At 63.7% G+C, this 55238-nt stretch carries 58 protein-coding genes and 1 tRNA gene (1 of these 59 running past the window's edge); 37 read left to right on the top strand and 22 right to left on the bottom strand.

What is annotated here, in order from left to right; translation table 11 throughout:
- From rplA to ABIB06_RS30580, 6 genes are all read right to left on the bottom strand, one after another.
- Nucleotides 1-666: the 5' portion of a 50S ribosomal protein L1 gene (gene rplA / locus ABIB06_RS30605; protein ID WP_092034881.1), read on the bottom strand. The gene continues 27 nt to the left of window position 1, outside the view; the window shows 666 of its 693 coding nt (coding positions 1-666); it begins with the start codon at nucleotides 664-666; its stop codon lies beyond the left edge, outside the window.
- 6 nt (nucleotides 667-672) lie between these two features.
- Entirely contained in the window at nucleotides 673-1101 is a 429-nt protein-coding gene (gene rplK / locus ABIB06_RS30600) for a 50S ribosomal protein L11 (protein WP_045008228.1), read from the bottom strand.
- Between the two features lie 130 nt (nucleotides 1102-1231).
- Nucleotides 1232-1786, bottom strand: coding sequence for a transcription termination/antitermination protein NusG (nusG, locus tag ABIB06_RS30595; RefSeq protein ID WP_007602985.1), 555 nt, complete (start codon nucleotides 1784-1786; stop codon nucleotides 1232-1234).
- Nucleotides 1786-1977 carry a preprotein translocase subunit SecE gene (secE, locus tag ABIB06_RS30590; protein WP_045008229.1) on the bottom strand — a complete coding sequence of 64 codons (192 nt, stop codon included), beginning with the start codon at nucleotides 1975-1977 and terminating at the stop codon, nucleotides 1786-1788. The genes nusG and secE overlap by 1 nt, the downstream gene beginning before the upstream one ends.
- Before the next feature lie 388 nt (nucleotides 1978-2365).
- The gene (locus tag ABIB06_RS30585) at nucleotides 2366-3634 is read right to left on the bottom strand and encodes a methyltransferase domain-containing protein (protein ID WP_354069785.1); all 1269 of its coding nucleotides are present in this window, start codon (nucleotides 3632-3634) and stop codon (nucleotides 2366-2368) included.
- 187 nt (nucleotides 3635-3821) lie between these two features.
- Nucleotides 3822-4409, bottom strand: a complete 588-nt coding sequence (locus tag ABIB06_RS30580) for an SIS domain-containing protein (RefSeq protein ID WP_354050841.1) — start codon at nucleotides 4407-4409, stop codon at nucleotides 3822-3824.
- Between the two features lie 162 nt (nucleotides 4410-4571).
- Here ABIB06_RS30580 and ABIB06_RS30575 point away from each other — a divergent pair, with 162 nt between their 5' ends.
- The 16 genes from ABIB06_RS30575 (at nucleotide 4572) to ABIB06_RS30500 (ending at nucleotide 19931) form a co-directional block, all read left to right on the top strand.
- Nucleotides 4572-5600: an SDR family oxidoreductase gene (locus ABIB06_RS30575; protein ID WP_354050843.1), complete on the top strand. Its 1029-nt coding sequence runs from the start codon at nucleotides 4572-4574 to the stop codon at nucleotides 5598-5600.
- Between the two features lie 82 nt (nucleotides 5601-5682).
- Nucleotides 5683-7254 carry a PfkB family carbohydrate kinase gene (locus ABIB06_RS30570; RefSeq protein ID WP_354050844.1) on the top strand — a complete coding sequence of 524 codons (1572 nt, stop codon included), beginning with the start codon at nucleotides 5683-5685 and terminating at the stop codon, nucleotides 7252-7254.
- 28 nt (nucleotides 7255-7282) lie between these two features.
- Nucleotides 7283-8284, top strand: coding sequence for an NAD-dependent epimerase/dehydratase family protein (locus ABIB06_RS30565; RefSeq protein ID WP_354050846.1), 1002 nt, complete (start codon nucleotides 7283-7285; stop codon nucleotides 8282-8284).
- Nucleotides 8285-8289: 5 nt separating this feature from the next.
- Nucleotides 8290-8901, top strand: coding sequence for an HAD family hydrolase (locus ABIB06_RS30560; RefSeq protein ID WP_354050848.1), 612 nt, complete (start codon nucleotides 8290-8292; stop codon nucleotides 8899-8901).
- On the top strand, nucleotides 8865-9926 hold the full coding sequence (locus tag ABIB06_RS30555; protein WP_354069783.1) for an aminoglycoside phosphotransferase family protein: 1062 nt from the start codon (nucleotides 8865-8867) through the stop codon (nucleotides 9924-9926). Before ABIB06_RS30560 ends, ABIB06_RS30555 begins: the two co-directional genes overlap by 37 nt.
- A complete protein-coding gene (locus tag ABIB06_RS30550) occupies nucleotides 9923-10771 on the top strand; it encodes a transketolase (protein WP_354050851.1) in 849 nt (282 codons plus the stop codon). The genes ABIB06_RS30555 and ABIB06_RS30550 overlap by 4 nt, the downstream gene beginning before the upstream one ends.
- Nucleotides 10772-10781: 10 nt before the next feature.
- Nucleotides 10782-11741, top strand: a complete 960-nt coding sequence (locus ABIB06_RS30545) for a transketolase family protein (RefSeq protein WP_354050853.1) — start codon at nucleotides 10782-10784, stop codon at nucleotides 11739-11741.
- A gap of 8 nt (nucleotides 11742-11749) precedes the next feature.
- On the top strand, nucleotides 11750-12856 hold the full coding sequence (locus ABIB06_RS30540; RefSeq protein WP_354050855.1) for a DegT/DnrJ/EryC1/StrS family aminotransferase: 1107 nt from the start codon (nucleotides 11750-11752) through the stop codon (nucleotides 12854-12856).
- Nucleotides 12846-13964, top strand: a complete 1119-nt coding sequence (locus tag ABIB06_RS30535; protein ID WP_354050857.1) for a DegT/DnrJ/EryC1/StrS family aminotransferase — start codon at nucleotides 12846-12848, stop codon at nucleotides 13962-13964. Before ABIB06_RS30540 ends, ABIB06_RS30535 begins: the two co-directional genes overlap by 11 nt.
- Complete coding sequence (locus ABIB06_RS30530; RefSeq protein ID WP_354069781.1) at nucleotides 13961-14767, top strand: sporadic carbohydrate cluster 2OG-Fe(II) oxygenase; 807 nt, start codon at nucleotides 13961-13963, stop codon at nucleotides 14765-14767. Before ABIB06_RS30535 ends, ABIB06_RS30530 begins: the two co-directional genes overlap by 4 nt.
- Complete coding sequence (locus tag ABIB06_RS30525) at nucleotides 14760-15152, top strand: LIC12192 family sporadic carbohydrate cluster protein (RefSeq protein WP_211399458.1); 393 nt, start codon at nucleotides 14760-14762, stop codon at nucleotides 15150-15152. The genes ABIB06_RS30530 and ABIB06_RS30525 overlap by 8 nt, the downstream gene beginning before the upstream one ends.
- Nucleotides 15153-15177: 25 nt before the next feature.
- On the top strand, nucleotides 15178-15843 hold the full coding sequence (locus ABIB06_RS30520) for a class I SAM-dependent methyltransferase (protein ID WP_354069779.1): 666 nt from the start codon (nucleotides 15178-15180) through the stop codon (nucleotides 15841-15843).
- A complete protein-coding gene (locus tag ABIB06_RS30515; protein WP_354050863.1) occupies nucleotides 15821-16420 on the top strand; it encodes a WbuC family cupin fold metalloprotein in 600 nt (199 codons plus the stop codon). The genes ABIB06_RS30520 and ABIB06_RS30515 overlap by 23 nt, the downstream gene beginning before the upstream one ends.
- 69 nt (nucleotides 16421-16489) lie before the next feature.
- Nucleotides 16490-17707 (top strand): class I SAM-dependent methyltransferase, encoded by a 1218-nt coding sequence (locus ABIB06_RS30510; RefSeq protein WP_354050865.1) that lies wholly within the window; start codon nucleotides 16490-16492, stop codon nucleotides 17705-17707.
- Nucleotides 17700-18905 (top strand): class I SAM-dependent methyltransferase, encoded by a 1206-nt coding sequence (locus ABIB06_RS30505; protein WP_354050867.1) that lies wholly within the window; start codon nucleotides 17700-17702, stop codon nucleotides 18903-18905. Before ABIB06_RS30510 ends, ABIB06_RS30505 begins: the two co-directional genes overlap by 8 nt.
- A 3-nt stretch (nucleotides 18906-18908) precedes the next feature.
- Nucleotides 18909-19931 (top strand): Gfo/Idh/MocA family protein, encoded by a 1023-nt coding sequence (locus tag ABIB06_RS30500; RefSeq protein ID WP_354050869.1) that lies wholly within the window; start codon nucleotides 18909-18911, stop codon nucleotides 19929-19931.
- Nucleotides 19932-19973: 42 nt separating this feature from the next.
- Here the strand turns inward: ABIB06_RS30500 and ABIB06_RS30495 are convergent.
- A tRNA-Trp gene (locus ABIB06_RS30495) sits at nucleotides 19974-20049 on the bottom strand.
- A 162-nt stretch (nucleotides 20050-20211) separates the two neighbouring features.
- On the opposite strand from ABIB06_RS30495, the gene ABIB06_RS30490 reads away from it, so the two are divergent.
- On the top strand, nucleotides 20212-21459 hold the full coding sequence (locus ABIB06_RS30490; protein WP_354050871.1) for a serine hydrolase domain-containing protein: 1248 nt from the start codon (nucleotides 20212-20214) through the stop codon (nucleotides 21457-21459).
- Between the two features lie 166 nt (nucleotides 21460-21625).
- On the opposite strand, the gene ABIB06_RS30485 is transcribed toward ABIB06_RS30490, so the two are convergent.
- Nucleotides 21626-22393 carry an SDR family NAD(P)-dependent oxidoreductase gene (locus ABIB06_RS30485; protein WP_354050873.1) on the bottom strand — a complete coding sequence of 256 codons (768 nt, stop codon included), beginning with the start codon at nucleotides 22391-22393 and terminating at the stop codon, nucleotides 21626-21628.
- A gap of 65 nt (nucleotides 22394-22458) precedes the next feature.
- Nucleotides 22459-23157: a histidine phosphatase family protein gene (locus ABIB06_RS30480; protein ID WP_354050875.1), complete on the bottom strand. Its 699-nt coding sequence runs from the start codon at nucleotides 23155-23157 to the stop codon at nucleotides 22459-22461.
- Between the two features lie 134 nt (nucleotides 23158-23291).
- Here ABIB06_RS30480 and ABIB06_RS30475 point away from each other — a divergent pair, with 134 nt between their 5' ends.
- From ABIB06_RS30475 to ABIB06_RS30465, 3 genes are all read left to right on the top strand, one after another.
- Entirely contained in the window at nucleotides 23292-24077 is a 786-nt protein-coding gene (locus ABIB06_RS30475; protein ID WP_354050877.1) for an SDR family NAD(P)-dependent oxidoreductase, read from the top strand.
- Between the two features lie 871 nt (nucleotides 24078-24948).
- Entirely contained in the window at nucleotides 24949-26121 is a 1173-nt protein-coding gene (gene argE, locus ABIB06_RS30470) for an acetylornithine deacetylase (protein ID WP_354050879.1), read from the top strand.
- A 246-nt stretch (nucleotides 26122-26367) separates the two neighbouring features.
- Nucleotides 26368-26670, top strand: a complete 303-nt coding sequence (locus ABIB06_RS30465; protein WP_354050881.1) for a GIY-YIG nuclease family protein — start codon at nucleotides 26368-26370, stop codon at nucleotides 26668-26670.
- Nucleotides 26671-26741: 71 nt separating this feature from the next.
- Here ABIB06_RS30465 and ABIB06_RS30460 read toward each other — a convergent pair whose 3' ends face one another.
- The 3 genes from ABIB06_RS30460 to ABIB06_RS30450 form a co-directional block, all read right to left on the bottom strand.
- The gene (locus ABIB06_RS30460; protein WP_354050883.1) at nucleotides 26742-27368 is read right to left on the bottom strand and encodes a LysE family translocator; all 627 of its coding nucleotides are present in this window, start codon (nucleotides 27366-27368) and stop codon (nucleotides 26742-26744) included.
- Nucleotides 27369-27563: 195 nt separating this feature from the next.
- Nucleotides 27564-28622, bottom strand: a complete 1059-nt coding sequence (locus ABIB06_RS30455) for a phosphotransferase family protein (protein ID WP_354069777.1) — start codon at nucleotides 28620-28622, stop codon at nucleotides 27564-27566.
- A gap of 131 nt (nucleotides 28623-28753) precedes the next feature.
- Nucleotides 28754-29989 carry an acyl-CoA dehydrogenase family protein gene (locus ABIB06_RS30450; RefSeq protein WP_354050887.1) on the bottom strand — a complete coding sequence of 412 codons (1236 nt, stop codon included), beginning with the start codon at nucleotides 29987-29989 and terminating at the stop codon, nucleotides 28754-28756.
- Between the two features lie 215 nt (nucleotides 29990-30204).
- Here ABIB06_RS30450 and ABIB06_RS30445 point away from each other — a divergent pair, with 215 nt between their 5' ends.
- A complete protein-coding gene (locus ABIB06_RS30445; RefSeq protein ID WP_354050888.1) occupies nucleotides 30205-30867 on the top strand; it encodes a TetR/AcrR family transcriptional regulator in 663 nt (220 codons plus the stop codon).
- A 2-nt stretch (nucleotides 30868-30869) separates the two neighbouring features.
- Here the strand turns inward: ABIB06_RS30445 and ABIB06_RS30440 are convergent, their stop codons facing one another.
- The 8 genes from ABIB06_RS30440 to ABIB06_RS30405 form a co-directional block, all read right to left on the bottom strand.
- The gene (locus ABIB06_RS30440) at nucleotides 30870-31262 is read right to left on the bottom strand and encodes a RidA family protein (RefSeq protein ID WP_354050889.1); all 393 of its coding nucleotides are present in this window, start codon (nucleotides 31260-31262) and stop codon (nucleotides 30870-30872) included.
- Nucleotides 31263-31358: 96 nt separating this feature from the next.
- The gene (locus tag ABIB06_RS30435; RefSeq protein ID WP_247350289.1) at nucleotides 31359-31574 is read right to left on the bottom strand and encodes a hypothetical protein; all 216 of its coding nucleotides are present in this window, start codon (nucleotides 31572-31574) and stop codon (nucleotides 31359-31361) included.
- A 229-nt stretch (nucleotides 31575-31803) separates the two neighbouring features.
- A complete protein-coding gene (locus tag ABIB06_RS30430) occupies nucleotides 31804-33033 on the bottom strand; it encodes a CaiB/BaiF CoA transferase family protein (protein WP_247350291.1) in 1230 nt (409 codons plus the stop codon).
- 170 nt (nucleotides 33034-33203) lie between these two features.
- The gene (locus ABIB06_RS30425; RefSeq protein ID WP_354050891.1) at nucleotides 33204-34409 is read right to left on the bottom strand and encodes an MFS transporter; all 1206 of its coding nucleotides are present in this window, start codon (nucleotides 34407-34409) and stop codon (nucleotides 33204-33206) included.
- A gap of 120 nt (nucleotides 34410-34529) precedes the next feature.
- Complete coding sequence (locus ABIB06_RS30420; protein ID WP_247350294.1) at nucleotides 34530-34700, bottom strand: hypothetical protein; 171 nt, start codon at nucleotides 34698-34700, stop codon at nucleotides 34530-34532.
- A 36-nt stretch (nucleotides 34701-34736) separates the two neighbouring features.
- Complete coding sequence (locus ABIB06_RS30415; RefSeq protein ID WP_063682698.1) at nucleotides 34737-34940, bottom strand: hypothetical protein; 204 nt, start codon at nucleotides 34938-34940, stop codon at nucleotides 34737-34739.
- Nucleotides 34941-34965: 25 nt separating this feature from the next.
- On the bottom strand, nucleotides 34966-36300 hold the full coding sequence (locus ABIB06_RS30410; RefSeq protein ID WP_354050893.1) for a PQQ-dependent sugar dehydrogenase: 1335 nt from the start codon (nucleotides 36298-36300) through the stop codon (nucleotides 34966-34968).
- Nucleotides 36297-36749, bottom strand: a complete 453-nt coding sequence (locus tag ABIB06_RS30405; protein WP_354050895.1) for a DUF2231 domain-containing protein — start codon at nucleotides 36747-36749, stop codon at nucleotides 36297-36299. Before ABIB06_RS30405 ends, ABIB06_RS30410 begins: the two co-directional genes overlap by 4 nt.
- Before the next feature lie 275 nt (nucleotides 36750-37024).
- Here ABIB06_RS30405 and ABIB06_RS30400 point away from each other — a divergent pair, with 275 nt between their 5' ends.
- Nucleotides 37025-37804 (top strand): Crp/Fnr family transcriptional regulator, encoded by a 780-nt coding sequence (locus ABIB06_RS30400; RefSeq protein WP_354050897.1) that lies wholly within the window; start codon nucleotides 37025-37027, stop codon nucleotides 37802-37804.
- 21 nt (nucleotides 37805-37825) lie between these two features.
- Here ABIB06_RS30400 and ABIB06_RS30395 read toward each other — a convergent pair whose 3' ends face one another.
- Nucleotides 37826-38734 (bottom strand): hypothetical protein, encoded by a 909-nt coding sequence (locus ABIB06_RS30395; protein WP_354050899.1) that lies wholly within the window; start codon nucleotides 38732-38734, stop codon nucleotides 37826-37828.
- Nucleotides 38735-38772: 38 nt separating this feature from the next.
- Nucleotides 38773-39063, bottom strand: coding sequence for a hypothetical protein (locus ABIB06_RS30390; protein WP_354050901.1), 291 nt, complete (start codon nucleotides 39061-39063; stop codon nucleotides 38773-38775).
- A 324-nt stretch (nucleotides 39064-39387) separates the two neighbouring features.
- On the opposite strand from ABIB06_RS30390, the gene ABIB06_RS30385 reads away from it, so the two are divergent.
- From ABIB06_RS30385 to ABIB06_RS30315, 15 genes are all read left to right on the top strand, one after another.
- A complete protein-coding gene (locus ABIB06_RS30385) occupies nucleotides 39388-40488 on the top strand; it encodes an inositol-3-phosphate synthase (RefSeq protein ID WP_354050902.1) in 1101 nt (366 codons plus the stop codon).
- Nucleotides 40488-41084 (top strand): histidine phosphatase family protein, encoded by a 597-nt coding sequence (locus ABIB06_RS30380; RefSeq protein ID WP_354050903.1) that lies wholly within the window; start codon nucleotides 40488-40490, stop codon nucleotides 41082-41084. The genes ABIB06_RS30385 and ABIB06_RS30380 overlap by 1 nt, the downstream gene beginning before the upstream one ends.
- Nucleotides 41081-42184, top strand: a complete 1104-nt coding sequence (locus tag ABIB06_RS30375; RefSeq protein ID WP_354050905.1) for a CgeB family protein — start codon at nucleotides 41081-41083, stop codon at nucleotides 42182-42184. Before ABIB06_RS30380 ends, ABIB06_RS30375 begins: the two co-directional genes overlap by 4 nt.
- Nucleotides 42185-42186: 2 nt before the next feature.
- The gene (locus tag ABIB06_RS30370) at nucleotides 42187-42996 is read left to right on the top strand and encodes a nucleotidyltransferase family protein (RefSeq protein WP_354050906.1); all 810 of its coding nucleotides are present in this window, start codon (nucleotides 42187-42189) and stop codon (nucleotides 42994-42996) included.
- The gene (locus ABIB06_RS30365) at nucleotides 42993-43760 is read left to right on the top strand and encodes a TIGR04290 family methyltransferase (RefSeq protein ID WP_247350316.1); all 768 of its coding nucleotides are present in this window, start codon (nucleotides 42993-42995) and stop codon (nucleotides 43758-43760) included. Before ABIB06_RS30370 ends, ABIB06_RS30365 begins: the two co-directional genes overlap by 4 nt.
- Nucleotides 43757-44710, top strand: coding sequence for a glycoside hydrolase 5 family protein (locus ABIB06_RS30360; RefSeq protein WP_354050908.1), 954 nt, complete (start codon nucleotides 43757-43759; stop codon nucleotides 44708-44710). The genes ABIB06_RS30365 and ABIB06_RS30360 overlap by 4 nt, the downstream gene beginning before the upstream one ends.
- The gene (locus ABIB06_RS30355; RefSeq protein ID WP_354050909.1) at nucleotides 44698-45903 is read left to right on the top strand and encodes a phosphopentomutase; all 1206 of its coding nucleotides are present in this window, start codon (nucleotides 44698-44700) and stop codon (nucleotides 45901-45903) included. Before ABIB06_RS30360 ends, ABIB06_RS30355 begins: the two co-directional genes overlap by 13 nt.
- Before the next feature lie 209 nt (nucleotides 45904-46112).
- A complete protein-coding gene (locus ABIB06_RS30350; protein WP_354050910.1) occupies nucleotides 46113-47225 on the top strand; it encodes an NAD-dependent epimerase/dehydratase family protein in 1113 nt (370 codons plus the stop codon).
- Nucleotides 47225-48289 (top strand): GDP-mannose 4,6-dehydratase, encoded by a 1065-nt coding sequence (locus ABIB06_RS30345; protein WP_354050912.1) that lies wholly within the window; start codon nucleotides 47225-47227, stop codon nucleotides 48287-48289. Before ABIB06_RS30350 ends, ABIB06_RS30345 begins: the two co-directional genes overlap by 1 nt.
- Nucleotides 48286-49572 (top strand): TIGR04295 family B12-binding domain-containing radical SAM protein, encoded by a 1287-nt coding sequence (locus tag ABIB06_RS30340; RefSeq protein ID WP_354050913.1) that lies wholly within the window; start codon nucleotides 48286-48288, stop codon nucleotides 49570-49572. Before ABIB06_RS30345 ends, ABIB06_RS30340 begins: the two co-directional genes overlap by 4 nt.
- Nucleotides 49569-50681: a glycosyltransferase family 4 protein gene (locus ABIB06_RS30335; RefSeq protein ID WP_502916565.1), complete on the top strand. Its 1113-nt coding sequence runs from the start codon at nucleotides 49569-49571 to the stop codon at nucleotides 50679-50681. Before ABIB06_RS30340 ends, ABIB06_RS30335 begins: the two co-directional genes overlap by 4 nt.
- Nucleotides 50678-51808 (top strand): CgeB family protein, encoded by a 1131-nt coding sequence (locus tag ABIB06_RS30330; protein WP_354050917.1) that lies wholly within the window; start codon nucleotides 50678-50680, stop codon nucleotides 51806-51808. The genes ABIB06_RS30335 and ABIB06_RS30330 overlap by 4 nt, the downstream gene beginning before the upstream one ends.
- A complete protein-coding gene (locus tag ABIB06_RS30325; RefSeq protein WP_247446018.1) occupies nucleotides 51805-52893 on the top strand; it encodes a CgeB family protein in 1089 nt (362 codons plus the stop codon). The genes ABIB06_RS30330 and ABIB06_RS30325 overlap by 4 nt, the downstream gene beginning before the upstream one ends.
- Nucleotides 52890-54014, top strand: a complete 1125-nt coding sequence (locus ABIB06_RS30320; RefSeq protein WP_354050919.1) for a CgeB family protein — start codon at nucleotides 52890-52892, stop codon at nucleotides 54012-54014. Before ABIB06_RS30325 ends, ABIB06_RS30320 begins: the two co-directional genes overlap by 4 nt.
- Nucleotides 54015-54025: 11 nt before the next feature.
- Nucleotides 54026-55093 (top strand): UDP-glucuronic acid decarboxylase family protein, encoded by a 1068-nt coding sequence (locus ABIB06_RS30315; protein ID WP_354050921.1) that lies wholly within the window; start codon nucleotides 54026-54028, stop codon nucleotides 55091-55093.
- The last annotated feature ends 145 nt before the right edge of the window (nucleotides 55094-55238 follow it).

Here is a 55238-nt window from a genome sequence, read left to right as displayed (position 1 = left end):
CTTCACGCCGGGGCCCATCGACGAGGACACCGCAACGCGCTGGATGTAGGTGCCCTTGGAACCAGCCGGCTTGGCCTTGGAGACAGCGTCAGCCAGGGCCTTGATGTTCTCGACCAGCTTCTCCTCGGAGAACGAGGCCTTGCCGACGCCGGCCTGCAGGATGCCGGCCTTCTCGACACGGAACTCGACCGAGCCGCCCTTGGCACCCTTCACCGCGCCAGTGACGTCCATGGTCACAGTGCCGATCTTCGGGTTCGGCATCAGGCCGCGCGGGCCCAGCACCTTACCGAGACGGCCGACCAGCGGCATCATGTCGGGGGTCGCGATACAACGATCGAAATCGATCGTGCCGTTCTGCACCTTTTCGACCAGGTCTTCGGCGCCGACGACGTCGGCACCCGCAGCCTTGGCTTCATCAGCCTTGGCGCCGCGGGCGAACACGCCGACGCGGAGCGTACGGCCGGTGCCGTTCGGCAGGGTCACGACGCCGCGGACCATCTGGTCGGCGTGACGCGGATCGACGCCGAGATTGATCGCGACCTCGATGGTCTCGTCGAACTTCGCTTTCGCGCGTTCCTTGACCATCTTGATGGCGTCCGCGAGCGGGTAAAGCTTTTCGCGATCAACACCTTCGCGGGCTTTGTTCAAACGCTTTCCGATTGCCATGACCGCTTACCCTGCCACTTCCAGACCCATCGAGCGGGCAGAGCCCTCGACCATCTTCATGGCCGATTCGATCGTATCGCAATTGAGATCCTTCATCTTCTTCTCGGCGATCTCGCGCACTTGCGCCTTGGTCACCGCGCCGGCCTTGTCGCGGCCCGGCGCCTTCGAGCCGGACTGGATCTTGGCAGCCTGCTTGAGGAAGAAGGACATCGGCGGCGTCTTCATCTCGAAGGTGAAGGAACGGTCCGCATAGATGGTGATGACCACCGGGATGGGGGTGTTCTTCTCTTCCTTCTGGGTCTGGGCGTTGAACGCCTTGCAGAACTCCATAATGTTGAGACCGCGCTGACCGAGCGCGGGACCGATCGGGGGCGAAGGATTCGCCGCACCGGCCGGGACCTGAAGCTTCAGGTATCCGGTCACTTTCTTTGCCATGTATCACTCCTGTTGGGCCGGCCTGGACCGGCGGTTTCAGGTTCGTGGTCTGGGTCGGATGCGGCTGGCAACCGCCCTCTCCCTCCCACGGCCTCTTGTTGCGTGAGACCGAAGTCTCACGCCTACCCGATCAGACCTTCTCGACCTGACCGAATTCCAGTTCGACCGGCGTGGCGCGGCCGAAGATCGACACCGCGACCTTCACGCGCGAGCGCGCCTCGTCGATTTCCTCGACAACACCCGAGAACGAGGCGAACGGGCCGTCGGCCACGCGCACGTTCTCGCCGATCTCGAACGACACCGACGCCTTCGGCCGTTCCACGCCCTCCTGCACCTGGTGCAGGATGCGCATGGCCTCGGCTTCCGAGATCGGCATCGGCTTGTTTTCCGCGCCGAGGAAGCCGGTCACCTTCGGCGTGTTCTTGATTAGATGAAACGCCTCGTCGGTCAGCTTCATCTTCACCAGCACGTAGCCCGGAAAGAACTTGCGCTCGGCGTCGATCTTGCGGCCGCGGCGCACTTCCGTGACCTTCTCGGTCGGAACCAGCACCAGCTCGAACAGTTCCTCGAGCCCACGCTGCTTGGCCTGCTCGCGGATCGATTCGGCGACCTTCTTCTCGAAGTTCGAATAGGCGTGGACGATGTACCAGCGCTTGTCAGACAATTGAGCCGTTGCTGTTGCCATCAGTGGATGCCCAGAAGGAAGGTGATGAGGTAACGGATGACCTGGTCGGCGGCGAAGAAGAAGATCGAGGCCACGGCGACCATGACGAACACCATGATGGTGGTGATGGTCGTCTCACGGCGGGTCGGCCAGGTGACCTTGGCGGTCTCCGAGCGCACTTCCTGCAAGAACTTGAACGGGCTGACTGCCATCGTTTGATGTCCAACGTCCGTCGACAGACGCGAATGAATTTCAGGGATCCGAACAGCCGCCGTTGGCCCAGCCCTCTGTCTCGAAGGATGAGCCGGAATCCGGGCTCGATTGTTCGGGGATTTCAAAGCCGCGCCGGAAATCCGCGTCTAACGGGCCGGCTGCGAGTGCGCGGTATCTACTGCGGATGAGAGCAAAGGTCAAGATCGAGAGGGTGCCAGCGGGTAAACCGGCCTCCGCGGACGACCGAGCAGAGACCATGCCGATCAAGGGCTTATCGGCCGCCTGCAAAGCGCGGTCCCATGCCCTCCGCCGGCTCTTTGCAGAACGACACCCTGGGTCCCCCTCTCCTGGGACCCCTTCTAGCGACTTGGTAGCGACCTGGGGCGGTCAATCGGCCGGATCGATCGTCGAGATGCCCGGCAACGGCACAACGAACTTTCCGCCATCGGCGAAATAGCGGGCATGCTTGGCCCGGATCGGATCCACGTAGCGCCAGGCGAAAACGACGACGAATGCCGGCTTGCGCTCGTAAAGGGCGGCGGGCGACAGGATCGGGATGTCGTAGCCCGGGCCGGCCATCACGTTCCCCTTCTTGGGGTCGTCGTCCACCAGGAAGTCGATCTTCGTCTCCAGGCCGAACTGCGGCAGCAGGGTCGTGGTACCGACAGACACGCCGTAGCCGGCCACGAGTTGACCGCGCGCATGGGCGGCATCGGCCATCGCGACCAACTCGTCGCGGATGGCGGCGATCCTCCGCGCATAGGGCACATAGTAGGTGGGCTGGTCGACGCCGAGCCGGTCTTCCTCGCCGATGAAGCGCGCGACCTCCGCGGAAGGCTTCTTCGGGCCGCCGGCACGCTGCACCGTCACGCGGATGGAGCCGCCCTTGGTCTCGATGTGCTGGACGTCGATCACTTCCATGCCGAGCCGCGCGAAGAAGCGCGTCAGCGGCTTGATGTTAAAATACGACAGATGCTCGTGATAGACGGTGTCGAGAAGGTTCTTCTCGGTGACGTCGACGCCGTACTGCGTTTCGAAAACGAACAGCCCGTCCGGCGCCAGCACGTCGCGGACCCCGATCACCAGCGGATCGAGATTGTCGACATTGGCGATCATGTTGTTGGCGATCACGACGCTCGCCGCACCGTGGCTTTGCAGGATGCGGTGACCAATGACATCGGTGAAGAAATCGCCGATGGTCTCGATCCCCGCTTCCGTCGCCCGCCGTGCGATGTCGACGGCGGGATCGACACCCAGCACCCGCATGCCGCGCTCCCTAAAGAAGCCGAGCAGCGATCCGTCATTGCTGCCGAGTTCGACGACCAGCGAGCCCGGCGCGATGGCGAAACGGCTGACGACGTCGTTGGCATAGCCCGCGAAATGCTCCCGCAGGCCGAGCGAGAGCGAGGTGGTGTAGACGTAGTTGCGGTACTGGATCTCCGGATTGCCGACGTGCAGAATCTGGAGATGGCCGCAGTCTGCGCACAGGTGCAGCGCCATCGGCACGGCGGCGCGAAAGACGGGATCGTCGACGCTGGCGTTCGGCACCTGGAAGTTCGGCGTGCCGATGGGCATGCCTGCCATCGGGACGACCAGCTCCTGCTTGTCCGAATGACAGAGGCGGCAGGTATGCCGGACGTAGAACAGGTTTTTCATCGTGGGACCGGAAAACGGAGACATGCGGGCGGATGAGGCAATCTCACCCTGTGAAGATCAGATCGACGGCATTGGTCAAGAGAGTCGAGGGTGGCGCGCCCAATGTACACCGGCACGGCGATCAACAGCAGCAGCTTCACCGAAAATAGGCCGCCTGCTTCAATCGCGACTGCATCGAATTCCCGCCTCAGGATGCCGGATATTCCGCGCGACCGATGACGAGGTCGATCGCGGCCATCATCCAGAACTGGTGCGTGGTCTCGACGATGTTGTAGCTGCGGCTATCGACGTAAAAATCGACGTCGCCGAGATTGCGCAGCGGATTGTCCGCATTCATGCCCGACAGCGTGATCACGTCGAGCTTCATCGTCCGCGCCTGCGCGACCGCATTGAGGATGTTCTTCGAGCGCCCCGACGAGCTGATCGCGACGAGGCAATCGCCGGCGCGAGCGCTCAGCCGCACCGCATGCGCGAGCCAATCCTCGAAACCGTAATCATTGGCAAGGCACGACATCATGCTGGCATCGCTGAAGCAGAGTGCGGGCACTGATGCGTTCTTCGCCAGATCGATAGCGAGATGCGAAGCGATGCCGGCCGAGCCGCCATTGCCGATGAAGATGATGCGACCGCCCTGCTCTCGCGCGCGCAACCAGGTCGCGCGGGTGGCGGAGATCCTGGCGAAAACCCCGTCGTCAACCTCCGTCGCGCGATGGAGGCGCGCCACATAATCGTCGAGGAAAGCCTTGTGATCGGGATCGACGGACTCGGCAGGCATGGGCTCGCGGCTCGACGGCGACATGACGCCCTGATACCGGCTATCACCAGCGATTGCAAAGGTATAATACCTGCCGAGTGTACTAGCAGCCGATTCGGTTTCCGACTCCACTTAACATTGGCGAGCCTGTTTCGCTGGGCATTCGCATCACGGATGTTCCCCATGAAATGCATCGTTACTGGTGGCGCGGGCTTCATCGGCAGTCACCTCGTCGATCGTCTCCTCGACGACGGGCACAAGGTCATCGCGCTCGATAATTTCGTGATCGGACGCCCCGAAAATCTCGCCTCGCGCGCCGATTCGAGTCGACTGAAGATTGTGCGGGCCGACGTCACCGAACTCGAATCGATCAAGCCGCATTTCGACGGCATCGACTGGGTCTTCCATCTCGCCGCGCTGGCCGACATCGTTCCCTCGATCGAATCCCCGATCCCGTATCACCGCGCCAATGTCGACGGCACGGTCAACGTTCTCGAGGCTGCACGGCAGGCGGGCGTCAGCCGCTTCGTTTATGCCGCGTCGTCGTCCTGCTACGGAATTCCCGACGTCTATCCGACGTCGGAGAGCGCAGAGATCCGGCCGATGTATCCCTATGCGCTCACCAAGAATCTCGGCGAGCAGTGCGTCATGCACTGGTGCCAGGTCTACAAGCTGCCCGCGGTCGCGCTGCGCCTGTTCAACGTCTACGGGCCGCGCCATCGCACCACGGGCACCTACGGCGCCGTGTTCGGTGTGTTCATGGCGCAGAAGCTCGCCGGCAAGCCCTTCACGGTGGTCGGCGACGGCGAGCAGACCCGCGACTTCACCTTCGTCAGCGATGTCGCCGACGCTTTCGTGACCGCCGCGCGGTCCGATGTCTCGAACGAAATTTTCAATGTCGGTTCCGACCACACCTACAGCGTCAACCGGCTGATCGAGCTTCTCGGCGGCGACAAGGTCCACATTCCCAAGCGTCCCGGCGAGCCCGATTGCACCTATGCCGACATCACCAAGATCAAGCGGATCCTGAAATGGACGCCGAAGGTCAAATTCGAGGACGGCGTCGCGACGATGCTGAAGTCGATGGATCAGTACAAGGACGCGCCCCTGTGGACAGTGGACAAGATCGCGGACGCGACCAAGGACTGGTTCAAGTATCTCGGTGACGACAGCGACGCCGCGTCCGGCACGCTGCAGAAGGCAAGCCAGTGAACAGGTTCGCCGGATATCGTTGCCGCGAATCGATCAATTCCGGGCCGGCCGACTGAGGTCGGCCGGCGCTTTGGGTTATCACATGGGCAATCTTCCGACCGACAATCCCGCGTCAACCGCCCAACTGGCGGCGCACGAAAAGATCAAGACAATCGAGGAACTCGGCGAGATCGCGCGATCTGCGCAAGCGCAGGGCCGGAAGGTCGCACTCTGCCACGGCGTCTTCGACCTCGTGCATCTCGGCCACATCAGGCACATCCAGGCCGCGCACAACGAAGGCGACGTCGTCATGGTGACGATCACCGCCGACCGTCACGTCAACAAGGGGCCGGGGCGGCCGATCTTCCCCGAAACCATGCGGGCCGAGATGCTGGCCTCGCTCGCGAACGTCGATTGGGTCGGCATCAATCACACCTCCAGCGCCGAGCCGATTCTCGATACGGTGCGGCCGGACATCTATGTGAAGGGGTCCGACTACGAGAACCCCGAAGACGACGTGACCGGCAAGATCCGGACCGAGCGCGACGCCGTCGAGCGTCACGGCGGACGCATCGTGTTCACGCGCGACGTGACCTTCAGCTCCTCGTCGCTGGTGAACCGGTATTTCGACATCTACGATCCTCCACTCCGCGACTACCTGCAAAAGGTCCGTGAAGGTGGCGGCGCCGACCGTCTGCTGAAGCTGATCGACAAGGTGCAGGACATGCACGTCGTGCTGGTCGGCGACACCATCATCGACGAATACCAGTACGTCACGGCGCTCGGAAAGGCCTCGAAGGAAAACATCGTCGCCACGCTATTCAAGAACGGCGAGCAATTTGCCGGCGGCGTCATTGCCGCGGCGAACCATGTCGCGAGCTTCTGCAAATCGGTGGAGATCGTCACGACGCTGGGCGGCAACGACTACCCTGAAGAGTTCATCCGCGCGCATGTCCGCCCGAATGTCACGCTGACGCCGATTCGCATTCAGGGCCGTCCGACGACCCGCAAATCGCGGTACGTCGAGCTGGGATATCTGCACAAGCTGTTCGAAGTCTACACCATGGACGACACGCCGCTCGACGAGGCCGATCGGAAGGAGATCGACCGTATCACGACGGAGCGCGTGCGCGGCGCCGACGTAGTGATCGTCACCGATTTCGGTCACGGCATGATCGCCTCGAGCACGATCGACGCCCTGATTGCGAACTCCAAGTTCCTGGCGGTCAATGCCCAGAGCAACAGTGGCAATCACGGCTACAACCTGATCACGAGATATCCGCGTGCTGATTACATCTGCATCGACGCGCCGGAGGCGCGTCTGGCGGCAACCGACAAGTTCAGCGACATCGCATCCGTGATCGAGGCCGGCCTGCACGGCAAGATCGACTGCGACAACATGATTATCACGCACGGCTCCTTCGGTTGCTACCCGTTCTCTTCGAAAACCGGCGTCGCGCGCGTTCCTGCCTTCACCAAGACCGTCGTCGACACCGTCGGCGCGGGGGACGCCTTCCTGACGATCACCGCGCCGCTGGTCGCCGCCGGCGGCAATATCGAGGACGTCGCCTTCATCGGCAACGCGGCCGGCGCGATCAAGGTCGGGATCGTCGGCCACCGCAGCTCGGTCGAAAAGGTGCCGCTGGTCAAGTTCGTCACTGCGTTGTTGAAGTAGCGCGAACGGCAAATACTGGAGAACGACAGTGATTGGTCAAAAATGGAATGTGATGGTCACCGGTGGCGCCGGCTATGTCGGCAGCGTGCTGGTTCCCCACTTGCTCGCCGCGGGCCACATGGTCACCGTGCTCGACCTGTTCATGTATGGCGACGATGTCTTCGATGCCGTCCGCAACAATCCAAATCTGCGCTTGATCAAGGGCGACATCCGCGATGAAGCCGCGATCAACGAGGCCCTGCGCGGCAACAACGCCGTGATCCACCTCGCCTGCATCTCCAACGATCCGTCGTTCGAGCTGGATCCGGGGCTCGGAAAATCCATCAATTACGACTGCTTCCGGCCGATGGTGCGCGCCGCCAAGAAGGCGGGCATCAAGCGCTTCATCTACGCCTCCTCGTCCAGCGTCTACGGCATCAAGGACGAGGTCGAGGTGACCGAGGACCTGTCCTGCGAGCCGCTCACGGACTATTCGAAGTTCAAGGCGATGTGCGAGACCGACCTCGCCGACGAGGCCGCGTCAGGGTTCGTCGCCTGCACGGTTCGTCCCGCCACCGTCTGCGGGTACGCACCGCGGCAGCGGCTCGACGTCGTCGTCAACATCCTGACCAATCTCGCGGTCAACACCGGCCGCATCCGCGTGTTCGGGGGAACGCAGCGCCGGCCCAATCTGCACATCGAGGACATGTCCGCGGCCTATCTGTTCCTGCTCCAGCAGGACGACGCGAAGATCGACGGCAAGACCTACAATATCGGCTACGAGAACCACTCGCTGATGAAGATCGCCGACATCGTCAAGTCGGTGGTCGGTAGCAATGTCGACGTCGCCGTTGAGCCGACCGACGATCTCCGCTCCTACCACGTCTCTTCGGAGAAGATCCGCCGCGAGCTCGGCTTTGCGCCGACCCACACGATCGAGCAGGCCGTGTCCGGCCTCGTCAACGCCTTCAAGGGCGGCCGCCTGCCGAACTCACTCAACGACCCCCGGTACTTCAACATCAAGATGATGCAGAACATCAGCCTGAAGTGAGCGGCGTGCGGATCGGCATCGATTTCGACAACACGATCATCTGCTATGACAAGGTCTTTGCCGTCGTCGCACGTCAGCGTGGGCTGGTGCCTGAGGGGTGGGAGGGGCTGAAGACCGACGTGCGGGATCATCTCCGCTCCCGCGCGGGCGGCGAACTCGCCTGGCAAGGACTGCAAGGCTTCGTCTACGGCAAGGGAATTGGCGGCGCCGAAATCTATCCGGGGGTGCGGGAATTTTTGTCAGCGTGCAAGCAGGCCGGTTCGAAGGTCTCCATCGTCAGCCACAAGACTCGATTCGGTCATCAGGACCCCGACCGCACCGACCTGCGTGACGCCGCGCGCAACTGGCTGCGGGGCGCCACACTGATCGACGCTGCGGATGCGGCGCTGGCCATCGGCGACGTCTATTTCGAGGATACACTGGCCGCCAAAGTCGAGAGAATCGCGGGCCTGGGGCTCGACGTCTTCATCGACGATCTCGTCGACGTCTTCGAGCAACCGCATTTTCCCAAGGTCACGCGATCGATCCTGTTCACGCGGTCGCAGCCTCCCCACCCCGAACAGTGCAAGCCGATCGCGACATGGGCCGATATTCGCCGCGAGGTGTTTGCGGCATGAGCGAGACCGACATCACCGCGCCGGATGCGATCGCGATCGGCAGCCGCTTGGCCGGTGCGCGTGTCGTAGCCGCCCAGCCGGCACGGTCCGGCGGCAACAACAGGGTGTTTCGGCTGGAGATGGCGGAGGGACCGCCCCTTGCCCTCAAGCATTATCCGTCCGACGGACGCGATCGCCTGGGACAGGAATATGCCGCGCTCTTGTTTCTGTCGCGCCACGGCATCATGTCGACACCGCGGCCGGTCGCGAAGGACGCGGATGCGTTCTGCGCGCTGTACCAATGGTTCGACGGCGAGGCCGCGGTGCTGCGCCCGCAGGGCGACGACGCCGACCAACTCGCCGATTTCCTGATCGCGTTGCAGAAACTGCGCGCCGCCGAAGGCGCGCAGAATTTGCGCAACGCCTCAGCCAGCATCTTTTCACCCGAGGCAGCCATCGGCCAGTACGAGCAGCGCCTGGACGGACTGCGGCGGGTCTCGGATGATCATCCCGACCTGCGCGCGTTCATCGAAGGCAGCCTGGTTCCCAGCACTGACGTCGCGATTCGGCAGCTCCGCCGGCGCTACGCCGAACTGGGCCGGGATCCCGCAGCGGACCTTGCGCCCAACCATCGCGCGCTAAGTCCGTCCGATTTCGGACTGCACAACGCGTTGCGCGCCGAAGGCGGGTGCTTGCGATTCATCGACTTCGAATATTTCGGCTGGGACGATCCGGTCAAGCTCGTGTCCGACACCGCCATTCACCCCGGCAGCGACCTGCCGGAGGCGAGCGCGAATCGCTTGGTCAAACGGCTGTCGCGCGCCTTCGAGGCGGGCGATGACGCGTTTGCGATCCGCCGTGACGTACTGTATCCTGTGTTCAAGGGAATCTGGTGCCTGATTGTCCTGAACGCCTATTTGCCGGACAGCCGCTCCCGGCGCGCAATGGCTGCACAAGGTGGCGATGTTACGATCCGCCTCGCCGGTCAGCTCGACAAAGCCCGCCGGCTTCACCAGACGATTAGCCCAACAGATTTACCGAAGTGACACAGATCTCGCCCCACGCTGAAGCCGCCCTCACCTGCACGCTGGACGAGCGTAGCCTTTATCTGCGCCGGCTGGTGCTCGGTTCTGTCCGCTCCGCGGGACGCGGACATGTCGGTCCGGCATTGTCGCTGATCGAGATGGTCCGCGTACTCTACGACGACGTGCTGCGGATCGATCCGAAGAACCCGCGCGACCCGGGCCGCGACCGCGCGATCCTCAGCAAGGGGCACGGGTGTCTGGCGCTCTATGCGCTGCTGGCCGATCGCGGCTTCTTTCCCCTGTCGGAGCTCGACGGCTTCTGCGGCCCCGACAGCATTTTGGGCGGACATCCCGAATACGGAATGGTGCCGGGCGTCGAGGCGTCGACCGGCGCACTTGGACACGGCCTGTCGATCGGTGTCGGCCTTGCGCTTGCCGCGCGCATGCGCGAGCGCAGCTACCGCACCTTCGTCCTGCTCGGCGACGGCGAGATCAACGAGGGCTCGGTGTGGGAGGCTGCCATGGCCGCGGCCAAGCATGGGCTCGACAATCTGGTCGCGCTGATCGACTACAACAAGCTGCAGAGCTACGGCCCCACCGACTATGTCCTGCCGCTGGAGCCACTCGCGGACAAGTGGCGCAGCTTCGGCTTTGCCGTGCAGGAGCTCAACGGCCACGACGTCGGCGCCCTGCGCACCGTCCTGAAGCAGGTACCGGCCGTTCCGGGAAAACCCACCGCGGTCATCTGTCATACCGTCAAGGGCAAGGGTCTGCCGGCCGCGGAATCCAACGCCGATTGGCATCACAAGAACAAGCTGACCGACAGCGAGCTCGGCGCCATCCGCGTCGCTGTCGGCGATTTTTGATCGGCTTCCCATGCGCAATACCGCGATGAACATGGTCCACAAGCTCGCCACGCGCGACGAGCGTGTGCTCTACATCGGCTCCGATCCCGGCGCGGGCACCTTGCGCGCGATGAGCAAGGAGTTTCCCAAGCGCCACCTGATCGAAGGCATTTCGGAAGCGCACATCATCGGCATGTCGGCCGGTCTCGCGATGGAAGGCTTCGTGCCCTACGTCAACACCATCGCGACATTCCTCACCCGCCGCTGCTACGAGCAGGTCGCCGTCGATCTCTGCCTGCACAATCTACCGGTGCGGCTGATCGCCAATGGCGGCGGGCTGGTCTATGCGCCGCTCGGCCCCACCCACCAGGCGATCGAGGACATCGCCATCATGCGGGTTCTGCCGAACATGACGGTGGTCTGCCCGTGCGATGCCGACGAGGCGGCGCGGCTGATGGAGCAAACGCTCGACTGGACCGGACCGATCTACATCCGTCTCGGCAAGGGTGGCGACGCAATCGTCTCGAAGGCCGAGCACGGCTTTGAGATCGGCAAGGCCATCCTGATGCGGCCGCCCGGTGACGTCGTCATGGTCACGACGGGCATCATGCTCCAGCGCGCACTCGCCGCGGCCGACCTGCTGGCCGCCCAGGGCATTCGCGCCGGCATCCTGCACATGCACACGGTCAAGCCGCTCGACACCGAGGCGCTGCTGCAAGCGATCCGGCGCACCAAGCTCGTGGCGACGCTGGAGGAGCACGTGCCCTCCGGCGGCCTCGGCAGCGCGGTCGCGGAGGCGCTGATCGACAAGCTCGGCTTCGGCCTGCCCGCGATGCTTCGGCTGTCGCTGCCGGACCGGTTCATGCACAATTACGGATCGCAGGACTCGCTGCTGAAGAAGCACGGACTTTCCGCCAGCGCCATTGCGACCTCGATCGAGCGCGCGCTCGCCGCCTCGCACACCTCCTCTCCTCAACTTCATTCCACCTGACGGGCCCCATGCACGACGTTCGATATTCCTATCTGCTCGAGCAATTCTCCGATCCTGCCCCGATCCTGGCCGAGATCGGCCGACTGGTGGCGACCGGTGATTTCACCCTGGGCAAGCCGGTCGCCGAATTCGAGCGGCGCTTTGCCGAGCTGATCGGCGTGCGTCACGCCATCGGCGTCGGATCGGGCACCGATGCGCTCAAGCTGCCGCTCAAGGCGCTCGGCATCGGTCATGGCGACGAGGTCATCACCGCCGCTAACACCTTCATCGCCACCGTCGGCGCCATCGCGGAGACCGGCGCGACGCCCGTACTGGTCGACTGCGACGATTCCTTTTGCATGAACGTCGACTACGTCGAAGCCGCGATCACGGAGAAGACCAAGGCGATCATGCCGGTTCAGTTGACCGGCGAGGTCACCGACATGGGCAAGCTGATGGCGATCGCCCAACGTCACAACATTCCCGTCGTCGAGGATTCCTGCCAGGGCATTCTGTCGGAGTTCGCGGGAAAGCGCTCCGGCACCCACGGTATCGCAGCCGGCTTCTCCCTGCATCCGCTCAAGAACCTCAACGTCTGGGGCGATGCTGGCGTCGTCGTCACCAATGACGACGGGATGAACGAGCGGCTTCGTCTGATCCGCAACCACGGGATGAAGAATCGCGACGAGATCGCGATCCTCGGCTGCAATTCGCGGCTAGATTCCCTCCAGGCGGTGGTCGGCAACTGGCTGATCGGCAAGACCAGCGAGATCACACGCCGCCGGATCGAGAACGCGGCCTATTATGACGCGGGCCTCGCCGGCCTGCCCGGCCTGCGCATTCCGCCGCGCCGGCCCAACGTGAAGCACGTCTATCATCTCTACATGGTGTTCGCCGAGCGCCGCGACGAGCTCTACAAATACTGCCTGGACAACGGCATCGAAGCGAAGATCCACTACCCCATCCCGCTGTATCAGCAGGAAGGCCTCAAGCATCTCGGCTACGGGCCGGGCACCTTCCCGGTCACCGACCGCCACGCCCAGGAAGTCATCAGCTTCCCCGTCGACCAGCATCTGACGCACGCCCAGCAGGACCGCGTCATCGAGATCGTCCGGAAATTCTGCCATGGACGCTGACACCGGCCGCCGGCGCATCGGTTACGTCAATCTTCCCGCGCAATTCGAGGAAGAGCGCGGCGAGATCATGCAGGCGGTCGAGGGCGTATTCCAGCGTGGCGATTTCATCGGCGGCGCGGCCGTTGCGAAGCTCGAAGAGGAGCTCACCACCTATCTCGGCTCGCCGCATGTGGTGACGCTGAACTCCGGCACCGATGCGCTGATCCTGTCCTTGAGGGCGCTCGACATCGGTCCCGGCGACGAGGTGATTACCCCGCCGAATTCGTTCGTGGCATCGACTGCCGCCATCGTCGCCGTTGGCGCCACGCCGGTGTTTGCGGACGTGCTGCCGGACCAGAACATCGATCCGGCGGCGGTCGAGGCCGCCGTCACCCCGCGGACCAGGGCGATCATGCCGGTGCACCTGACCGGACGCATGGCCGACATGAGCCCGCTGATGGCGATCGCGGCCAAGCACGCTCTCGCCGTGATCGAGGACAGCGCGCAGGCCATCGGCTCGACCTATGACGGGCGGATGAGCGGGACCATCGGAACGTTCGGCTGTTTCTCCGCCCACCCGCTGAAGAATCTCAATGCCGCGGGCGACGCCGGCTTCGTCGTCACCGCCGACGCCGAGCTGGCCGCGAGAATTCGACGCCTGCGCAATCACGGCCTGATCAATCGCAGTGACGTTCAGGAGTGGGGCATCGTGTCACGCCTCGACACGGTCCAGGCGGAGGTGCTTCGCATTCGCCTGCGTCACCTGCCCTCTGTCATCGAACGCCGGCGCCGCAACGCCGCGCAATACCGCACTGAGCTCGCCGGCCTTCCCCTGTTCATCCCGGTTTGCCGCAACATCGAGTTCAACACCTTCCACACCTTCGTCGTGCAGACGGACCGTCGCGACGACTTCCAGAAATATCTTGCCGACAAGGGTATCGAGACCGCGATCCACTATCCGGTACCGATCCACCTCCAGGAGGCGGCGGCGCATCTGGGTCACGGTCGCGGCGCGTTCCCGGTGACTGAGCGGCAGGCGGATCAGATCCTCACGCTTCCCATCAACCAGTTCCTCTCGGCCTCGGACATCAGCTATGTTTGCGCGACCGCCCGGGAGTATTTTGCATGACGGACACGGCTTTCCTCGAGGCCGATGAGCAGGCGCTGGCGCAACGCTTCATCGACGACGGCTTCGTCACCACGCCGGCCGACGATCGCGCCGGGCTCGACCGGATCCAGCGGCGCGCAGCCGAACTCGCGGCGGACTATCTGAAGCTGCCGCACGGCAACGACCCCTACGCGATGCTCGACACCATCCACACGCGGATGAACGCGGATGATCTCAACGGCCTGCGGCTGCACGTCTTCAACGGCCTCAACGCCGAGCCCTGGTTCCGGCCGACCTATTTCCGTCTGGCGCGCTCGACGATCGAGACCATCGTCGGCAACGAGCTCTGCATGCAGCGCCGCGTCAATCTCAGCATCCAGCTGCCGGGCGACGATTCCTCGCTGCTCGCCACCCATTCCGACGTCTGGTCGGGCGACTCGCCGTTCGAGGTCGTGGTGTGGGTGCCGCTGGTCGACGTCCACCGCTCCAAATCGATGTATCTGCTGCCGCCGTCCCTGAATGGCGACATGCAGGACCGAATGGCCAGCCTGCGCAGCGCCGAGGAGCTGTACAAGACCATCAAGCCGCACGCGACCTTCATCGAGATCCCCTACGGCCAAGTGATGCTGTTCAACCAGACCCTGATGCACGGCAATCGTATCAACGAGGAGCCCGGCACGCGCTGGAGCATGAACTGCCGCTTCAAGAGCATCATGTCGCCCTACGCGGACAAGCGCTTCGGCGAGTTCTTCGAACCGATCCTGCTGCGCCCGGCGACACGCGTGGGCATGCAGTACAAGCTGCCGGGAGGCTTCCATGGCTGAGCGAGCCGGCCATCGCGGCTATATCGGCGCCCGGCCGCTGAACGGCAGCCGCACTCCGCAGCACGTCCAGAACATCGTGATCCGCGACTACGCGCGGCGGAAGAACCTGCATTATCTGCTCAGTGCCGCCGAGCACACCATGCAAGGCAGCTACATGGTGCTCGAGGACATCCTGGACGAGCTGCCGCGGCTGCGTGGCCTGATTCTCTACAGCATCTTCATGCTGCCGCCCGAAGAGGCGCGGCGGCGGGAGATCTACGACCGCGTGCTGAGCGAAGGCTGCGACTTGCACGCCGCCGTCGAGGAGATCACGCTGTCCTCGCGCGACGGCATCCAGGCCGTCGAGGATATTCTGCTCGTCAATAAATTCGCGACCATCCTGTGACGATGCCGCCGACCGGTTGGGGACAATGACCGAGATCAACTTACTCCAGCCGATGCACGCATCGACCAAGCGGAACTACGTTCAGCGGGTCGTCGAGCACGACAAGGCGGAATCCGCCACCGTGGCCCGGCAATGGGGACACGACTATTGGGACGGCGACCGCCGCTATGGCTATGGCGGTTATCGCTACGACGGACGGTGGCGCCCGCTCGCCCAGACCCTGATCGACCGCTATGGCATCAAGCCCGGGATGAGCGTGCTCGATGTCGGCTGCGGCAAGGGCTATTTGCTCCATGAGTTCAGCCAGCTCGTGCCCGGCCTCACGATCGCCGGCATTGACATCTCCGACTATGGCATCGCCAACGCCAAGGAGGAGGTGCGGCCGCAATTGAAGATCGGCAGCGCCGTCGAGCTCCCCTACCCCGACCACAGCTTCGATCTCGTGGTGTCGCTCGGCGTGCTTCACAATCTTCCGCTCGAGGACGTCTTCCGCGCCGTGTCGGAAATCGAGCGCGTTGGGCGCGGCGCCTCGAAATATCTGATGGTGGAAACGTTCCGCGACGAGCGCGAGAAGGCGAACCTGCTCTACTGGCAGCTCACTTGCCTGAGTTTCCACGGTCCGGAAACGTGGGCGTGGATCTACGACAAATGCGGATACCGGGGCGACCATGGGTTCATCTTCTTCGAATGAAGCAACGGGCCTGCGCCGGCCGACGCTGCGTGCGCAAAATCCCGAAGTATATTATTCGGACGACGCCATCGTCACGGCGGACGACGCCACGATCGCCGAGCTGAAGCGCATCGCCGCCGGCAATCCGCGTCTGCGCAGCAGACTGTGCACGCATCCCGATCCCTCGTCCGGCCTGCACGAGATGCTCATCGTGCATCATCGCGAGGCCTATGTGCGGCCTCACAAGCATTTTGGCAAACCCGAGTCGTTCCACGTCATCGAAGGCACCGCGCAGGTCGTGATCTTCGAGGATGACGGGCGGATTCGCGACGTGCTCGAGATGGCGCCTTACGGCAAGGGCAAGCGCTGCTACTACCGGATGCCCGAGCAAGTGTTTCACTCGATCCTGATCACCTCGGAGTGGCTGGTGTTTCACGAAACCACCGCCGGTCCGTTCGATCCCTCCCGCACGGCATTTCCCGACTGGGCTCCCGACGGCAGCGATGCCGCTGAAGTCCAGGACTACGTCACGAAGGTTGGTGCGCTCGCCACGGCACGGCAACTTAAGAATTGTGGCACGACCTCTGGCGCGATATAGGCTTCAACTGCGTCGCGTATCGCCTGGAGCACCGATGTTTCCTCGCTTTTCCTGCACAGAGCCAAACCCGTGACCGATCATTGCCGCCTCTGCCATTCGACCAATTTGCGCCCGGTCATCGACCTCGGACAGATGCCGATTGCGCATCGGCTTCGGCACAGCCGCGACGAACAGGACGACCGGTATCCGTTCGAGGTGCTGGCGTGTGGCGAGTGCGGCCTGCCCCAGATCGTCAAGCCGATCGATCCCGACATTCTGTACCGGCAGTTCAACTACAATTTCAGCAGCTGGAAGCCGGAGCCGCACCAGGTCGACGAGCTCGATACCATCGCGAAATTCTCGAGCCATCAATCCGTGTTCGAGATCGGATGCAACGACGGCCTGTTCATGGACAGGCTTCGCGAACGCGGCGCGAAAGTTCTGGTGGGCGTCGAGCCCAACCTGGTGTCGGGCAAGATCGCCCGCGAGCGCGGCATCAAGGTCTATGCCGACATGATCAGCCCGGCGCTGTGTCACGACGCGGTCGCAGAGGCCGGCAAGTTCGACCTCGTCGTCTCGCGCCAGGTGCTGGAGCACATCGTCGATTTCGAGAACTTTTTCGACTGCGTGAAGATCGCGCTCAGCGACGACGGGCTGCTGTTCATCGACGTGCCTGATTTCGCACCCGGCTCGACGGCGGGCGACCTCTCGGTCCTGTGGGAGGAGCACGTCAGCTACTTCACCGAACCGACACTGCTCGCGCTGCTGGCGCGCCACGGCTTCGAGGCGGTGTCGGTGAAGAAATACAATTTCAGCGGCGGCAGCCTCGCGATCGCAGCGCGCCGCGCCCCGCACGACGTGACGCCACCGCCCGCCCCTGCCGGAGTCGGCGAGAGGTTCGGCCAGCGCGCAAGGGAGTACGGCGCGCGGCTCCGCCCGATCCTCGCCAAGGCTCGCGCCAACGGCGCCGAGCTCGCCATCTACGGCGCCGGCTGCCGCGCCTGCACCTTCACCAATGCCCACGAACTCGCGGATCTCGTCGACCTCTCGGTCGACGACCAGAAGGAGCGCCAGGGCTTGTTCCTGCCCGGCACCGGCATTCCGATCCGTTCGCCGGAGGGCCTCGCAGGCAAGTCGAATCCGCTCGTCTGCCTTCTGGCCGTGAACCAGGAGAACGAAGACAGGGTCAGCAGCCGGCTGCGCGAAACCGTGAAGCGCCCGCTCCACATCGTTTCGATCTTCGCACCCTCGGACATCTGGAACGAGCTCGATCGCCTCGAGGCGGCCGCAGGGTCGCGGCATGGCTGAGGACAAGCTCTTCAACTACTACGAACGTCAGGAGGTCCTGCCGACGTTCGGGAATTTCAAATCCGCCGCCGAACTCGGAGCCTATGCCGGCCTGCGGCGCGAGTTGTTTTCGGACAAGCTGGTGCTGCCGCCGCGGTTGTTCCGCGACGCCGACGTGCTCGAATTCGGCCCCGATTCCGGCGAGAACGCGCTGGTGTTTGCAGGCTGGGGCGCAAACATGACGCTCGCCGAGCCGAACCGGCATGCGCACGCGAAAATCCAGGATTACTTCGCGCATTTCAGCCAAGCGGAACGTCTGCGTGAACTCGTATCGTCCGATGTCGAAGGATTTCGCAGCGATCGTCGCTTCGACATCATCGATGCCGAAGGATTCATCTACACGGTGCAGCCGACTGAGAATTGGCTCGGCATCTTTCACCGGCTGCTCAATCCGGACGGTTACGCGGTCGTTTCCTACTACGAGCGCTACGGCGGATTCTTCGAGCTCGCGCTCAAGGCGATTCATGCGGCAGGCAAGGTACTGACGGGCCGTCCCGGGCTCGAAACGGCGAAGATGCTGTTCGACGCGAAATGGAACAGCATTCCGCACACACGCAGCTTCGTATCCTGGCTGATGGACGTGCTCGAAAATCCATTCGTTCGGCACCGCTACTTCCTCGAGGCGGGAGCCTTGTGTAGGGCGGCGCACGAGCAGGGATTCGATATCCATTCGGCGTGGCCCGCCTATCGCGACAGCCTGGACGTCTACTGGCACAAGAAGGTCCTGTCCGATGACGAGAAGCTGCGGCGCGCGGCGCGCCATCTCGGCCGCAGCCGTCTGAGCTTTCTCGGCGGACGGAAGCTCTATCTGGCCGGCAAGACCGAAGCGGTCGACGCGATCTCGGCTTCGATCGAGACACTGGTTCTCGATGTCGATGGGATGATCGAGGATCCCTTCGGCGACAGCCTGCCCCGTGTGATCGCGAGCCTCGCGTCGCTGCGCGAGACGATAAGGACGACAGAAATTCTCGCCGAAGATGCGTCCGACATCGACGCCGTCGTCGCGACGCTCGACAGTTTCCATCGTATCTTTGGCGCGATCGGGCGACGGGACGTGTCCGCGGTCACCGCGCTCACCCAGTCAGACCCGGCCTTCATCAACACCTGGGGACAGCCGGCGCATTTCCTCGTCATCCGGAAGCGCTTCGAGGGATCCTAGCAAGTGAGGCCGGGCATTGGCATCATCGGAACGGGCATGGTCGGCCAGATGTGCCACCTGGCCAATTTCGCTGCCAATCCCGCCTGCCGCGTTGTCGCGATCGCCGATCTCCGGCCTGATCTCGCTGCCGCAGCGGCGCAAAAATTCGACATCGCCCGGGTCTACGGCACGCACCGGGAGCTGCTGGCGGACAGCGAGGTGTCCGCCGTCGTCGTGGTGACGAAGCGTCGCGCCACCGGCCCGATCGTGCTGGATGCGTTGAACAGCGGCCGGCATGTGCTGTCGGAAAAGCCGATGGCCTACACCACGGCTCAGGCCGTTGTACTGGCCGAGGCCGCACGGCGGCACAAGCTCGTCTACAGCATCGGCTACATGAAGCGTCACGACGTCGGCGTGGCACGCGCGCTGGCCGAGTTGACGCGCATTCGAGCGGATCAGTCGCTTGGGCGCGTTATCGGGGCGCGAGGCTGGTGCTTCGGCGGCAACACTGGCCGGTCGCAGGACAACTTCATCATGACCGGCGAAGCGCGGCCGGACGGGCTCGAGCTCTGGCAGGATGGCCCGGACTGGATGCCCGGCGCGATGCGACCCGGCTACGACCATTTTCTGAACGTGTTCAGCCATATCATCAATCTCGCGCGCTACGTGCTCGGATCGTCGCCGGCAGTCGCGCAAAGCACCGTCGAGACCTCGGGCGCGGCGACCGTGACGCTCGACTTCGACGGCGTCGCCTGCGCGCTGCAACTCGTAAATGGATCTGAGGGCGGCTGGCGTGAGGGTCTGAGCATCGCGTTCGAGCGGGGCGCAGTGACCATCGAGTTGCCCCCGCCCTTTGCCGAGCAGGAGGCGGAGGTCATCCTCGATCAGCAAGGACAACGCACGCAATTGTCGCGCGAGAAGAGTTGGGCGTTTCGGCGTCAGGCCGATGCATTCGTCACGGATATCGTCGAGCAGAGGACGCCGCTCGCTTCCGGCGAAGATTCCGTGGCCGACATCGCCCTCGCGGAGGCGATCTGGAAACGGTAGGTTCCCGTCCCGCCAGCATCTGATCTAAGTGTTTGATTTCGCTGGCAGGAGTGGCAGGGCTCGAACCTGCGACCCCCGGTTTTGGAGACCGGTGCTCTACCAATTGAGCTACACTCCTACGGACCCTGCGTTGCCGCCGGATCAGGCCGCTTTGAAGCACAGGGGGCGGCCGGATTGCAAGGCCGGATTGCAAGGGTGAAGCGCGCTGGCTTCGCTTGTTTGTGCCGCGCCTTCTGGGCCACAGTCGGCCCCGAATAATAATAAGCAACCGGGAGTGCCCATGACTGCGACAGCCTCTGCGACAGCCTCTGCGACAGCCGCCCCTCGCCCCTCGACCGCGCCGAACACCCCGCCTCTGCCGGAGGCCCGCCCCGAGACGCTCGGGCTGTCACGTCCCCGCCTTCAGGCCATGTCGGACGCTTTCAAGCGTGAGATCGATAAGGGAACCATTCCCGGCGTCACCGTGCTGGTGGCGCGGCGCGGCCAGGTCGGCTGGTTTGAGGCGCTCGGCAAGCAGAGCCCGACGGGCGCGGCGCCGATGGCGCATGATTCGATCTTCCGCATCTTCTCGATGACCAAGCCGATCGTGTCGGTCGGCATCATGGCGCTGCTCGAGGACGGCCACCTGCTCCTTGCCGATCCCGTCGCGAAATTCATCCCAGAGTTCGCCGATCAAAAGGTCGGTGTGGTCAGCGGCGGCAAGCTGGAACTGGTTCCCCCGAAACGGCCGATGACGGTGCAGGACCTGCTCCGCCACACCTCCGGCCTGACCTACGAGCACCAGGGCGACGGCCCCGTGCACAAGCTCTACCAGGACTCGCGGGTGCGCAGCCGCAAGATCACCAATGCCGAGCACGCCGCCTTGGTGGCGAGCTTGCCGCTGGTCTGCCATCCCGGCGACGAGTTCAACTACAGCCGCTCCACCGACATCCTCGGCCGCATCATCGAAATCGTCAGCGGCAAGTCGCTCGGCACGTACCTCGCCGAGCGCATTCTCGCGCCCTTGCAAATGGCCGAGACCGGCTTTGCAACCGGCGAGGCCAATGCCGGCCGGCTGGCCGAGCCGTTCGCGGCCGATCCTTGGACCGGCGACAAGGTCGCGCTGTTCAACATGCTCGAGCAGCCGATCATGGAGTCCGGCGGCGGCGGCCTCGTCTCCACCACCATGGATTATGCCCGCTTCGCGCTGATGCTGCGCAACGGCGGCACCCTCGACGGCAACAGGATCATCGGCCGCAAGACGCTGGAGCTGATGGCGTCCGATCATCTCGGACCTCACGTCGTGACCAACGGCACTCTCCTGTCGCCCGGCCACGGCTTCGGCCTCGGCTTCGCCGTGCGCCGCGAGGCCGGCATCGCGCCCTTCCCTGGCAGCGTCGGCCAGTATTTCTGGAGCGGCATTGCGGGGACGTTCTTCTGGATCGATCCGAAGGAGGATCTGTTCGTCGTGTTCATGAGCCAGGGCCCGGGACAGCGCGATTTTACGCGGACGCTGGTGCGGGATCTGGTGTACGCGGCGGTGGATTGAGGTCTCGTGCCCCGGACGCGACGCAGCGCGTAGCGGTGCGTCGCAGAGCCGGGGCCCAAGCCTAAGCGATCTCGATCTTCGCGACATTCTGGGTCCCGGCTCTGCGGAGCAGCACTTCGTGCTGCACCGCGTCCGGGACACGAGAGCAATGCCAATCAGCAGCCCCTCAACTGATCGTCGCGCCGCCGTCGATCACCATGGTCTGGCCGGTCATGAAGTCGCCGGCCTTCGATCCCAGGAACACCGCGGCGCCCGCGATCTCGTCGGGGATGCCGATACGGAGCAGCGGCGAACGCGCGGTCGAAGCCTTCAAATTTTCTGGATTGTCCCACAATGCCTTGGCGAAATCGGTCTTGATCAGGCCGGGCGCGATGCAGTTGACGCGGATGTTGTGCGGGCCGTATTCGCAGGCCAGGTTGCGGGCGAGCTGCATGTCGGCGGCCTTGGAGATCGCGTAGGCGCCGAGGATGGTCGAGCCTTTCAGGCCGCCGATCGAGGAGACGACGATGATTGAGCCGTCCTTGCGCTCGATCATCTGCGGCACCACCATCGAGATCAGCCAGTTGTTGGCGACGATGTTGTTGTCCAGAATCTTCCTGAACTGATCGTCGGAGATGCCGGCGAGCGGACCGTAATACGGGTTCGATGCGGCGTTACAGACCAGCACGTCGATCTTGCCGAAGGCGCGGTTGCTCTCGTCGATGAGGTTTTGCAGGTTTTCCTTCGACGAGATGTTGGCGGCGATGGCGACCGCGGTGCCCTTGCCGAATCTGTCGTTGATGGACTTGGCGACCTGATCGCAGACATCGGCCTTGCGCGAGGAGATCACGACCTTGGCGCCGTGCTCGGCCATGCGCTCGGCGATCGCAAGCCCGATGCCGCGCGTCGAGCCGGTGATGACGGCTACTTTCCCCTTCATGTCGAACAAGGTCATGCTTCTCTCCCAACAGTTATGATTTGAATTGGCCTGAAGCTTACGCCGTGGCCACGCGACCGGACTCAGGCGAGCTTCTTGACTTCCGGTCCTGCCGGCTGATGCATCTCCGCATGCGCGTCGTCCGCGATCCACGGCTGCTGGTTCACCATCGGCAGCCGCCATACCGTGCGCTCGGGGTTCGCAAAATGGTCGAGCCGCGTGATCGAGCAATTGTCGATGTCGAACGACAGCGCCTTCTCCAACTGGCCATCGAGCGCCAGCCCAAGTGCCGCTTTGATGGTGCCACCGTGTGCCACTGCGATCACATCACGCCCCGCAGCCTCGGCATTGATCCGATCGATGGTGCGGCGCGCGCGATTGTAGAGGTCCATAAAACTCTCGCCGCCGGGTGCTGGCTCGTTGATATCGGCAAACCAGCTCGAGCCGACAGGGCGGCTGGCGATGAACTGGGCGCGGTTCATGCCCTGCCAGCGGCCGAGGTTTTGTTCGGCGAGGTCCGCTTCCCATTTCATCGCCGCAGGCCTCGGGAAGCCCGCCGCCCAGATCGCTTCGGCGGTCTGGTGCGTGCGCATCAGATTGCTCGAATACCAGACCGCCTTTCGTGGCAGCACCTTGGCAACAGCATTGAAGACGTAGGTATCGCTGGTGTCGCAGGCGAGATCGGACTGACCGTAGATGTTGCCGCCGTCATTGCGCACCGGCGCGTGACGGACCCACCACCAGCGTGTCGTGACCACCTTGGGCTTGTCTGCACCTGCCATCGAAACCCTTCCATCCCGTTTGATGTCGCTGTACGTCAGTAGCGAACGTGTCTCAAGACACTTTACCGTTTGAAATCTTGTTTGAAATTCCGTCGCGCGGCAAGCGTCGCGTGCGAACCAGAGGGAGAAAACGCATGGGCCGTCTGCAAGGCAAATCCGTCATCATCACCGGTGCCGGCAGCGGCATCGGCCGCGCAGCTGCGCTGCTGTTCACGAGGGAAGGCGCCAAGCTGATCGCCGTCGATCGCACCGAGGCGGTGAAGGAGACGGTCGACGAGGTGAGGAAGGCCGGCGGTGTCGCGGAAGCCATGGTGGCGGACGCGGGCTCCGAAAAAGACGTCATCGCCGTGATCGACAAGGCGATGAAGACGCACGGCCGGCTCGACGTGATCTGGGCCAATGCCGGCGTCTCCGGCGGACTCGTCCCGCTCGGCGAGCAGACCGTCGAGCAATGGCAGGAGGTTTTGCGAATCAATCTGATCGGGCCGTTTCTCGCGGTGAAGCATGCGATGCCGCACATGGTGAAGCAGCAGTCCGGCGCGATCGTGCTGACGGCGTCCGTGGCCGGTCTCAAGGCCGGCGCCAGCGGTCATCCCTATGCAGCGAGCAAAGCCGGCGTGATCTCCCTGGTGCAGACCACCGCGTATTCGCTCACCGGCACCGGCGTGCGCATCAACGCGGTGTGCCCCGGCCTGATCGAGACCGGCATGACCAAGCCAATCTTCGACCGCGCCAAGGAGCGCGGCACCGCCGACAAGATCGGCCAGCTCAACCCCCTCAAGCGCCCCGGCCAGCCGCACGAGCTCGCCGCGATGGGATTGTTTCTGGCCAGCGACGAGGCGTCGTATGTCAACGGCCAGGCATTCCCGGTGGACGGCGGGCTGACGGCGTCGATGCCGTATACGGGCAAGCCGGTTTAATAGCGGTGCTTCCGTGTCCCGGACGCGCTGCAGCGTTCTTACGCTGCTGCGCAGAGCCGGGACCCAGGAAACCACACCGTTCACTGTTGCATGGGCCCCGGCTCTGCAGCGCACCGCCAAGAGGCGCTGCGCTGTGTCCGGGGCACGAGATCGTTGTTGAATAACTGACATGGGATCGCATCCTCGCGGCGTGTTTCGCCCGAGCTTTGCTTCGTCGCTTCACCCTCGATTGAAAGAGGGCGCAGGGAAGACCGGGAGCCGGCTGGCTCCTATTGATCCGCTATGCCAAGGGCAGATTGCGCTACAATGCACAGCGGGAAACAGGGCAACCGGAGCATCCCGGCCTTCCCTGCGCGGATGGTTGGAACGGCTTATGTCGTGTTCTCCCCGGGGAGCGATGCACTATTGCCCCCGTCGCCTTGCGGATGGCTGATGCGTGTGCCCGGTCGGACTGCACACATCACCGCAAGACTTGGCGCACAGACCCCGGACGCCAGGACGACACGATTTGGCCGTACGCCGATCACACCGGTCGTGCGCGCGACGCCCTCGCTCACGGCTCTCCGCCCTGCGAAACCATTCGCGCCGATGTGATCCACGTCCACCGCCGCCCGGCCCGCGTTCGTGACGATCGCGATACGCCCCTCTTCCTTGGGCCGGGTTGCGGCGATACATACGCCGTTTCCGAATTTCGGTAAAGTGGAATATTTTTGGCGATGCGGGTTGACCGAGCATTTGGGTGTTTTGCCCGACGGACCACGCAACATCTCGTCGCCCGGACGGATTTGTGCTGGTTTGCCCTACCACCCGCAACATTGGTATGGTTCATGCAAGCTGCGTCAGCTTCCCTACTCCTGACAAGAACGTGAAAATGCCAAGCTCAAGACCCGACCGTATCCGAAAACTGGTCGCCGACCTCGTCGGCTTCGACACGATCAGCGATCGCTCCAACCTGCCCCTGATCGCGCATATCGAGAGCTATCTCGCCGCGCTCGGCGTCAAGGGTGAGCGCATCGTCGACGAGACCGGACAGAAAGCCTCGCTGTGGGTCACCATTGGACCCGAGGACCGCCCCGGCCTGGTGCTGTCAGGACATACCGACGTGGTGCCTGTGGTCGGCCAGGACTGGAGCCACGATCCGTTCAAGCTGATCGAGCGCGACGGCAGGCTCTACGGCCGCGGCACCACCGACATGAAGGGTTTCGTCGCGGTGTGCCTCGCCATGGTGCCTGAAATGCTGGAGGTGAAGCTGGCAACGCCGATCCATCTGGCGATCTCCTATGACGAAGAGATCGGCTGCGTCGGCGTGCGGCCGATGCTCGGCGAGATCGCGAAGAAGAAGGTCAGGCCGCTCGGCTGCTTCGTCGGCGAGCCCACCGAGATGAAGGTCATCATCGGGCACAAGGGCAAGCACGGCGTGCGCGCGACGTTTCGGGGGCTGGCCCGCCACTCCTCGATCGCGCCCGACGGGGTGAATGCGATCGAATATGCGGCCGAGCTGATCGTCGAAATCCGCCGCCGCGCGGTCACGCTCGCCGCCGTGCGGTCAACGGACAGCCTCTACGATGTTCCGCACTCGACGCTGCTCACCAGCATCGTCCATGGCGGCGCCGCGCTGAACATCGTGCCGGATAGTTGCACGGTGGATTTCGAATGCCGCGGCATCGGCATCACCGAGTCGCGCGAGGTCACGGATGCGATCGTCGCCTGGGCCAAGGCCGAGCTCGAGCCCGCGATGAAGTCGACGCATCCGGAATGCGGCATCGATTTCGAGGAGATCCTCGACTACCCCGCGCTCGACACGGCCGCCGACGCCGCCATCGTGACGTTGGCCAAGAGCCTCGCCGGCCGCAACGACCACGCCAAGGTCGCCTTCGGCACCGAAGCGAGCCTGTTCGCCAGCATGGCCAATATCCCATCCGTGGTGATCGGCCCCGGCGGAATCGCGCAGGCGCACACGCCGGACGAATTCGTGGAAATGGCGCAGCTGGAGAAATGCGCGGCGTTCGTGGAGAAGCTCATCGCGCATTGTGTTGCGTCATAATCGGTGTCTGCAGCTATTTGGGTCCCGGCTCTGCGGAGCAGCACTTCGTGCTGCACCGCGTCCGGGACAAGAGAGCATGGCTATTCATCGGCCTCCGGAGGCGAAATCGCACGCCCGGAATCCGCTCACGTGTCCCGGACGCGGTGCGGCACGCAGTGACGCGCCGCAGAGCCGGGACCCAGGCGCCCTTGGCGATGGTGCCTCAACATGCAATCTTAAGTCGCGCCACCATCGGACACAGGTTGCATGCAGATGCCCTTCTTCGTGTACATCCTCGCGAGCAAGCGAAACGGGACTCTTTATGTCGGGGTCACCAACAATCTCGGTCGACGAATGGCCGAGCACAAGTCCAAACTCCTACCCTGCTTCACGCGGCAATATGACGTAACTCTGCTCGTCTACTTCGAGACCTTCGAGTCCGTACTGGAAGCTCGATCACGCGAGCATTCGTTGAAGCGTTGGCGACGGGCGTGGAAGCTCAAGCTGATCGAAGAGCTCAATCCGGATTGGCGCGATCTTACGAACGAGCTGAATACCTTGGCGACGTGACTGGGTCCCGGCTCTGCGGAGCAGCACTTCGTGCTGCACCGCGTCCGGGACACGAGAGCGGCGGATACCGCTCAGCGCTCCTGCAACGCCAGCCGCACGCCAATCGCGCAGTAGATGGTCCCGACCACCTTGCCCTGCCATTTCACGACGGCCGGATGGCGGCGTAGCAAATTGCCAAGACGGCCGGCGCCGACGGCGAACACCACCGTGCTGACGAGGCCGAGCAACACGAAGACAGCGCCGAACAGCGCGAGCTGCAGCGTCGTCGAACCATGCTCGGGACGGACGAACTGCGGCAGGAACGCGAGGAAGAACAGCGCGGTCTTCGGATTAAGCACCTCGGTCAGCACGGCCTGCCGGAATGCCCGCTCTGCGCTGATCGCGGGCGCGCCGCCATTCACCTCCAGCGGCGCCTTGTCGAGAATGGCGCGAATGCCGAGATAGATCAGGAAGCCTGCGCCCGCGTATTTGACGACGCTGAACAGGAGGGCCGAAGTTGCGATGATCGCAGAGAGGCCGACGATCGCCATGGTGGTGTGGACCACGTCACCGGCCGCAATTCCCGCGCCCGTCGCGATGCCGACCCTGGTTCCCGAGCTCGCGGCGCGCGCCATGGTGAGGAGTGTCGCCGGACCGGGAATGAAGACGAAGCCGAGGACGATGAGGATGTAGGTGATGAGCGCGGTGTGGTCGATCATGCGGGCATCTCTCTCGTCATTCTGTCCCGAACGGCTCAATCCGGATTGGCGCGATCTTACGAATGAGTTGAATACGTTGGCGACGTGACTGGGTCCCGGCTCTGCGGAGCAGCACTTCGTGCTGCACCGCGTCCGGGACACGAGAGCGGCGATCGAGGTAAAAAGGCGCGGCCGTCAGCCGCGCCTTCGGATTCCTTAAACCGCGCCCGCCTTCTGCGCGTATTCCCACGACGCTTTCGACAGCGGTACGGTACGCTTGGCTGACTCCAGCGCCTTGGCATTCGCCGCGGTGCCGTCGCGGACGCGGCCGGCGATGCCCTGGGTGATGCCGGCGAGGCGGAACAAATTGTAGGCGAAGTACCAGTTGAGGTCAGGCACCGTCATCTTGGTGACGTTGCAATAGATCTGCGCGGCCTCTTCCACGCTCGGAATGTTGAGCGCCTTGAGGTCGGCGCCCTCAAGGCCCGGCATGACCCACTGCATCAACAGATAGGTGAAGTCGGCCATGGGATCGCCGAGCGTCGACAATTCCCAGTCGAGCACGGCCTGCACGCGCGGTTCCGTCGCGTGGAAAATCATGTTGTCGAGGCGATAGTCGCCGTGGACGATCGAGATGCGCGCCTGCTCCGGCACGGTTTTCGGCAACCATTCCGCGACCTTCTCGAACTCCGGAATGGTCTGGGTCTCGGACGCCCGATACTGCTTGGTCCAGCGGTCGATCTGGCGCGCGAAATAATTGCCGGGCTTGCCGAACTCGCCAAGACCGATCGCGACGGGATCGTACATGTGCAGCTTCGTCAGCGTCTCGATCTTGCTGGTGAAGATTTTTCGGCGGTCCTCCGGCGTCTGGCTCGGCAGCGCCGGATCCCAGAACACCCGGCCGTTTTCCATCGACATGATGTAGAAGGCCGAACCGATGATGCTGTCGTCCTGGCACAGCGCATAGGCCTTCGCGACCGGAAAGCCCTGCTTTCCAAGCGCTGCGATCACCCGATATTCGCGGTCGACCGCATGCGCAGATGGCAACAATTTGCCGAACGGCTTTCGGCGCATCACATAGGAGCGGTTCGGCGTGTCAAGCCGGTAGGTCGGGTTGGACTGGCCGCCCTTGAACTGGAGGACGACCAGCGGTCCCTCATAACCCTCGACGTTGTCGCGCAACCAAGCCTCGAGCCGCATCTCGTCGATTCGATGCCGCTCCTCGACAGGCTTGGTGCCCGAGAACTCTTCGTCTTTCCTGACGCCGTCAGCCACGATGACGCTCCCTCTTCAGTCCAAGCATGATCCTAATCGGTAACCGCTCTTGCACTTGCGTCAAGCGGTTATCCAATAAGGATCATGCCCTGTCGTTTCTTCAAGTCGGGAGCGCGCTTCCGCCCTCCCTCTTAATGACTGGAAGAGTTTGCATACTTCCGAACTTCAAGCCTGGCAATGGCGCGATTGTGCACCTCGTCCGGGCCGTCGGCGAGACGGAGCGTGCGGATGTGGGCGTAGTCCTTGGCAAGGCCCGCTTCGTCGGACACGCCTGCGCCGCCAAACGCCTGGATGGCTTCGTCGATGATCTTCAGCGCCATGTTGGGCGCTGCGACCTTGATCATGGCGATCTCGGCCTGCGCGGTCTTGTTGCCGACCTTGTCCATCATGTCGGCGGCCTTGAGGCACAGAAGGCGCGTCATCTCGATGTTGGTGCGGGCATCGCCGATGCGCTGCTCCCACACCGAATGCTCGACGATCCGCTTGCCGAAGGCGGTGCGCGAGGTGAGCCGCTTTACCATTTTCTCCAGCGCCTCCTCGGCCTTGCCGATGGTGCGCATGCAGTGATGGATACGGCCGGGACCGAGGCGGCCCTGCGCGATCTCGAAGCCGCGGCCTTCGCCGAGCAGGATGTTTTCCTTCGGCACCCGCACGTTCTCGAGCAGCACCTGGGCGTGGCCATGCGGCGCGTCGTCGAAGCCGAACACGGGCAGCATCTTCTCGACCTTGATGCCGGGCGTGTCGAGCGGCACCAGGATCTGAGATTGCTGCTGGTGCTTGGCCGCCTTGAAATCGGTCTTGCCCATCAGGATCGCGATCTTGCAGCGGGGATCGCCGACGCCGGACGACCACCATTTACGGCCGTTGATGACGTAGTGGTCGCCGTCGCGCACGATGCTGGTCTCGATGTTGGTGGCATCGGACGAGGCCACGGCCGGCTCCGTCATCAGGAAGGCGGAGCGGATTTCACCGTCCATCAGCGGGCGCAGCCATTTACGCTTCTGCTCCTTGGAGCCGTAGCGCATGAACACTTCCATGTTGCCGGTGTCGGGCGCGGAACAATTGAAGACTTCCGAAGCCCAGGTGATGCGGCCCATCTCTTCCGACAGCAGCGCGTATTCGAGATTGGTCAGTCCCGCGCCGCGGAATTCGTCGTCCTCATGCTCGTTCGGCGGCATGAACATGTTCCAGAGGCCTTCGGCCTTCGCCTTCTTCTTGAGGTCTTCGAGCACCGGGATGACCTTCCAACGCTCACCGCTGTGATCCTGCTCGTTGTAGACAGGCACCGCCGGGCGCACGTGCTTGGCCATGAAGGACCGCACGCGGTCGAGCCATTCCTTCTGCTTCGGCGACAGATCGAAATCCATGGGGACGCTCCTCGTTGTCTCTTTGCGAACTTGTTTTGCGCCGGACTGTCCTCCCGCACCGCGCGACCTGCAAGCGCCAATGCGCGGCTTGCGGATGCTTCGGAACCGGTTCGCGCGTTTGCGAACGAGTCCCGATTGCGGATTGACTTTCCCGGCCTTCAAACGATAGTTTCATACAAGTGTTTGAATTGCAACTCCCTCCCCGAGGGGCACCCATGGCCAGTGATCATACCCGGACTGCCATTCTCGCCGCCGCCGAACGGCTCTATGCCGATCGCGGGTTCGGCGACGTGACGCTGCGCGACATCGTCGCGGAGGCCAGTGTCAATCTCGCGGCGGTGAACTATCATTTCGGTTCGAAGGACGAGTTGATCGCGGAGCTGTTCGTGACACGCTCGATCGCCACCAACCGCGAGCGCTTGCGCGAATTGAAGGCGGCGGAAGAACAAGGCGGCGGCCGCGCGTCGATCGAGGTGATCCTGCATGCCTTGGTCGGCCCGACGCTGCGCGGCTGCCTCGGCCCGGAGAACCAGCGCTCCACCGCGGCGCGCTTCATGATTCGCGCCTCGATCGAATCCGTGCCGCCGATCCGCCGCATCAAGAACCGCGAGATCGACCATTTGCGGAAATTCGCCGGCGCGATGCGCCGCGCCCTGCCCGACCGCAGCGACGTCGATATCTATTGGGGCCTGAATTTCGCGCTCGCCATGGCGCACCACACCATCCGCGAGAGCGAGCGGTTGACCAAGCTGTCGGAAGGCAAATGCGATCTCGACGACGTCGAGGACGTCGTCGCGCGCGTCGTCAGCGTGGCGACGATGGCGCTGACGGCGGGACGGACGGAGGCGAAGCCGCCGTCAAGGGTGGCGGCGCGCTAACCTCACATCATCGCGATGCAGTCGATTTCGACGTCGAAGGGGCCGAACCATTCCGGCGTGCAGACGAAGATCCGCGCCGGCGGATCTTGCGGGAAATAGCGCGCATAGACGACGTTGAACGCCGCGAAGTGTTTTGTCGAGGTGCAGTAGACGTTGCACTTCATGACGTTGTCCAGGCTCGCGCCCGCCGTCTGAAGGCACAGCTTCATCTGCTCGATGACGAGCTCGCTCTGCCGTTCGATCGGCACTTCCGCGATCTCGCCCGTCTCGGGGTCGAACGGCGGCAGGCCGGCGACGAAGATCATGTTGCCCGCGCGCGTGACCGGCGAGGTCGGCGCCTTCCAGCGATCGAGAAAGGTCGAGATCGGTTCGACGCGGAGCGCTTCGCGTTTCATGGGCGGCCACCTTCGGTTCAAGCGAGATGACGGCTTGCTACATCATCCTGCAGCCGCCATGCTTCGCTTCCGATCGAAGTTTGCTCGCCGAACCGCCTAGGCGTGCTGCGGCATCTCCTCGGCCTCTTCCTTGGCGAGCAGCAGCAGCATCTCGATGCCCATCTCGCCTTCCTGCGGCGAGCGAATGAACTTTATTTCGTCGGCGCTTTGCCGCAGCGCGGCAACGATCGCGACGGCCTGGTTTGCCGTGGCCGCCTCGGTCGCCAGAATTGCCTTCTGGTCCTTGGCCTGAAACCCGATCGTGTAGGACATCGTTCCCTCCCGGACTGAGTGGAAGGATCGAATCTGAGTCGCGCGCGGAACGGAAGCCTGTGTGAGTACGGACCGGGATTATCTGGGGATTGCCCGCAAGCCTCAGGCAAGCCCGAGCATCGCGCGCGCCTCGTTTGGCGGTCGCGACGCTCGCCCCCAGGCTCTTCAGGATGCCGGCGGCATGCGCGACGTTCCGCGAGCGCCGGCCCTCTTCCCTTCTCCCAAAAGCTCAGATGATACCCTGCTGCTTCAGCGTCTCGATCTTGTCCGCATCATAGCCGAGCTTGCCGCCGAGCACCTCCTGGGTGTGCTCCCCTAATAGCGGCGGGGCGCGGTAGGTCTCGATCGGGGTTTCCGAGAGCGTCAGCGCGTTGCGGATCAGCGAGAGATCGGGCTCGAAGGGATGGTCAACCTTCACCCGCATGCCGCGCGACTGGACGTGGGGATCGGAAAACACCTGCTCGAAATTGTTGATCGGACCTGACGGCACGCCGGCCTCCTCCAGCTTGTCCAGCCAGTAGGCCACCGGCTGCTTCAGGAACAGGCCGGCGAAGATCGCCATGATTTCCTTACCGTGCACGACGCGGTCGTTGTTCTTGACAAAGCGCTTGTCGCTCGCGAGCTCGGGCTCACCGAGCACCGCGCAGGTGCGCTGGAACTGGCCGTCATTGCCGACCACCAGCATCAGTTCCCCGTCGGTGCAGCGGAACACGCCGGCCGGCATGCCGCCATTGCCCCAGGTGCCGCGGCGCGGCGGGGTCTTGCCGTTGACGAGGTAGATCTGCAGCCAGTGCGACAACGACGCGATGACGGTGTCGAACAGGCAGACGTCGATATGCTGTCCCACGCCATCATTGGCGTCGCGATGGTACAGCGCCGAGAGAATCCCGATCGAGGTGTTCATGCCGGTCATGTAGTCGACGATCGACGGGCCGACCTTCATCGGGCCCTCGCCGGGCTCGCCGTCGATATGGCCGGTGACGCTCATCAGGCCGCCCATCGCCTGCAGGATGGCGTCATAGCCGGCGCGCGGCGCGTAAGGCCCCGTCTGGCCGAAGCCGGTCACCGAGCAATAGATGATGCCGGGGTTGATCGCCTTGATCGTCTCGTAGTCGAGGCCATAGCGCTTGAGATCGCCGACCTTGTAGTTCTCCATGAAGACGTCGACATCCTTGGCGAGCTCGCGGATGATCGCCTGCCCCTCGGGCTTGGCGATGTTGACCGTGACCGACTTCTTGTTGCGGTTGGCGCAGAGGTAGAAGGAATTGTTGTTGTTGGCCTTGCCCTCGGGATCGGTCAGATAAGGCGGCCCGAAGGCGCGCGCGTCGTCGCCGGTGCCCGGCCGCTCGATCTTGATCACCTCCGCGCCGAGATCGCCCAGCATCTGGGCCGACAAGGGTCCGGCAAGCACGCGAGTGAGGTCAAGGATCTTGATGCCTGAAAGCGGCAGGGCCGACATGTCGAAGTCCTCCGGGAACTGAATATTGGCGCGGCGGCGAGGTCGCGGGCCGCGCTTCCTGCGGATACACTAGTTTGGCGGTCTGAGCACTGCACTGTGGGCATACGGCCATCCCCCCGCTCGCCCGGCGCAGGTCACCCTCGCAGCGAATTTCCGCAGTGCGAGTATTCTCAGGTCACGGCCGCCGCAACCACCTCCGGCCGCCGTCGGCCGAGCAGGACGAGGATCAGAACCGTTGCGCAGGAGAACACGAAGGTAAGCCCCAGCGCGCCGCGGCTGCCGAACTGGGTGAGCAGGCCGACCAGCAGCGGCGGAGAAAGGGCGGAGGCGAGATTGAGCGGCAGTGCAATCATCGACATCGCCTTGGCGAACTCGGCCTGATCGTAGAACACCAGCGGGATCGTCGCCCGCGCCACCGCCATCGCGCCGCTGCCGGCACCATAGAGCAGGATGAAGACCGCCACCGTCCAGGTCGCGCCCTCGCTCGACATCAGCAGCAGCATGGCGACCGGGAGCGCCGTGCCGGCGACGAGCCCGGTCGTGATTCCATCCCACCGCCCGCCGCCGAGAAAATCGAGCCCGCGGGCGCTGACCTGGATCACGCCCAGCATCGAGCCGAACAAAAGCGCCTGCGCCGGCGCCAGCCCCTCCGCCCGCAACAACTCGATCATGATGGCACCGATGCCGAAATTGACGAAGGCATTGAGCGTGATCGCGGCAACGACGAGGCTGAAGGTGCTCCTGGGGATCGCAGGCGGCGACGAAGACTTCAGCGGTCCACCACCAGCATCTCCGGCAATTTTCCGGCGCGGCGCGAGAAACGCAAAGAGCGGAAGATTGATGACGAGCATCATCGCCGCGTAGACGAGGCACATCGCGCGCCAGCCGAGCTGATCGCTGAGAAACGAGGTGGTCGGCCAGAAGATGCTGCTCGACAGGCCCGTCACCAGCATCAGCGCGCCGATGGCGTTCTTGGCCTGCCGCCCCGCGACCTCGTTCAGCATGATATAGGCGCCGGTCGAAAGCGTGGCGCTGCCGGCGATGCCGAGAACGATCCAGGCGGCGAAATAGAGCATCGGCTCGCGCGCGAGGGACAGCAGTATGAAGCCCGGCACGGTGAGGACCGTGCCCGCCACCATCACGTTTCGCGCGCCGTGCCGCGCAAACGACCTGGCGAGCCAGGGCGCGCACAGCCCCATCGACACATAGAGAACGGATGTCCCGGCGAACACCGCCGGCAAGCTCATGCCGAGATCGGCCGCGAGAGCGCGCCCGACGATGGCGGGAAGACCTATTGTACCCCACCCAACAAGTTGGGTAACCGCGAGCACCAGCAGGACGCCGATGAGCCTGCTGTCAGATTTCAGAAACCGCATTCCAGCCGTCGCCTGCCCGCCAGGCGCAGATCACGCCTGTGACGCCAGTCTTACCCCCGGATGCGACGACCGGGAATGGCGGTTCCGAATGGCACGGCCGCGCCAGCCGCGGGGCAGCCGTCAGGCGGGATGGCCGGGATCGACCTGCTTCGGCGTCTTCTTGTCGCGTTGAGGTGTCATCTTGGCGGGATCCGGCGCATCCGGCACGCCGCGCGGCCCGAGCTGATCGCGCTGAATGTCGTCTTCGGAGCGAGAGGGCTCAATGCCGTTCGGCTCACGGGGCTTGGTCATCGCAGTCTCCTGAAGTGCTCTGCTCGGAGTGCTCCGTCAAATGCCGAGCGCGTTCTCGCCGGCTTCGCGACCAGGCACGCTGACATGGACCTCGTGTCCCTCGCGAAGCGCCAGGGATGCCGCGGCGACCGCCGATTCGAACGCGGCTTCCTTGGTGGCGTATCTACTCTTGACGTCGCCGTCGTGCAGCACACCCCATTCGTCCTGCACTGGCACGATGGCGTATTGAGCAAGGCCCATGATCCAACTCCTCCCGTTCTCAGGTCTATCTTTGCGTGACCTGGGGATGCGCAGCGGTCACACGCCACACAATGTTGCCGCTGTCGTCGGCGACCAGCAGCGCGCCGGTCTTGTCGATGGCGACGCCGACGGGCCGCCCGCGCGCGTGATTGTCGTTGTTGAGGAAGCCGGTGACGACGTCCTGAGGCGGGCCGCTCGGCTTGCCATCCGTGAACGGCACGAACACCACCTTGTAGCCGTTCAAGACCTGCCTGTTCCAACTGCCATGCTCGCCGACGAAGGCGCCGCCGCGGTAGGCGGCCGGCAGACTCGCGCTTGTGTTGAAGGCCATTCCGAGCGGCGCAACATGCGAGCTCAACGCGTAGTCAGGCACGATCGCCTTGGCGACGAGGCCGGGCCGCTGCGGCTTGACACGAGGATCGACGTGCTGGCCGTAATAGCTGTAGGGCCAGCCATAGAAGCCGCCGTCCTTCACCGATGTCATGTAGTCGGGCACGAGATCGGGACCGAGTTCGTCGCGCTCGTTCACCACCGTCCACAGCGCCCCGGTCTGCGGCTCGAAGCTGAGACCGTTGGGATTGCGCAGCCCGCTCGCGAAGATGCGCCAACGGCCGCTGGCACGATCGACCTCGAGGATGTTGGCGCGATTGTGCTCGGCCTCCATGCCGTTCTCGGTGATGTTGCTGTTGGAGCCGACGCCGGCATAGAGCTTTGAACCGTCGGGGCTCGCGACCAGGCTCTTGGTCCAGTGATGGTCGATCGGTCCGCCCGGCAGCGGCGTCAGCACCGTGCCCGGGGCGGTGATCTTGGTGTCGCCTTCGGTGTAGGGATATCTGACGATCGCATCGGTGTTGGCGACGTAGAGGTCGTTGCCAACCAGCGCGACGCCGAACGGCGAATTGAGATGGTCGAGGAAGACGCTTTGCGTGTCCGGCACGCCGTCGCCATTGCTGTCGCGCAGCAGCGTGATGCGGTTGCTCTCGCCGGTGTCGCCGCCTGATGTCGCCCAGGACTCGATGTATCCCATCACGATTTCCTTGGGCCGCTTGATCGGGGCCGCCTTCGGCGCCTTGGATTCCACCACCAGCACGTCGCCGTTGGGAAGCACGTAAAGGAATCGCGGATGCTGCAGGCCCGTCGCAAAGGCCTTGGCCTGCAAACCTTGCGCGACGGTCGGGGTCTCGTCCTTCTTCCAGCCGACGATGCGGGCGATGTGCATCGGCGGCAGGAGGTATTGCTGTATGTCGGGGAGCGTCGGGTTGGCGCCGGTTTGCGCCTTCGGATCGCCACTGCCGTCATTGCAGGCGGCGAGGCATAGCAGCGAGGAGCACAACAGTGCGCGAGCGATTGAGGATTTCATCGCGCAACTCCCACGCCGTGGCGATAGACCATGGCCCAGCCAAGCCAGCCGGTGACGGGCAGGATCAGCACGGTAATCGCCGAAAGCACGAGCCCCATCGGCCACACCGATGTCCAGGCATCGCGCGTGTGGATCAGGGCGTTGACGGTGGCCAGGGCCAGCGCCACCGCGTTGCCGATCAGGTGCGGCCAGGCCGGCGGCTGCGCCCGCACCAGGCGGTTGCCGAGGAAATCGGTCAGACCGGCGATTGCCGCCAGCACGCCGAAGATGACGCCGACGACCAGAAGCCAGGCCGAAAAATCCGCCCACATGATCTCGGCACTGACGACGTAGGCGATGTCGGTCAGCAGCGCCCCGATGAAGCAAGCGATCGGTATCGGCACCAGCATCGGATGAATCGGATGGCCCGCGATTTGCGCTGTGGTGCGCACGCGCACGTTGTCTTGCACGGTTGGCCTCGCTTGCACGGTTGGCCTCGTATGACTTTCGCCCTGCCCGACGGCCAACTCGTCCTTGGGGTGAAGGTTCCTACGCTTGCCTCTAGCCTTGCGCCGTCACCGGTGCGCTGGCCTGATACGCCACACGTCGATGCCGAGGGCACTCGGGCGGACTGCATTCCTTCGACTTTGGTTCGCAACACGGAGCCAACGTATCAAAGTTTAATGCGTTCTACCCTTCTCTTCGACCAGATTAGGAGACGGGTTTTGGGGTTATCGGACCACCAATGCAGGCAGGATTTGCGTTCTCCAAGCTCGCCGACCGGCTGGCGAGCCTCGCTCCAGTAACTGCCGACGATCTCCACCTGCTCGCGGACATGGCAAGCACAATTGCCCATCTAGGTTCGCGTCAGACCGTTCTGCGGCATGGCGACGATGCCACCCAGTGCTGTCTGCTGCTCCAGGGATATCTGTCCTGGCAGGACGCAGAGAGCGCGGACGGGCAGATCACGTCAATCCATGTTCCCGGTGACATCGCCAATCTACACACGCTTCATCGCCCTCGCGTCGACGGCAACCTGATCGCGCTCGGCCCGGCCATCGTCGCTCTCGTGCCACATCGCTTCTTTCACGATCTGTCCGCGCGTTCGCCCGCTATGTCCCGCGCATTGCTGCTGATGCTGCTCACCGATCACGCCATTCAGCGCAACTGGACAGTGAACCTGGGTAGCCGCGATGCATTGACGCGCGTGGCGCATCTGCTGTGCGAGATCACCGCGCGCCTGCAAAGCGTCGGCCTTGCCAGAGATTTCAGACTGCCATCACCCTTCACCCAATCGGACCTTGCCGCAGCGTGCAGCATCTCCCCTGTCCACGCCAATCGCACCATTCAGGAACTGCGACGATGCAACCTTCTGCAATGGCAGGGTAAGACGGTCATGATCACGGACTGGCCGGCACTCGTGCGGCTCGCAAGTTTCGATCCGACTTATCTGGGGATTCGACCCAGCCATGAGGATGCGTCGTCGCATCTCAGGCCGCTTACGGCGGAGGTTGCGCTCGTTTGAGCCTTTTCAGACGACGCGTTGTCAAACGACGCCTTGAACACCTCGGACGCCTTGAACACCTCGGGAGCGCGCAACCAATGCCTTGCGTGCTTCTGCAAGGACCAAATCCCAATCGCCCGGGGTCCTCTGATGAAACAATCGCAGGCTGGGATACCAGAAGGAGTGAGATCCAGCTGACGGCCAGCGCCAGTCGCAATCCGCATGCAACATCACCCACGCGTCACGTCCGAGCGCCCCCGCGAGGTGGGCTACCATGGTGTCGACGCAAATGAGGAGATCGAGCCGCCGGAGGTGATGACCGAGAACCGTAACGTCAGCTGTACTGACGTCCCTCGCGCCGATCTCTGCCAGCTCGCACGTCCGGGCTCCGCGCTGCAGCGAGGAGAGCGTTACGCCGGGAACGGCAAGATGCCGCAACAGCGGGGGCGGAACGGTCCTTCGCTTGTCCCAATTGCCGACTTCCCAAACCAGGCCGACGGCAAGACCTCGCTCATGCGGCGGCGTTGGCTCGACCGCCGGTGGCAGTGATACGTAAGGTGCGCGCATTTCGACGTGCTCACGCCTCGCCTTTATGGCATGCGGAACCTCCATAATCTCGATATCGACCTCGAAGTCGACGTCAGGCGCACCGTCGTGGAGCGCAAAGGCACGATCAACGCCAGCCGCTCGCTGGACCAGCGGCAGGAGCTCGCTCTGGCACCAGACCGCGACGCTGCGCGCGATATCGCGAAGCGGTCGCATGAAGCGCAGGAACTGAATGGTGTCGCCAAGCCCATGGTAGCAGCGGACCAGCACATGCTTGCCCGTCAGGTCCTCGCCGCGCCAGATCCGCTGGAGGTGACGCGGCCCGGTGTGCTTGGGTGGATACGCAAGCATCGTCAGATCGCGGTCGTTGATCGCCCAGGCGCGTTCGAAGTCGCCTGCCCGCATCGCCTCCGTCCAACCGCCCGACACTCGCGGTGATCCGATCAACGCCGCACGAATTTGTGAAAGCGGCTCGGTTTACCGTCCTTGGTCTGGTCCTGGTGGAGGAAGGCAATGCCGGCCTCGTCGAATTTGGTGAAGAATTCGTCCCAGCCGATCCGGTCGAGCCCTTCTTCGTCGGGCGGATCGAAATCGATGCGCAGGATGCCGGCGTGTCCGCCCTCCTCCGTAGCCTTGACCGTCGCGGGCTTTCCACCGCGCTCCTCCGCCCATTTCCGGATGACGTCGTGGCTGGTGGTCTGCTGGGCTTCGCTGGTTTGTGATTTGGATGACATGTGACACCTCGATTGCTGACAAGGAGCGAGCGATGGATCGGCCCTCGCGTCAGACTGTTTCGCCGTGAACGCCGGGCGCGAGGATTTGTTCTTTCGTATGTCGGACTCTCTCGAGAGCATCATCTTCTTCATCTTCATCCTGGAAGCTCTTCGTTCCCTCCAAACTGCCCGCGATTTTATCCCAGGTTAAGCGCGCGAAATTTTTCCGGCCGGTATCTGACGTGAGGCGGACATAGTGCCGTGAGTTCAGGAACGAACATACGTTCCTCACGTTCGCCGACGTACTTACGTCAACACTGCATGTCTTCCGGAGGGCTTCGATCCATGCATTCTCGTCTTCAGGACAGGCGGCGCGTGCGCGTCGGCATCGTCGGTGTCGGCAATTGTGCGAGCTCCTTCGTTCAGGGGCTCTCCTACTACCGGGAGGCCAAATCGAATGAGCCGGTGCCTGGGCTGATGAACGCCGATCTCGGCGGCTACCACATCAGCGACATTCAGGTCGCGTCGGCCTTCGACGTCCATGCCGGCAAGGTCGGACGAGACGTCGCCGAGGCAATCTTCGCAGCACCGAACAACACGCATCGCTTTTCCGACGTTGCGCAGACCGGCGTCGTCGTCCAGCGCGGCCCGGTCATGGACGGAATCGGCCAGTATTTGAAGGAGGACATTCCGATTGCGGATGTTCCGGAAGCCGACGTCTCCGAAGTGCTCGCGACGTCGCGCACGGACGTGCTGGTGTCCTATCTTCCCGTCGGCTCGCAGCACGCAAGCGAATTTTATGCCGCGCGCGCGATCGAGGCCGGCTGCGGCTACGTCAATTGCATCCCGGTCTTCATTGCCTCGAATACCGACTGGCGGCGGCGTTTCGAGGATGCAGGCCTGCCGATCGTCGGCGACGACATCAAGAGCCAGGTCGGCGCCACGATTCTGCACCGCGTGCTCGCCAATCTCTTCCGCGACCGCGGCGTGCGGCTCGATCGCACCTACCAGCTCAATGTCGGCGGCAACACCGATTTCAAGAACATGCTCGAGCGCGAGCGGCTGACCTCGAAGAAAATCTCCAAGACCCAGGCCGTGACCAGCCAGTTCGACGTGCCCATGGATATCGACAATATTCATGTCGGTCCGAGCGACCACGTGCCATGGCTGACCGACCGCAAGCTGGCCTTCATCCGCCTGGAGGGCACGACGTTCGGCGGTGTGCCCTTAAGCGCGGAAGTCAGGCTCGAGGTCTGGGACTCCCCGAATTCGGCAGGTGTCGTGATCGACGCGGTCCGCTGCGCCAAGCTCGCCATGGACCGCGGGCAGGCCGGCGCGCTGACGGGCCCATCGAGCTATTTCATGAAGTCGCCGCCGCAGCAGTTCACGGACGATGAAGCCGGACGGCGGACGCGCGCGTTCATCGACGACAAGGCGTATACCTGATGGCGAAGATCATTCATCTGATCCGCCACGGGCATCACGCCCTCCTCGGCCTGACGCTATGTGGCCGGATGAAGGGCGTAGAGCTCGATGATCCCGGTTGCGAAGAAATGGCGCGATGCGCCGAAAGCATCTCACCGCGACCAACATTGATACAGTCGAGCCCGCAACGGCGCTGCATGCAGTCGGCCTGTATCCTTGCCGCGCATTTCGGCTTGCCGGTCGAGATCGTGCCCGCGCTCAACGAGCTCGACTATGGCGAATGGACTGGACGATCCTTCGAGGCGCTCGCCCCGGATCCCCGATGGTCGCGCTGGAACGAACAACGCGGAACGATCCGTCCGCCGGGCGGCGAAAGCATGCGGGCGCTCCAGAAGCGCGTCGTCGCCCATCTGGAGCAGGTGAGCAGCGACCGCGATCCCGGCACCGTCGTCGCCGTCAGCCATGCCGAGCCGATCCGCGCGGCGCTGCTGTATTATTCCCGGAAAGAGCTCGACGACTTCCTCTCGATCGAGATCGACCCCGGCAGCGTCAGCACCCTCAGCGTGGACAATCGCGGAATCAAGATCACCGGGATCAATCAGCGGGTGCCAGCGTGAAGATCGTCATCTTCGGCCTGACAATTTCCTCTTCCTGGGGCAACGGTCACGCGACCTTGTGGCGTGGGCTTTGCAAGCATCTCGCGCGATCCGGCCACAGCGTCATCTTTTTCGAGCGCGACGTGCCCTATTACGCCAGCGCGCGGGATTTGCACGAACTGGCGGGCGGCCAGCTGCGCCTGTTCTCGAATTGGGACGATGTGCTTCCTTTGGCGCGCAGCGACCTTCGCGATGCCGATGTCGCGATCGTGACCTCCTATTGTCCCGACGCGATCGCCGCGACCGAGCTTACCCTGTCTGAGGGTCGCGCGCTGCCCGTGTTCTACGATCTCGACACACCGGTCACGCTGGCGAAGCTCATGGCCGGCGGCGCCGTTCCCTATATCGGGCCGCGCGGCCTGCGAGATTTCGCCTTGGTCCTGAGCTTCACCGGCGGTCCCCGCATCTGCAACGAATTTCGCGACCGGCTCGGCGCCTGCAACGTCCGTCCGCTCTACGGCCATGTCGACACTGACATCCATCGACCGGTCCCGTCTCAGTCGCACTACCGTGCGCATCTGTCCTATCTCGGCACATATTCGCAGGATCGTCAGCGCGCGCTCGAGGCTCTCTTCGTCGAACCCGCACGGGCACGGCAGGATCTGCGCTTCCTGATCGGGGGTGCGCAATACCCGGAAGATTTTCCCTGGTCGCCAAACATCTATTTCGTGCAGCACTTGCCGCCGTCAGAGCACGCGTCGTTCTTTGCGTCGTCCCGGCTGACGCTCAACGTCACGCGCCGGGCCATGGCGGAGATGGGCTGGTGCCCGTCCGGGCGTCTGTTCGAAGCTGCTGCCTGCAAGGCCCCACTGCTCAGCGACGATTGGCCGGGGATCGATGAATTCTTTGCGCCCGGGCACGAGATCCTGATCGCGCGCGATGAAAAGGACACGCTTGCTGCATTGACGACGGCCGACGCCGAGCTTCAGCACATTGCCGCGCGCGCATATGAACGGACCATGGATCAGCACACCTCCGACAAGCGCGCAGGCGAACTGATCTCGCTGCTCGAGCAGGCGGCATCCCTCGGCGCGCGCCGGCAACAACCTGAGGAGGCCTGATCATGTGGGGCATCGTTCCGGCCGCAGGCCGCGGCAGCCGCATCCAGCCGCTCGCCTTCTCCAAGGAACTGCTTCCGGTCGGAAGCCGACGGGACGACGGCATGGACCGTCCGTGCGCCGTCTCGGAATATTTGCTGGAGCGGCTGATCCTTGGGGGGGCTGACAAGATCTGCTTCGTGATCTCCCCCGGCAAATCCGACATCCTCGAATATTTCGGCGATCACTATGGCGGCGCCCAGCTCGCTTACGTCGTGCAGCCCGACGCGTCGGGGCTGTGCGATGCCGTGTTCAGGGCGGGCACGGTCGTCGGCCATGACGAAGACGTCATCGTCGGACTTCCGGATACAGTCTGGTTCCCCAAGGCGGCCTTGCAGGCATTGCCGGCCGCCGACCTGTCGTTTCTGCTGTTTCCGGTCGAACATCCCGAGTTCTTCGATGCGGTCGTGCTCGACGGCGATCGCGTGACGGAGATCCAGGTCAAGCAGCCGGACGCAGCGTCGAAATGGATATGGGGCGCCTTCAAGATGTCTGCCAACGGATTTCGCGAACTCCAATCGCTGTGGACAAAGCGCGACCACCGGGATGAATATTTCGGGACACTCGTCAACGCCTACATGGCGGCCGGCGGCCAGGGGCTCGGCGTCAAAGCTGGCGAATCCTATGTCGATGTAGGCACCATCGATGGCTATCGGACGGCAATGGCGTTGCTCGCGGAAAGCTCCACCGGGAACGGACGCTCTCGATTGCTGGCCGGCGGTTCGCCCGAGCCAGCCTGCTCAGCCCCCGCAATGAACAATGGAGTGACCGCATGAGCAGAGGCGCCCTCTCCCGCGAGGAAATCCGCCAGCGTGTCGATGCGCTCGGGCCATGGTTTCACAATCTGGACCTGAAGGGTGTACCGACAGCGCCTTCACACTTTCTCGGCGACTATCCCAACGTGAAATGGCGACGCTTCTCCGGGATCATCCCGGACCGTCTCGACGGCAAGACCGTACTCGATATCGGCTGCAATGCCGGCTTCTACGCCATGGAGATGAAGCGGCGCGGCGCCGAGCGCGTCCTCGGCCTGGACACCGACGACGAATATCTCGAGCAAGCCCGCTTCGCGGCCGAGGTGAACGGGCTCAGGATCGAATTCCGCAAGATGTCAGCCTATGACGTCGGACAGCTGCGCGAAAAGTTCGACCTCGTGATCTTCATGGGGGTGCTCTACCATCTGCGGCACCCTCTGCTGGCGCTCGACCTGATCCATGAGCACGTGGCCGGCGATCTCCTGCTGTTCCAATCGATGCAGCGCGGCGACAGCCGCGTGGATCCGGTCGACAAGAACTACGACTTCTGGACCACCGATCAGTTCGATTCGCCGGGCTATCCAAAGCTGCACTTCATCGAGAACAAATATGCCGACGACCCCACCAATTGGTGGGTGCCGAACCGTGCCTGCGCCGAAGCCATGCTGCGCAGCGCCGGCTTTGCGATCGCAGCGCATCCGGAAGACGAAGTCTATCTTTGCAAGCGGGTAACAAGGCCGCAGGCGGAAGGTCCTGTCTATCCGTCGCGGGAGGCCGGCCAATGATCGAAGCCGCCAAGATCTGGAACGAGCCCAACAACAAGTCGCACTGGGACATCCTGATTGATCCGGACTGGACCATGTTCGCCAACCTGGCGCTAGCGGCCGGAAAGGCGATCCGCAGCGCCCATCCCACACTCCCGCGTGTGCTCGGCGGCATATCGCCGATTGATCCGTCGTTCATCCGCAATATGCAGGCGCGTGGCGTACTCGATCATGTCGATGCGGTAGCCGTGCACGGCTTTCCGCTCGACTGGAACCTGTGGCAGATTGCGGAATGGCCGGCCAAGCTCGAGGAGATCAAGGCGGTCACTTCGCTGCCGATCTGGGTGACGGAGGTGGGAGTCTCGTCTTTCGGCGCCGAAGAGGTGCAGGCTTGGGGACTGACCCGAACCGCGGAGCTCTTGATCGGCCGCGCTCCGCGCATCCACTGGTACAGCCTCTACGATCTGCCTTCGAGCTGGGAGGCCACGACCCGGCATAAGGAGGCTGAAGGCTCCTCCTACTACCGGCATTTCCACATGGGCCTGCTGCGCGAGGACGGGACACCGAAAGCCTCGGCGGAGCTGTTCCGCAACTTTGCACCTGCGATGGGCCTGTGCCAGTGGTTTCATTTCGAGGACCACCGCCTCGATGACGCCGTGGGCTGGATGCGCCGGCTGGGCGTGCAGCATCTCAGGACCGGCCTGTCCTGGGCCGACAGTTTTCGTCCCAACGCGCTCGACTGGTTCGACCGCCAGATGGACGCGCTGGCGGAGTTTCAGGTCGCGGTGACCTTCTGCTTCACGCCGGAGCACCGGGGTATCGAGCCTCATCACACCAGCCCGCCGCTCGACGTGAACGAGTTCGCGGATTTCTGCGCGCAGATGGTCGAGCGCTATTGCGCGAAAACAGGGGTCGCGCCTTCCGCGGCGTCTTCGCGTCCGACCGTCCGAGAACCGACATGCGTGCCCTGATCCTGGTGTTGGACTCCGTCGGAATCGGCGCCGCGCCCGATGCCGAAAATTACGGCGACGAGGGCGCCGATACCATCGGTCACATCGCTGAGATGTGCAGGGTCGGCAATGCCGACGGTCCACGGCGGGAGGGACCGCTTCAGCTTCCCAATCTGGTTGGGCTGGGCCTTGGCCAGGCTTGCCGTCTCGCAACCGGGCGCGTGCCGCCCGGGTTGGAGGGCCGTCCGGAGCATTCGCGCTTTGGCTGCGCAAGCGAGATATCGAAGGGGAAGGACACGCCATCCGGTCATTGGGAGATTGCCGGTGTGCCGGTGCCGTTCGACTGGGGCTATTTTCCAAGAACCGAACCGTGCTTCCCGCGCGACCTGATGGAGCGCCTGTGCGAACAGGCGCGATTGCCCGGCATCCTCGGAAACCGTCACGCCTCCGGCACCGAGATCATCGCCGAATTCGGCGAGCGTCACATCAGAACCGACGAACCGATCTGTTATACGTCGGCCGACAGCGTGTTTCAGATTGCTGCACATGAGGAGACATTCGGGCTCGAACGCCTCTATGAGGTCTGCCGCGTTGCCCGCCGACTGGTCGATCCCCTGAACATCGGGCGCGTCATCGCCCGGCCGTTCATCGGCACGTCAGCAGGTAACTTCAAGCGAACCGCGCACCGGAAGGATTATTCCGTCCCGCCGCCCGAGCGAACGATCCTCGATCTCGCCGAAAGCGCAGGCCGTGACATCGTGACGATCGGCAAGATCGACGACATCTTCGCCCATCGCGGGACCGGGAGGAACATGCGGGGCGATGGCAACGAAGCGTTGTTCGATGCCACGCTTGATGGGCTGGCCTCTCTTGCAGAGGGTGGGATGTTGTTCGCCAACTTCATCGATTTCGACACGCTGTACGGCCATCGCCGAGACGTCGCGGGATATGCAGCGGCGCTCGAAGCCTTCGATGCCCGCGTTCCCGAGCTGCTTAACCGCGTGCGCGACGATGATCTCCTCATCGTCACGGCCGATCACGGTTGCGACCCAACCTGGAGCAGCACCGATCACACCCGCGAACAAGTGCCAATTCTGGCGGTGCGCGGGCGGTCATCTTCTCCGATCGGCAGACGCACCGGCTTCGCCGATATAGCGGCAACGGTCGCAAGACATCTCGAGCTGCAGGCGCCGATTCGTGGCGTGCATTTTTAGCCGCAGCGCCGGCGATTCACCTGGGTTATTGATCCAGGTTAGAGAAATGTTTGTTTGTAGGTTTCGCAGGAACGAACATTCCTTGCATCGCTTCTACTTCCAAATGTGACTGGCGCGCCGGTCGCCCCGACCAGAACAGCAGCGCGCGCTTTCATTCTCATCACGGATTGATCCCGCAGGATCGGTCTCACGGCGGCACGGAGCGGTGAATGACGCGAGTATTGATCACTGGAGGCGCCGGATTCATCGGATCGCATGCAGCCGACGTGCTGCTGGCGGCCGGCTATGAAGTCCGCCTGCTCGACAATCTCTCGCCGCAGGTCCACGGAGGCAACCGCCAGCGTCCCGCCTATCTTGCCGAAGAGGCGGAGCTCGTCGTCGGCGACGTCACCGACGCTCCCGCAGTCGAGCACGCGTTACGCGGCACCGACATGGTCCTGCATCTCGCATCCGCGGTAGGCGTCGGCCAGAGCATGTACGACATCGAGCCCTATGTCAGGACCAACGAGCTCGGCACCGCCGTGCTGTTGCAGGCACTGTCCAAGCGCCCGGTCGAGCGGCTGGTGGTGGCCTCATCCATGAGCATTTATGGCGAGGGCCTCTACCGGAGCGCCGATCAGAGCGTCATCGCCTGCGACGAACGGCCGATCGAGCAGCTTCGCCGCGGCGATTGGGAGCTGCGCGATATCACCGGCCGCCCGCTTGATCCCGTTGCCACCCCGGAGACAAAGCAGCCCTCGCTGAGTTCGATCTACGCACTCAACAAATATGCCCAGGAACGCATGTGCCTGATCACCGGCAAGGCCTATGGCATTCCGACGGTGGCGCTACGCTTCTTCAATGCGTTCGGTCCGCGCCAGGCGCTGTCCAATCCCTATACCGGCGTGCTCGCCATCTTTGCCGCGCGGCTGCTCAACGGCCGGCCCCCCCTTGTCTTCGAGGATGGTCTGCAGCGGCGCGACTTCGTCCATGTACATGACGTCGCCCGCGCCTGCCGCATGGCGCTCGAGGCCGATCGCACCCAGGAGGTCTTCAACGTCGGCTCGGGGCAGTGCCGCACCATTCTCTCCGTCGCGCAGGATCTCGCCGATGTCATGGGACGCGGCAACATCGAGCCCGAGTTAACGCGGAAATATCGTGCCGGCGATATCCGGCACTGCTTCGCCGACATCGGAAAATCGCGCGACCTGCTCGGCTTCGAGCCGCACGTCGCCTTCAAGGACGGTCTCCGGGAGCTGGCGGAGTATCTCGCCGACCAGATCGCTGACGATCAGGCGGAGCGAGCCACCAAGGAGCTGCAGCAACGAGGATTGGTCGCGTGATGAGTGAACGAGACAACAGACCCGTCCTGATCACCGGCGGCTGCGGATTTATCGGCTGCAACCTCGCCGACCGGCTCGCGGAACGCGGCGATCCCGTGCTGATACTGGACAATCTCGCCCGCGCCGGCGTGCGTGAGAACGCGCAATGGCTGAAGTCCCGGCATGGCGACCGGGTCACAATTACCGTGGCCGACATCCGCGAACCGATCTCGGTGATCGACGCAGTACGTGAAGCCCGCGCCGTGCTGCACTTGGCCGCCCAGGTCGCGGTCACCGACAGCGTGAGCGATCCGGCTTCCGATTTCGAAATCAACGCGCGGGGCACATTGAATGTGCTCGAAGCCGTGCGGCTCCACAACAGCGCCGCGCCGATCGTGTTCGCCTCGACCAACAAGGTCTACGGACGCCTGATCGACGACGGCGACATCGCGCTCACCGGCCGCCGCTACACGCCGACAAGCAGTCTGCTGGCCGGCGGCATCCCGGAAAATGCACCGCTCGACTTCTACAGCCCCTATGGATGCTCCAAGGGAACGGCGGATCAATACGTTCACGACTATGCGCGGGTCTACGGCCTCCAGACCGTAGTGATGCGCATGAGCTGCATCTATGGGCCCCGGCAATTCGGCACCGAAGATCAGGGCTGGATCGCGCATTTCCTGCTGAGCGCCATCCGCAGCAAAGAGCTGACGATCTATGGCGACGGCCATCAGGTCCGCGATGCGCTTCATGTGTCGGACGCGGCCTCGGCCTGGCTCGCCGTGCTCGATCGCATCGCGCTCGCCCGTGGACGCGTGTTCAATCTCGGCGGCGGCCCGGCCAATGCGATCAGTCTGCTGGAATTGATCGACCGCATCACCGATCTGACCGGCCGCAAGGTGGCATATCGCTTTGCCGATTGGAGGCCCGGCGATCAGCCCTGGTACGTGACCGACACGCGCGCCCTCTCCAGCGCGCTCGGCTGGGCGCCTCAGACATCTCTCGCAGACGGCCTCCGATCCATTCACACCTGGCTGGATGGCCGCTTCGGATCGGCACAGGGCAACCGCGAGGCGCTGGCATGACGCGTGTTGCCCTCATCAACCCAAACTGGGATTTTGGCGGCAGCATCTATTTCGGCTGCCGATCTCCTCACCTTCCGCTCGAACTCGGGATCTCCGAACACTACCTGAAGGCGGCCGGGCACAAGACGCTGCTGCTCGATGCGCACATGTTTGACCTTTCTCTCGCCGATATCGAAGCCGAGCTGCGCGCGTTCGACCCCGACCAGATCGTCATCACGACGGCACCGACTTATCTGTTCTGGCGCTGCGCCCCTCCCGAGCTCCGCGTCCCGCAGGAGCTTGCAATGGGGGTGCGCGACCTGGCTCCGATCCTCGTGGCAGTGGGCCCCCATGGCTCGACCGTGCCAAAAGCGGCGCTTCGAAAGCTCGGCGCCGACATCGTCGTAATGGGCGAGTGCGAGGCATCCTTGCTGCGTCTTGCCAATGGCGAGCGGGACTTTCCCGGCTTGTGCTTCGCCGATGGCGCATCGCTCCGCGTCAATGGCGGCCCGCAGGCCGTCGCGTTCAGGGATCAGCCGCCGCTTGAGTGGCCGGAGGAGATGATCCGGCGGCATCATCATCATCATCACCGCTTCGAAGCCGAGCCGCAGGCGCCAGGCGCCGAGGTCGAGTCTTCCAGGGGTTGTCCGTACAACTGCACGTTCTGCGCCAAGGAGAATTTCCGCAACGCTTACCGCAAACGGCCCCCCTCCGTCGTTCTCCAAGAGATCGATGGCCTGCGCCATCAGGGCATGGAATATGTCTACTTCATCGACGAGATATTTCTTCCGAACGCGGAACTGCTGGAAGGGCTGGCCACACGCGGGCTGAAGTTCGGTGTGCAGACCCGCATCGATCTCTGGAAGCCGGACATGCTGGCTCTGCTCGGTGGGGCCGGCTGCGTCTCGATAGAGGCCGGGATCGAGAGCCTGACCGTCGAGGGCCGTGCTGCGCTTGCCAAGAACTGCAAGATGACGACAGACCAGCTTGCCGAACGTCTGGTCGAAGCGCGCCGTCACGTTCCTTTCGTGCAGGCCAACCTGATCGAAGTCCCCGAGGACGATGATCCCATCGTGCAGCGCTGGCGCCGCACGATGCAGGATGCCGGCATCTGGGCCAACGATCCGGTCCCGCTTTATCCCTATCCGGGCTCGCCGGACTATCGAAAGCTGTGGGGCGAGCCCGACGATTTCGCCTGGGAGCGCGCGCACCGGCACTATCTCGCGATGTTCGACCAGTTCAGCGACGTGCAGAACGATCGCCCGGTTCCGCTCGAGGCTCTCGAACTGCAGGTGGCATCATGAGCCGGAGCTCGGACATCGGGATCCTGATGACGACCGACACCGTCGGGGGTGTCTGGACCTATTCCTGCGCTCTCGCATCGCAGCTTGCGGCGTCGGGTGCCGATGTCGGCCTCGTGACCATGGGTCGGCCCGCACGAGCCGAGCAGCGCGAGATGCTGCGCGGTTCCCGAGTGCGCCTGATCGAAACGGACCTCGCGCTGGAATGGCAGGATCCGGAAGGGCAGGACCTCGCCCGAGCGCGGCGCACCCTCACGAAGCTCGAAGCACAATTCAGGCCGGACGTTATTCACCTCAACGGTTTTCGCGAAGTAACCTTCGACTGGCACGCGCCGGTGGTACTCGTCGCGCATTCCTGCGTCAGCTCCTGGGCGCTGGCCTGCCGTGATACGGCCTGGCTGGGCGAGCCGAGATGGCGCAGCTACACCGAACGCGTCGCGGCAGCCCTCGACAAGGCGCAGGCCTGGGTATGCCCAACCCAGTCCTTTCACGACGTGATCGCGCAGATTTACCATCCTCAATCGCCGGGCGCCGTGATCTGGAATGGGATCACACCCCGAGGCGCCCTCGGACGTAAGCAGGAGCTGATCCTTGCAGCCGGGCGGCTCTGGGACCGCGCCAAGAACATCGAGGTTCTTGCCGCCGCGGCGCCGGGGCTGGATTGGCCGGTCCAGGTGGCGGGTGCGGCGACCGTCAGCCCATCGCATTGTATCACCTGGCTTGGGCAATTGCCGTACGACGCCATGCGCGCGCGGATGGAGCACGCGGCGATCTTCGCGAGCCCCGCCTTCTATGAACCGTTTGGGCTGGCGGTCCTGGAAGCCGCGGCGACGGGATGCGCACTCGTCCTGTCCGACATCCCAACGTTCCGGGAATTGTGGACCGGAGCCGCGCTGTTCGTCGATCCCACCGACGGCAAGGCGCTGCATCGAACGCTTGCAGGTCTGTGCGCCGACGATCGCGAGCGGATGCGGCTGCAACGGGCAGCCTTTGAGCATTCCCTCACCTATTCCCTGACCCGGACGACGAGTGCCTATCTCAGGCTTTACGAGGACCTGCTCGCTTCCCATCGCGAGACCGCGCCGGTCAGCCAGATCGAGGTGCGTGCATGAAATGCGTCCTGTTCTACCACGCCTTCGCCTCCTGCTGGAACAACGGCAACGCCCACTTCCTGCGCGGCTATGCCCGCGAACTTCATGCGCTCGGTCATGAGGTCGTCGTGTTCGAGCCGGTCGACGGCTGGAGCCGATTGAACGCGATCCGCGAGGGTGGCACTCAGACCATGCAGGACATTCCGGTGCTGTTTCCCGGCATCGGCATCCGCCGCTATGACGCCTGCCTTGATCTGGATGAGGCGCTTCACGGCGCCGATCTCGTCGTCGTCCACGAATGGAATTCGCCGGATCTGATCGCAGACATCGGCCACAGGCGTGCGCATGGCGCTCCCTTCACGCTGCTGTTCCACGACACCCATCACCGCGCCGTCAGCGCACCTGACGAGCTTGCGCAATTCGACCTCGACGGGTTCGACGGTGTGCTCGCCTTCGGCGAGGTGCTTCGTCAGATCTATCTGAAGCTCGGCTGGGCCGACCGGGCCTTCACCTGGCACGAGGCCGCGGACATCGCCCTGTATCATCCGCTGCCGCATGTCGAGCGCACCGACGATGTCGTCTGGATCGGCAATTGGGGCGACGGCGAACGCAGCGCCGAGCTCAACGAATTTCTGGTCGAACCGGTGGCCGAACTGAAGCTGCGCGCGGAGGTCTATGGCGTCCGCTATTCGGACGCGGCGCTCGACACCATTCAGGCGGCAGGTATCCGGCATGGCGGGTGGCTGCCCGCGCACTGGGCTCCCATCGCTTTCGCCGGCGCACGCGCCACTGTCCATGTGCCGCGCGGCCCCTACGTCCGCCTGCTTCCGGGCATTCCGACCATTCGCGTCTTCGAGGCGATGGCGTGCGGCATTCCACTGGTCTCGGCCCCCTGGTCAGACGCGGAAGGCCTGTTCCCGGAAGGCGCCTATCTCGGCGCCGCCGACGGTACCGAAATGAAGCGCGCGCTTCGTGCGCTCCTCGGCGACCACGAGTTATGGACCGCCACAGTGGAGGCCGGCCTGCGGACGATCAAGGAGCGTCACACCTGCCGTCACCGCGCGGAGCAGCTTGTCAGCATCGTGCAGGATCTCCGGGCCTCAGGCCGCTCGTCACAGCCCTCACGATACATCGGAGCCTCCGCATGAAGATCTGCTTCTTCGGATCCAGCCTCGTCTCATCCTACTGGAACGGTGCCGCCACCTATTATCGCGGCATGCTGAAGGAGATTGCGGCGCTCGGCCACGACATCACGTTCTTCGAGCCCGACGCCTTCGAGCGCCAGGCCCACCGCGACATCGACGATCCCAACTGGGCGAGGGTGGTCGTCTACGCCGCGACGCCGGACGGCTGGCGAAGCTCGATCGAGGGAGCCGCCCGCTCGGCTGACATGCTGATCAAGGCCAGCGGGGTCGGCGTTTTCGATCAGGAGCTGGAGAACGCCCTCACCGACATTCCGTCGAATGCGACGCGCATCTATTGGGACGTCGACGCCCCCGCCACGCTGGAGACGATGGCGGACGATCCGGAACATCATCTGCGCCGCGCGATCCGGTCCTACGACATGGTTTTGACTTATGGCGGCGGCGATGCAGTCGTGTCCGCTTATCGCTCCATGGGCGCGCGGGGCTGCGTGCCGATCTACAATGCGCTCGACCCGGCCACGCACTTTCCGGCACTTCCAAATCCACGTTTCACCTGCGATCTCAGCCTTTTGGCAAACCGCCTTCCCGATCGCGAGCAGCGCGTCGAGAGGTTCTTCCTCGACGTTGCGCGCCAACTGCCCAACAAGAGATTTGTCCTCGGCGGCTCCGGCTGGGAGACCAAGGAAACGCCGGCCAATCTACAGCAGGTCGGACATGTCGGGACCGGCGACCACAACGCGTTCTTCGGCTCCGGTCTGGCTACGCTGAACGTCAATCGCGACAGCATGGCACGTTACGGCTTCTCGCCGCCGACACGCGTGTTCGAAGCCATCGGCGCCGGAGCCTGCCTCATCACCGACCAGTGGGACGGCATCGATCATTTTCTCGAGCCGGATCGCGAGGTCCTGGTGGCCGCAAGCGGAGCGGAGGTCGCAGAGCATCTTGCCGCACTGCGCCCCGATCGGGCTCAGGCGATCGCAGGACGCGCTCGTGCGCGCATTCTGAGCCACCACACCTACCGGCAGCGCGCGCGCCAGTTCAACGATCTCTTTGCCGCAAGCAATTCGCGAATCGAGGCAGCAGAATGAACCTCACCATCGTCGTCATTGGTCTTTCGGTCACTTCGTCCTGGGGCAACGGCCATGCCACGACCTACCGCGCCCTGATCGAAGCCCTGGCACGACGAGGTCACCACGTCACGTTTCTGGAACGCGACGTCCCCTGGTATCGTGAGCATCGCGATCCTACCAAGCCTTCTGCGTGGACCGTCGAGCTTTATCAATCCTTGAAGGACATCCCGCTGCGTTTCGGCAAGATGATCCGAGACGCTGATCTGGTGGTCATCGGCTCCTATGTGCCCGATGGGATCGCGATCTCCGAATGGGTCACGACCCACACCGGAGGGCTTACCGCCTTCTACGACATCGACACGCCGGTCACGCTTGCGAAGCTCGATCAGGGCCTGGACTATCTTTCCGCGGCGATGATCCCGCGTTTCGACCTTTATCTGTCCTTTGCCGGCGGCCCAGTACCCGACATGATCGAGGAGAGCTATGGCAGTCCGCTGGCGCGGGTTCTGTATTGCAGTGCGGACACCGATATCTACGCGCCGCAACGCGCGGAGAAGAAATGGGCACTGGGCTACCTCGGAACCTACAGCGAGGACCGGCAACCGATTCTGGAACAGCTGCTGCTCTCGCCCGCTCGTACTCTGTCATCCGAGCAGTTCGTGGTGGCCGGCGCGCAATATCCCGAGGATGTGGTGTGGCCAGCCAATGTGGCCCGCATCGAGCATCTCACACCCAAGCATCATCCGACATTCTACGCGGAGCAGCGTTTCACGCTAAACGCCACCCGCTCCGACATGCGCGCACTCGGGTTCTCGCCGAGCGTCAGGCTGTTCGAAGCCGCCGCGTGCGGCACGCCCGTCATCTCGGACCGGTGGCCTGGAATCGAAACTGTCTTTGAACCCTCGCGGGAAATCCTGCTCGCGTCGAATCCACGCGACGTTGTTGAAATCCTGCGCGACATGCCGGAGGACCACCGGCGCTCGATCGCAGACAACGCGCGGCGGCGGGTCATCGCCGATCACACCTCCGACCACCGCGCCCGGCAGCTCGAGACGTACTACACCGAGGCGTCCGATCGGCGGTGCCGCAGAACAGCGCGGCGTCCCGTATCGCGTCCCTTGCAGGTCGCAGAACTCTGAAAGGCAGCGCCATGACACTTCAGACCCGCATCCAGGCGTCCCGCCGCTCCCCGACGGTGCTGATCGCCGGCGGCGCCGGCTTCATCGGATCCCACCTCTGCGACGCGCTATTGCAACGCGGCCACACGGTAATCTGCCTCGACAATTTGTTTACGGGAACGATCAGCAATATCCGGCCGCTGCTCAATCATCCGAATTTTCGCTTCATCGAACATGACGTACGCGATCCCGTCGAGATCGAGGGCGATATCGACGGGATCTACAGCCTCGCCTGCCCGGCGTCGCCCCGTCATTACCAGAAAGATCCGGTCGGCACGATGAAGACCTGCGTGCTTGGCACCATCAACATGCTGGAGCTCGCGCGTCGGAAGGGCGCCCGAGTGCTGCAGGCATCGACAAGCGAGGTCTACGGCGATCCCGAGGTGCATCCCCAGCCGGAATCCTATCTCGGCAACGTCAACGCGATCGGACCCCGAGCCTGCTACGACGAAGGCAAGCGGGCCGCGGAAACGCTGATGTTCGATTACCATCGCATGTACGGGGTCGAGATCAAGATCGCGCGCATCTTCAACACCTACGGCCCGCGAATGCTGGAGAACGACGGGCGTGTCGTCTCCAACTTCATCGTGCAGGCACTGCGCGGAGAGCCGATCACGATCTATGGCGGTGGTACGCAGACCAGAAGCTTCTGCTTCGTCGACGATCTCGTGCGCGGCCTCCAGCTGCTCATGGAGAGTCCATCATCAGTCACCGGGCCCTGCAATTTGGGTAATCCGCACGAGGTTACGATCGAGGCGATTGCCCGCGACGTGCTGGCGTATACAGAGTCAGCCTCCCCGCTTCGGTTCGAGGAACTGCCGAAAGACGATCCGAAGCGGCGCAAGCCTGTCATTGACACAGCCGTGAAGGTGTTGGGGTGGCGCCCGCGCGTGGCGCTCAAGGATGGTCTCCGGGCGACCATCGCGTATTTCGCCATGCGCATAGCCGGCCAAGCGCCGACGCTTGTTCCGGCCGCTGCACCTCGCAGGAGCGGACGTACCGCTGCACGCGGCCGGTTGACGATTGCCGATCAGGGGTGATCCAGCCACCGGACGAGGAACCCGCAAATGCGACAGCGACCGGAGCGTGAGCTAGGGTCTGTTGGGATTCATCTGGAGTTTATCGCGGCCGCGGCCAGATAGATCATTGAAGTGAAGCTCTGGTCGGTCTTGTCGGCGCGCATTG

It is taken from the genome of Bradyrhizobium sp. LB8.2 (genome assembly GCF_040548035.1).
In the GTDB taxonomy this organism is placed as follows: Bacteria; Pseudomonadota; Alphaproteobacteria; order Rhizobiales; family Xanthobacteraceae; genus Bradyrhizobium.
Note: the sequence above shows the minus strand (reverse complement) of the source record. Positions and strands in the feature narration are given on the sequence as shown.

What these genes read in the sequence shown, in the direction of transcription:
- ABIB06_RS30390 (WP_354050901.1), bottom strand. Translation starts at nt 39,063, where the DNA reads ATGTCATCCAAATCACAAACCAGCGAAGCCCAGCAGACCACCAGCCAC.
- ABIB06_RS30445 (WP_354050888.1), top strand. Translation starts at nt 30,205, where the DNA reads ATGGCCAGTGATCATACCCGGACTGCCATTCTCGCCGCCGCCGAACGG.
- ABIB06_RS30570 (WP_354050844.1), top strand. Translation starts at nt 5,683, where the DNA reads ATGGGCAATCTTCCGACCGACAATCCCGCGTCAACCGCCCAACTGGCG.
- argE (WP_354050879.1), top strand. Translation starts at nt 24,949, where the DNA reads ATGCCAAGCTCAAGACCCGACCGTATCCGAAAACTGGTCGCCGACCTC.
- ABIB06_RS30340 (WP_354050913.1), top strand. Translation starts at nt 48,286, where the DNA reads ATGACGCGTGTTGCCCTCATCAACCCAAACTGGGATTTTGGCGGCAGC.
- ABIB06_RS30385 (WP_354050902.1), top strand. Translation starts at nt 39,388, where the DNA reads ATGCATTCTCGTCTTCAGGACAGGCGGCGCGTGCGCGTCGGCATCGTC.
- ABIB06_RS30315 (WP_354050921.1), top strand. Translation starts at nt 54,026, where the DNA reads ATGACACTTCAGACCCGCATCCAGGCGTCCCGCCGCTCCCCGACGGTG.
- ABIB06_RS30360 (WP_354050908.1), top strand. Translation starts at nt 43,757, where the DNA reads ATGATCGAAGCCGCCAAGATCTGGAACGAGCCCAACAACAAGTCGCAC.
- ABIB06_RS30410 (WP_354050893.1), bottom strand. Translation starts at nt 36,300, where the DNA reads ATGAAATCCTCAATCGCTCGCGCACTGTTGTGCTCCTCGCTGCTATGC.
- ABIB06_RS30430 (WP_247350291.1), bottom strand. Translation starts at nt 33,033, where the DNA reads ATGTCGGCCCTGCCGCTTTCAGGCATCAAGATCCTTGACCTCACTCGC.
- ABIB06_RS30575 (WP_354050843.1), top strand. Translation starts at nt 4,572, where the DNA reads ATGAAATGCATCGTTACTGGTGGCGCGGGCTTCATCGGCAGTCACCTC.
- ABIB06_RS30345 (WP_354050912.1), top strand. Translation starts at nt 47,225, where the DNA reads ATGAGTGAACGAGACAACAGACCCGTCCTGATCACCGGCGGCTGCGGA.
- ABIB06_RS30325 (WP_247446018.1), top strand. Translation starts at nt 51,805, where the DNA reads ATGAAGATCTGCTTCTTCGGATCCAGCCTCGTCTCATCCTACTGGAAC.
- ABIB06_RS30335 (WP_502916565.1), top strand. Translation starts at nt 49,569, where the DNA reads ATGAGCCGGAGCTCGGACATCGGGATCCTGATGACGACCGACACCGTC.
- ABIB06_RS30350 (WP_354050910.1), top strand. Translation starts at nt 46,113, where the DNA reads ATGACGCGAGTATTGATCACTGGAGGCGCCGGATTCATCGGATCGCAT.
- ABIB06_RS30520 (WP_354069779.1), top strand. Translation starts at nt 15,178, where the DNA reads ATGACCGAGATCAACTTACTCCAGCCGATGCACGCATCGACCAAGCGG.
- ABIB06_RS30460 (WP_354050883.1), bottom strand. Translation starts at nt 27,368, where the DNA reads ATGATCGACCACACCGCGCTCATCACCTACATCCTCATCGTCCTCGGC.
- ABIB06_RS30425 (WP_354050891.1), bottom strand. Translation starts at nt 34,409, where the DNA reads ATGCGGTTTCTGAAATCTGACAGCAGGCTCATCGGCGTCCTGCTGGTG.
- ABIB06_RS30320 (WP_354050919.1), top strand. Translation starts at nt 52,890, where the DNA reads ATGAACCTCACCATCGTCGTCATTGGTCTTTCGGTCACTTCGTCCTGG.
- ABIB06_RS30505 (WP_354050867.1), top strand. Translation starts at nt 17,700, where the DNA reads ATGGCTGAGGACAAGCTCTTCAACTACTACGAACGTCAGGAGGTCCTG.
- ABIB06_RS30435 (WP_247350289.1), bottom strand. Translation starts at nt 31,574, where the DNA reads ATGTCCTACACGATCGGGTTTCAGGCCAAGGACCAGAAGGCAATTCTG.
- ABIB06_RS30450 (WP_354050887.1), bottom strand. Translation starts at nt 29,989, where the DNA reads ATGGATTTCGATCTGTCGCCGAAGCAGAAGGAATGGCTCGACCGCGTG.
- ABIB06_RS30370 (WP_354050906.1), top strand. Translation starts at nt 42,187, where the DNA reads ATGTGGGGCATCGTTCCGGCCGCAGGCCGCGGCAGCCGCATCCAGCCG.
- ABIB06_RS30480 (WP_354050875.1), bottom strand. Translation starts at nt 23,157, where the DNA reads ATGGCAGGTGCAGACAAGCCCAAGGTGGTCACGACACGCTGGTGGTGG.
- ABIB06_RS30545 (WP_354050853.1), top strand. Translation starts at nt 10,782, where the DNA reads ATGCGCAATACCGCGATGAACATGGTCCACAAGCTCGCCACGCGCGAC.
- ABIB06_RS30330 (WP_354050917.1), top strand. Translation starts at nt 50,678, where the DNA reads ATGAAATGCGTCCTGTTCTACCACGCCTTCGCCTCCTGCTGGAACAAC.
- ABIB06_RS30380 (WP_354050903.1), top strand. Translation starts at nt 40,488, where the DNA reads ATGGCGAAGATCATTCATCTGATCCGCCACGGGCATCACGCCCTCCTC.
- ABIB06_RS30400 (WP_354050897.1), top strand. Translation starts at nt 37,025, where the DNA reads ATGCAGGCAGGATTTGCGTTCTCCAAGCTCGCCGACCGGCTGGCGAGC.
- ABIB06_RS30585 (WP_354069785.1), bottom strand. Translation starts at nt 3,634, where the DNA reads ATGAAAAACCTGTTCTACGTCCGGCATACCTGCCGCCTCTGTCATTCG.
- ABIB06_RS30525 (WP_211399458.1), top strand. Translation starts at nt 14,760, where the DNA reads ATGGCTGAGCGAGCCGGCCATCGCGGCTATATCGGCGCCCGGCCGCTG.
- ABIB06_RS30490 (WP_354050871.1), top strand. Translation starts at nt 20,212, where the DNA reads ATGACTGCGACAGCCTCTGCGACAGCCTCTGCGACAGCCGCCCCTCGC.
- rplK (WP_045008228.1), bottom strand. Translation starts at nt 1,101, where the DNA reads ATGGCAAAGAAAGTGACCGGATACCTGAAGCTTCAGGTCCCGGCCGGT.
- ABIB06_RS30355 (WP_354050909.1), top strand. Translation starts at nt 44,698, where the DNA reads ATGCGTGCCCTGATCCTGGTGTTGGACTCCGTCGGAATCGGCGCCGCG.
- ABIB06_RS30530 (WP_354069781.1), top strand. Translation starts at nt 13,961, where the DNA reads ATGACGGACACGGCTTTCCTCGAGGCCGATGAGCAGGCGCTGGCGCAA.
- nusG (WP_007602985.1), bottom strand. Translation starts at nt 1,786, where the DNA reads ATGGCAACAGCAACGGCTCAATTGTCTGACAAGCGCTGGTACATCGTC.
- ABIB06_RS30535 (WP_354050857.1), top strand. Translation starts at nt 12,846, where the DNA reads ATGGACGCTGACACCGGCCGCCGGCGCATCGGTTACGTCAATCTTCCC.
- ABIB06_RS30580 (WP_354050841.1), bottom strand. Translation starts at nt 4,409, where the DNA reads ATGCCTGCCGAGTCCGTCGATCCCGATCACAAGGCTTTCCTCGACGAT.
- ABIB06_RS30415 (WP_063682698.1), bottom strand. Translation starts at nt 34,940, where the DNA reads ATGGGCCTTGCTCAATACGCCATCGTGCCAGTGCAGGACGAATGGGGT.
- ABIB06_RS30555 (WP_354069783.1), top strand. Translation starts at nt 8,865, where the DNA reads ATGGGCCGATATTCGCCGCGAGGTGTTTGCGGCATGAGCGAGACCGAC.
- ABIB06_RS30440 (WP_354050889.1), bottom strand. Translation starts at nt 31,262, where the DNA reads ATGAAACGCGAAGCGCTCCGCGTCGAACCGATCTCGACCTTTCTCGAT.
- ABIB06_RS30475 (WP_354050877.1), top strand. Translation starts at nt 23,292, where the DNA reads ATGGGCCGTCTGCAAGGCAAATCCGTCATCATCACCGGTGCCGGCAGC.
- ABIB06_RS30540 (WP_354050855.1), top strand. Translation starts at nt 11,750, where the DNA reads ATGCACGACGTTCGATATTCCTATCTGCTCGAGCAATTCTCCGATCCT.
- ABIB06_RS30365 (WP_247350316.1), top strand. Translation starts at nt 42,993, where the DNA reads ATGAGCAGAGGCGCCCTCTCCCGCGAGGAAATCCGCCAGCGTGTCGAT.
- secE (WP_045008229.1), bottom strand. Translation starts at nt 1,977, where the DNA reads ATGGCAGTCAGCCCGTTCAAGTTCTTGCAGGAAGTGCGCTCGGAGACC.
- ABIB06_RS30515 (WP_354050863.1), top strand. Translation starts at nt 15,821, where the DNA reads ATGGGTTCATCTTCTTCGAATGAAGCAACGGGCCTGCGCCGGCCGACG.
- ABIB06_RS30395 (WP_354050899.1), bottom strand. Translation starts at nt 38,734, where the DNA reads ATGCGGGCAGGCGACTTCGAACGCGCCTGGGCGATCAACGACCGCGAT.
- ABIB06_RS30465 (WP_354050881.1), top strand. Translation starts at nt 26,368, where the DNA reads ATGCAGATGCCCTTCTTCGTGTACATCCTCGCGAGCAAGCGAAACGGG.
- ABIB06_RS30420 (WP_247350294.1), bottom strand. Translation starts at nt 34,700, where the DNA reads ATGACCAAGCCCCGTGAGCCGAACGGCATTGAGCCCTCTCGCTCCGAA.
- ABIB06_RS30485 (WP_354050873.1), bottom strand. Translation starts at nt 22,393, where the DNA reads ATGACCTTGTTCGACATGAAGGGGAAAGTAGCCGTCATCACCGGCTCG.